The 45,754-nt window shown below is 51.6% G+C and carries 27 protein-coding genes and 1 pseudogene; 25 read left to right on the top strand and 3 right to left on the bottom strand.

Going from position 1 to position 45,754, the window contains the following annotated elements; genetic code table 11:
* The 18 genes and pseudogenes from Q0628_RS07400 to Q0628_RS07485 all read left to right on the top strand — a co-directional run.
* Positions 1–287: pseudogene (locus tag Q0628_RS07400) on the top strand (1,4-beta-xylanase); the annotation flags it as partial.
* 147 nt (positions 288–434) lie between these two features.
* A complete protein-coding gene (locus Q0628_RS07405) occupies positions 435–2,093 on the top strand; it encodes a sialate O-acetylesterase (protein ID WP_298769647.1) in 1,659 nt (552 codons plus the stop codon).
* Between the two features lie 209 nt (positions 2,094–2,302).
* The gene (locus Q0628_RS07410; protein WP_298769649.1) at positions 2,303–4,639 is read left to right on the top strand and encodes a family 43 glycosylhydrolase; all 2,337 of its coding nucleotides are present in this window, start codon (positions 2,303–2,305) and stop codon (positions 4,637–4,639) included.
* Between the two features lie 23 nt (positions 4,640–4,662).
* Positions 4,663–6,171: a carbohydrate binding domain-containing protein gene (locus Q0628_RS07415; RefSeq protein WP_298769656.1), complete on the top strand. Its 1,509-nt coding sequence runs from the start codon at positions 4,663–4,665 to the stop codon at positions 6,169–6,171.
* 125 nt (positions 6,172–6,296) lie between these two features.
* Complete coding sequence (locus tag Q0628_RS07420; RefSeq protein WP_298769658.1) at positions 6,297–8,123, top strand: carbohydrate-binding protein; 1,827 nt, start codon at positions 6,297–6,299, stop codon at positions 8,121–8,123.
* A 199-nt stretch (positions 8,124–8,322) separates the two neighbouring features.
* Positions 8,323–11,010, top strand: coding sequence for a beta-L-arabinofuranosidase domain-containing protein (locus Q0628_RS07425; protein WP_298769660.1), 2,688 nt, complete (start codon positions 8,323–8,325; stop codon positions 11,008–11,010).
* 103 nt (positions 11,011–11,113) lie between these two features.
* Entirely contained in the window at positions 11,114–12,751 is a 1,638-nt protein-coding gene (locus Q0628_RS07430) for a cellulase family glycosylhydrolase (RefSeq protein WP_298769662.1), read from the top strand.
* 103 nt (positions 12,752–12,854) lie between these two features.
* A complete protein-coding gene (locus Q0628_RS07435) occupies positions 12,855–15,482 on the top strand; it encodes a carbohydrate-binding protein (protein ID WP_298769664.1) in 2,628 nt (875 codons plus the stop codon).
* Between the two features lie 219 nt (positions 15,483–15,701).
* On the top strand, positions 15,702–16,070 hold the full coding sequence (locus Q0628_RS07440) for a metalloregulator ArsR/SmtB family transcription factor (RefSeq protein WP_298769666.1): 369 nt from the start codon (positions 15,702–15,704) through the stop codon (positions 16,068–16,070).
* 1 nt (position 16,071) lies between these two features.
* The gene (locus tag Q0628_RS07445; protein WP_298769668.1) at positions 16,072–17,514 is read left to right on the top strand and encodes an SO_0444 family Cu/Zn efflux transporter; all 1,443 of its coding nucleotides are present in this window, start codon (positions 16,072–16,074) and stop codon (positions 17,512–17,514) included.
* A gap of 159 nt (positions 17,515–17,673) precedes the next feature.
* Positions 17,674–19,740: a family 43 glycosylhydrolase gene (locus Q0628_RS07450; protein WP_298769670.1), complete on the top strand. Its 2,067-nt coding sequence runs from the start codon at positions 17,674–17,676 to the stop codon at positions 19,738–19,740.
* A 103-nt stretch (positions 19,741–19,843) separates the two neighbouring features.
* Complete coding sequence (locus Q0628_RS07455; protein WP_298769672.1) at positions 19,844–23,332, top strand: glycoside hydrolase family 2 TIM barrel-domain containing protein; 3,489 nt, start codon at positions 19,844–19,846, stop codon at positions 23,330–23,332.
* A gap of 181 nt (positions 23,333–23,513) precedes the next feature.
* Positions 23,514–25,436: a cellulase family glycosylhydrolase gene (locus tag Q0628_RS07460; protein WP_298769674.1), complete on the top strand. Its 1,923-nt coding sequence runs from the start codon at positions 23,514–23,516 to the stop codon at positions 25,434–25,436.
* 146 nt (positions 25,437–25,582) lie between these two features.
* Positions 25,583–27,016, top strand: a complete 1,434-nt coding sequence (locus Q0628_RS07465; RefSeq protein ID WP_298769676.1) for a response regulator — start codon at positions 25,583–25,585, stop codon at positions 27,014–27,016.
* 313 nt (positions 27,017–27,329) lie between these two features.
* On the top strand, positions 27,330–29,282 hold the full coding sequence (locus Q0628_RS07470; RefSeq protein ID WP_298769678.1) for an ATP-binding protein: 1,953 nt from the start codon (positions 27,330–27,332) through the stop codon (positions 29,280–29,282).
* Position 29,283: 1 nt separating this feature from the next.
* Positions 29,284–30,381: a BMP family ABC transporter substrate-binding protein gene (locus Q0628_RS07475; RefSeq protein ID WP_298769680.1), complete on the top strand. Its 1,098-nt coding sequence runs from the start codon at positions 29,284–29,286 to the stop codon at positions 30,379–30,381.
* The gene (locus tag Q0628_RS07480) at positions 30,371–31,477 is read left to right on the top strand and encodes a BMP family ABC transporter substrate-binding protein (protein WP_298769682.1); all 1,107 of its coding nucleotides are present in this window, start codon (positions 30,371–30,373) and stop codon (positions 31,475–31,477) included. The genes Q0628_RS07475 and Q0628_RS07480 overlap by 11 nt, the downstream gene beginning before the upstream one ends.
* Complete coding sequence (locus Q0628_RS07485) at positions 31,474–34,005, top strand: ATP-binding protein (protein WP_298769684.1); 2,532 nt, start codon at positions 31,474–31,476, stop codon at positions 34,003–34,005. Before Q0628_RS07480 ends, Q0628_RS07485 begins: the two co-directional genes overlap by 4 nt.
* Before the next feature lie 80 nt (positions 34,006–34,085).
* Here Q0628_RS07485 and Q0628_RS07490 read toward each other — a convergent pair whose 3' ends face one another.
* Positions 34,086–35,573, bottom strand: a complete 1,488-nt coding sequence (locus Q0628_RS07490; RefSeq protein ID WP_298769686.1) for a feruloyl esterase — start codon at positions 35,571–35,573, stop codon at positions 34,086–34,088.
* Between the two features lie 236 nt (positions 35,574–35,809).
* On the opposite strand from Q0628_RS07490, the gene Q0628_RS07495 reads away from it, so the two are divergent.
* The 4 genes from Q0628_RS07495 (at position 35,810) to rpsI (ending at position 40,631) form a co-directional block, all read left to right on the top strand.
* Positions 35,810–37,678, top strand: a complete 1,869-nt coding sequence (locus tag Q0628_RS07495; protein WP_298769688.1) for an endo-1,4-beta-xylanase — start codon at positions 35,810–35,812, stop codon at positions 37,676–37,678.
* Between the two features lie 125 nt (positions 37,679–37,803).
* Positions 37,804–39,492 (top strand): cellulase family glycosylhydrolase, encoded by a 1,689-nt coding sequence (locus Q0628_RS07500; protein ID WP_298769700.1) that lies wholly within the window; start codon positions 37,804–37,806, stop codon positions 39,490–39,492.
* Between the two features lie 284 nt (positions 39,493–39,776).
* Positions 39,777–40,205: a 50S ribosomal protein L13 gene (gene rplM / locus Q0628_RS07505; RefSeq protein WP_298769690.1), complete on the top strand. Its 429-nt coding sequence runs from the start codon at positions 39,777–39,779 to the stop codon at positions 40,203–40,205.
* 45 nt (positions 40,206–40,250) lie between these two features.
* Entirely contained in the window at positions 40,251–40,631 is a 381-nt protein-coding gene (gene rpsI, locus Q0628_RS07510) for a 30S ribosomal protein S9 (protein WP_199220953.1), read from the top strand.
* A gap of 104 nt (positions 40,632–40,735) precedes the next feature.
* Here the strand turns inward: rpsI and Q0628_RS07515 are convergent, their stop codons facing one another.
* Complete coding sequence (locus tag Q0628_RS07515) at positions 40,736–42,481, bottom strand: LTA synthase family protein (protein WP_298769692.1); 1,746 nt, start codon at positions 42,479–42,481, stop codon at positions 40,736–40,738.
* 16 nt (positions 42,482–42,497) lie between these two features.
* Entirely contained in the window at positions 42,498–43,253 is a 756-nt protein-coding gene (locus tag Q0628_RS07520; RefSeq protein WP_298769694.1) for a flavodoxin family protein, read from the bottom strand.
* 176 nt (positions 43,254–43,429) lie between these two features.
* Between Q0628_RS07520 and rpsB the strand changes: the two genes are divergently transcribed.
* From rpsB to tnpA, 3 genes are all read left to right on the top strand, one after another.
* Positions 43,430–44,170: a 30S ribosomal protein S2 gene (gene rpsB / locus Q0628_RS07525; RefSeq protein WP_298769696.1), complete on the top strand. Its 741-nt coding sequence runs from the start codon at positions 43,430–43,432 to the stop codon at positions 44,168–44,170.
* A gap of 1 nt (position 44,171) precedes the next feature.
* Complete coding sequence (tsf, locus tag Q0628_RS07530; protein ID WP_298769698.1) at positions 44,172–45,056, top strand: translation elongation factor Ts; 885 nt, start codon at positions 44,172–44,174, stop codon at positions 45,054–45,056.
* A 280-nt stretch (positions 45,057–45,336) separates the two neighbouring features.
* Positions 45,337–45,753, top strand: coding sequence for an IS200/IS605 family transposase (gene tnpA, locus Q0628_RS07535; RefSeq protein ID WP_298769702.1), 417 nt, complete (start codon positions 45,337–45,339; stop codon positions 45,751–45,753).
* Position 45,754 lies beyond the last annotated feature (1 nt).

Raw genomic sequence — 45,754 nt, forward strand, 5'->3', positions numbered from 1 at the left:
GTTCCTGGATGGACGTGGATTACTTCACCTTCGTAAAGGGCAAGGATGCGACCGATCCCGAACCGATCGGTGAAGAATCGATGGTTCTGACGCAGAATCGTCTCCAGTTGCCGACCGAAGCCGAAAGCTACCGTATTTTTGACATGAACGGAAGCCTCCTGGGCAAGGTGTCCGCAACGGGAATGCAGGAACTCCGTTCAAAGGCGTCGAGCCTTGTCAAGCGCGGTGGCGTGTATCTGGCGAAGTCCGCTAGGGGGCACTCGATGCGCCTCCAGGTGGCAAAATAGCCTCCTACTTCAACAATTGTTTACGAAGGCCCCGAAAATGTTTCCGGGGCTTTGCACTTGTTGATTATTTATCCATAAAACATGCTGCTTTTTGCGAAATTTTGGCGATTTTTGAGGATAATTTTAAAGAAAACGGAGTGTTGTGATATGGACCTTAAAAAGCTTTCCGAGATTATGACAATCGTGTTGTGGTGTCTGGGCGGACTACTTCTGCTGCCCATGCTTACCTATGCGGCGCCGAATCCGAATTTCCACATTTATATCGCTTACGGCCAGTCTAATATGGCGGGTAACGGCGATATCGTTCCGGCGGAGGACCAGGACAAGTATTCCGAAAAGTTCCTGATGCTTGCCTCGCATAACGCAAACGCGAGCCAGCGTAGCGGCAAGACGAACCAGTCCATCAAGACTGGCGAATGGTACACCGCGATTCCCCCGATGTTCCACGCTTTCGAGAACCTTTCCCCGGCGGACTACTTTGGCCGTGCCATGGTGGATTCCCTGCCGGGTGTCACTGTGGGCATTATCCCGGTTGCTATCGGTGCGGTGAGCATCCGTGCCTTCGACAAGGACCAGTATGAAAGTTATTTCAAGGGCGACGGCAAGGACATCATGAGCTGGGGCTGGCCCAAGGATTACGACAACAATCCTCCGGGACGCATTCTGGAACTCGCCAAGAAGGCTAAGGAAGTGGGAGTCATCAAGGGCTTCATCTTCCACCAGGGCGAAAGCGACTGCACCGACGACAACTGGCGCAAGACCGTCTACAAGACCTACAAGGATATTATCGACGCGCTCGACCTCGACGAGAACGAGGTTCCGTTCGTGGCCGGCGAACTGCTCCAGTCGCAGGGTGCTTGCTGTTCTTCCAAGAACGGCGGCATTGCCCAGCTCAAGAACAACTTCAAGAAGTTCGGGCTTGCCTCCTCGAAGGGCCTGGAGGGCAACGGCAAGGACCCGTACCACTTCGGGCGCGCGGGCGTGATTGAACTCGGCAGGCGCTACTGCTCCGAGATGCTCAAGCTTATCGACAAGACGATTGACCCGGATGCTCCTCCTGTAAACCTGGTGGATCCGAGCCAGTCTACGGTTCCTGATGAACCGCCCGAGGAATATGGGCCCTATACCGACCCGATCGAAATCCCGGGCAAGGTGCAGGCCGAAAACTACAACAAGGGTGGAGCAAACGTTGCCTACTACGATTTGAACAAGGGTAACGAGGGCGGTAAGCTCCGCAAGGACGACGTGGACATTTACCAGCCGAACATGGGTATTGTCGTGGGCTACAACCAAAAGGGTGAATGGCTCAAGTACACCGTGAACGTGGCTGCCGACGGCGATTACGGAATTTCCGCCAACGTGGCGGGCGAGAACGGAACCGGCAGCCTGATGCTTTACATGGATGACCAGCCTATCGGTACCGAGATGGCCAATACCGGGAAAGGCTTTGATGCGTTTGAAGTTGTAAATGGTGGCAAGGCTTCGCTGAAGGCGGGTGTGCACGAACTGAAACTTGAAATTACCAACGACTGGATTGACATTGACTATGTCGAATTCAAGGCGGTTTCCTCCCAACAGCCTCTTGGATTTAAGGATGTCCGCTTGAACATGACCGAGGCCGAAAGTAGCTTTGATGTCTTTGATATGCAAGGCTCGCATGTGACGAGCTTCAATGCGCGTGGCATGGCCTCTGCCGTGAACCTACTCAAGTCGGGTTCCCTCAAGGTGCGTCGTGGGGTCTATTTGTTGCGAGGAAAGACAGAAAACGGTATCGTAAATCGCAAGGTGGATGTTTATGAAAAGTAATGAAGTCCTAATAGTGAAGCAGATAGCCGTTATTTCGGTCTTGGTCGTGATTCTCGGCTTTCTCTATGGTTGATCTTTATAGACATGGAGTGCGGGGTTCCTTTGACAAATTGTCAAGGGAACCTTTTTTGCGTATATAGGAATAATGCGGTTTCTAGGGTATCTTTAGTATAGTTGCAGGGGGTGGTGCCCTTGTAAAGGAGTATAAAATGGGATGTTTCCGGTATTTGGCCCACGCTTGCGGCGGGGTCTTGATCTATGCAACGCTTGCTTCTGCGGTTACGGTCAATAACCCGATTATGTATGTCGACAGTCCGGATCCTTCGATTGTCCGCGTTGACGACGCTTACTACATGGTGACGACGACCATGCATTTTGCTCCTGGCGTACCCGTATTCAAGAGTACCGATTTGGCCCAGTGGCGCACGGTGGGGTATGCCTACCAGACTCTCACCAATAACGACCAGCAGAACTTGAATGGCGGCAAGGATGCCTACGGTAAGGGTTCCTGGGCTTCGAGCATCCGTTACCACAAGGGATTCTTCTACGTGCTGACTCCGTCTTACACGACGGGTAAGACTCATTTGTATAAAACCGCCGATGTGGAGAGCGGTCAATGGAGCGAAGTGCAACTCCCGTTCTATCACGACCCCTCCCTTTTCTTCGATGATGACGGAACCGTGTGGGTGTTCTACGGCAGTGGCGACCAGATTAGCTATGTGCAGTTGAACGACGACGCAAGCGGCGTGAAGGCTGGCGGTAAGAGTGGCAAGATTGGCGGCGTGAGCATCAACCAGGTGACCGGCACCAGCAACTACTATGTGCAGCAGGAAGGCTCGCACATGGAGAAGGTGAACGGCGAATACTATCTGTTCACGATTTCCTGGCCGGCGGGCAAGAGCCGTAGCGAAATCGTTTACCGCTCCAAGAGCCTGCTTTCCGGTTACAGCGGAAGGTACTTCCTCTCCGATAACGGCGTTGCCCAGGGCGGCATCTTTGACACTCCCGATGGCAAGTGGTATGCGCTTTTGTTCCGCGATTCCGGCCCGGTTGGACGTATGTCGCACCTGGTCCCGATGGAATGGAAGGACGGCTGGCCGGTTCCGACCAGTGGCTCCAAGGCCCCTTCTACAATTGACTTGCCGGAATCCCCGCTGCCGGGCTACGGCATGGTCACCAGCGACGATTTTGAATCCAGCGAACTTGCTCTTGAATGGCAGTTCAACCACAATCCCGATAACAAGAACTGGAGTTTGTCTGCAAATCCGGGATTTTACCGCATTACTACGAGCCGCACCGATAGCCGCGTGGTGAATGCGAAGAACACCCTGACCCAGCGTTCCTTTGGCCCCAAGAGTTCTGGCCGTACGCTTGTCGATGGCACCGGCATGAAGGATGGCGACATGGCCGGCCTCGTTGCCCTGCAAGATGACAAGGGCTTTGTGGCGCTTGCTAAAGATGGCGGCAGCTACAAGGTGGTGATGTATACCGGAAACAAGGACGGCGAAAGCCTGAAGGAAACGAAGGCGATTTCGGGTTCCAAGGTTTACCTGCGAATCGATTTCGACTTGCCGATTGACCGCGGTACCGCCTACTTCTATTACAGCACCGATGGCAACACCTGGTCAAAAATTGGTAGCGACGTGAAGCTCAATTACGACCTCCACATGTTCGTGGGTGTGCGTTGGGGCCTCTTCAACTTTGCAACAAAGCAGGCGGGCGGCTATGCGGACTTTGACTGGTTCAAGGTCGGTGTTGATGCGAACGATGAAATTTATCTCGATGGCGCTGGCTCTGAACCTGTTCCGCAGACTCCGTTCTGCGCCGCCGGTGAAAACTGCCCCGCCGTTGCTCTCCCGGGCAAGATTGAGGCCGAAAACTTCGACGTGCCGGGCAAGGGCAAGGACGGTACCTCTTACTACGATGGCGATTCCGAGAACCACGGCGATAGCGACTACCGCGAAGGTACCGGCGTTGACCTTTACAAGAAGGCGACTGGAATTATTGTGGGCTACAACAGCGAAGGCGACTGGCTCGAATACACGGTGAACGTGAAGGAAGCGGGGGACTACACCATGTTCGCGGCAGTCGCTGCAGCGGGTAACACTTCTAGCTTCAAGCTCTCCCTGGATGGCAAGGACATCACCGAAGAAATTGCGGTGCCTGCGGCAAGTTCCGGCGAAGACAATTACGACGATTACAACAAGGTGCAGGCCAACGTGACGCTCCCTGCTGGCGAACATGTACTCCGCTTTACGGTGGTTGGCTCTTGGCTCGATATCGACTACTTTACATTCGTGAAGGGCAAGGACGCCACGGACCCCGAACCGATTGATCCGACGGGGATTGCCAATGCGGTTCGTTACGATGTGCAGGCTGAACAGGTTTACCGCGTGTACGGCTTGAACGGAAGCTTTGTGGGAACCGTGTTTGCAGCAAGTGCAAGCGAGGCTCAGTCCAAGGTGCGCGCCATGGTTTCGAAAAAGGGCGTGTACCTGATCAGGGCGAAGAATGGGATGGTTCGTCGCTTTATGGTAACGAAATAAGGGCTGCAAAAAAGGAGCGAAGGATGTTTGGTATGAAAAATTTGGGCAAGGTGGTGCTTGCCCTCGCGAGTGTTGCGCTGTTTACGGGTAATGCTTTTGCAGACAACCTAACTGTAGACGGGAAATCCCGCAGCATGCTCGTGTATGCTCCGTCGGGAATCGAAAAGAATCGCCCGCTCATCATTCAGATGCACGGCATGAACCAAGATGCCCCCTACCAGAAGAATGCGGCGAAGTGGGAAAGCATAGCCGATACGGCTCGCTTCGTGGTGGTGTTCCCCAATGGCGAAAACAAGGCCTGGGACATTGGCGGCGATAAGGATGTCAATTTCTTGAAGGCAATCATCAACGAAATGTATCAAAAATACGGAATTGATAAAAACCGTGTATATGTTTCGGGATTTTCGATGGGCGGCATGATGAGCTACCATGCGGCAAACAAGATGGGCGACATGATTGCGGCTATTGCGCCCGTTTCGGGTGGTGGCGGCGTGAATTCGCCCAAGCGTGCGATGCCGATTATGCATACGCACGGCACGAGCGACGATGTGGTGAATTATAACAGCACCGTGAATACCCTGAAGGGCTGGGTCAATGCGCAAAAGTGCTCAAGCAGTTCGCAGAAGATTAAGCCGTATCCGACGACTAAGTCGGGCTCTGCCGCGTCTCTTGAAATTTGGAGCGGTTGCACCGACAATGTAGAAGTGCGCCTGCTGACAATCGAAGGAAAGGGCCACTGGTATTCCATGGACGAGGCCGTGAGCGTGAACACGAGCGTGGAAATCTGGAACTTTGTGAAGAACTATTCGCTGGATGGTTCCTCTCTTCCGCCGCCGACACCTGCGATTGTCGTGCCTACGAACCGCGATGAAGTCTTTAACGGCGGCTTCGATTCGAGCGCCGTGGCTTGGGACTTGCAGCTACATGGCGATGCCGCTGCGACTGGTGATGCGAAAGATGGAAAGTACCAGCTTGACATTTCCGCTATCGGTACGCAGAATTACCAGGTGCAGCTGATTCAGCACGACTTGCATCTTGAAAAAGATCGGTGGTACGAGGTAAGCTTTGAAGCAAGTGCAGGGGCTGCCCGCACGCTCGAAGTGAATGTGGAGCAGCACAACGATCCGTGGGCGAGCTACCTCAAGGAAAATCAGAATTTTGATCTTGGCACGGATATGAAAACCTATTCGTTCAAGTTCCAGATGACGGCCGCGACGGATACGAACAGCCGCCTGAGTTTCAATGCCGGTGCTGCGACGGGAACGCTTACGCTCGACAACGTGAAAATTGCAAAACTCGATGCCGCGCAAATTCCTGAGGAAGGTCCGTCGACTTTGCGTGGGGTACAGTACATGCGTGAGCAACCATCGGCGTACGCCGTGTTCGATATACACGGAAGCAGGCTCGGCTTGGTTGAAATTCATGGTGCAGGCATTGCCGAATCGCTTGAACAGGCTGGGTTCACTAAGGGTGTTTACCTTTTGCGGAGCTTGAAGGGCGAAAAGTCGCTCCTGGTGCCCGTATCCCGTTAAAAAACGCCATTTTTCCCATAGCGCTTCATTGATAAATAATCAATGAATCCTTTCTTTTAGGTGGGTGTTTTTCCTTTTTTTAAGAATATTTTTTTAGGTGTAAATATCATCATGGAGTGATGAAGATGTTTGGCTTAAAAAAATACTCGTTCGGCGGGGCTATCGCCCTTGCTTTTTGTGGTTTGGCCTCTCAGGCCTTTGCGCATCCTGACAGCCTGGTGCTTACGCCCCCTTTGGGATGGAACAGCTGGAACGTTTTCCACGAAAACATCAATGAAAAGCAGATTCAGGAAATTGCCGATGCCATGGTCTCTTCTGGCTTGAGGGATGCTGGCTACATTTACTTGAACCTCGACGACAACTGGATGGACACCAAGCGCGATGCCCAGGGTAATCTCCAGAATAATCCGAAAACATTCCCGAGCGGCATGAAGGCCATTGCCGATTACGTGCATAATAAGGGCCTGAAGTTCGGTCTTTATGGCGACCGCGGCAAGCGTACCTGTCACCATTACAATAGCAACTGGCAAAGCGAAAGCGGCTCCAACGGTCACGAAGAACAGGATGCCAAGAAACTCGCCGAATGGGGCGTGGACTACTGGAAGTACGACAACTGCGATTCCGACCCGACAACTCAGGAAAAAGATTACACCGCCATGTCCAAGGCCCTCCGCAATTCCGGACGCGACATCGTGTTCAGCATTTGCATGTGGGAATACAAGGACTGGATGCCTAAAATCGCTAACCTCTGGCGTACTACATTTGACATCGGTCCCGAATGGATTTCTACCTCCTGGTACCGCGGCGTCTACGAAATTATCGATGCCAACAACAAGTACTGGCAGATTGCAAAACCCGGCCACTGGAATGACCCGGACATGCTCGAAGTAGGCAACAGGGGGCTCTCTTACGAGGAACAGCGCTCCCAGATGACGATGTGGTCCATCATGGCTGCTCCCATCATGATCAGTTCCGACGTGCGCAACATGAGCAACGAGACCAAGGAACTCTACCTGAACAAGGACATGATTGCCATCAACCAGGACTCTCTTGGCGTTCAGGGACATCGCGTCTCCGACGTGAACGGCAAGCAGATTTGGACCAAGCCCTTGAAGAATGGCGACATTGCCGTGGCACTTCTGAATAACAACAATTCTACCCAGACTGTGGAATGCAACTTTGCAGACATTGGCGTAGAAGGCGAAGTGGAAGTTCGCGATGCCTGGAAAAAGAAGGACCTGGGCCCGGTTTCCCATGTTTCTATCGAACTTCCGGCACATGGCTCGGCACTTCTCCGTTTGGTTCTCAAGCCGGTTCCGCGCGCACCGTTCAAGGGCGAAGCTCTCGCTATTCCGGGCAAGATCGAAGTGGAAGATTTCGACATTAACGGTGTGGGCCAGGGCAATACCACCTACAACGAAAGCGATACCGAAAACCACGGCGATTCCGACTACCGCCCGGGTACCGGTGTGGACCTTTACAAGAAGGCGTCTGGTATCATTGTAGGCTACAACCAGGCGGGCGAATGGCTCGAATACACCGTGAAGGTGGCCTCGACGGGAACTTACACCATGAACGCTTCTGTGGCTTCTGCCAACAATACGTCAAGCTTCAAGCTCTCCATGGATGGCAAGGACATTACCGAAGAAATCGCCGTGCCAGCTGCAACCGAGGGCGAAGACAACTATGACGAATACAATACGGTCGAAGCCAAGGTGAACCTGACCGAAGGCGAACACATTCTCCGCTTCACGGTTACCGGCGACTGGATGGACATCGACTGGATTGAATTCTGCGCAGGCGAAAGCTGCGAAGATCCGCAAGGGATTCGCACTGCTCTCCCTGCCGCCATGAACCGCGACTTGGCTCCGCGACTCCTCAAGAAGGGTAACACGCTCTTCGTCGAAAAGAACGGCAAACGCTTCGACCTGACCGGACACAGAATCAAGTAATATACTGCTTCAAAGTTACTCCTATGAATAAAAGGCTTCGCTAGTAATGGCGGGGCTTTTTTGCGATATTTCCGCTTGAAAATCGCGTCGGGCATTATTGAAATTTCTGCAAAAGTATTTGATCCAAGGTACATAAAGTCGCCTGTTGCAAGAGGTATTTTTATAGAGGTAGTGTGGTGCTGGAAAAGGATGGTACGAGATGTTTGGTTTTAACGCAAGGCGTTTCGCCTTTGTCACTTTCGCTGCGGTTTGCTGCTTGTTTTCGCAGGGGTTTTCGCAAGACCTGCTTTACCCCGACATGTTCGCGCTTGGCGATGTGCAACTGCTCGATGGTCCGCTGAAAGAGCGGCAGGACTTGAATGTTGAAACGCTACTCGCCTACGACACGGACAAACTAATTGCACCATTTTACGAAGAAGCGGGGATGAAACCGAAGGCCAGCAAGTTTTCGAACTGGGCGGGTCTCGATGGCCACGTGCTGGGGCATTACCTGAGTGCCTTGGCGATGCAGTATGCGGCAACCGGCGACGAACTCATCAAGGAACGGTTGGAATACGTGCTGAGCGAACTCAAGACAATTCAGGACTACAATTCCAGGGACAATAATTTCAAGGGTTACCTGAGCGGCGTTCCGAACGGGAAGCAGATGTGGCTCAAGTTTAAGAGTGGAAACGCGGGCGCGCAGAACGGCTATTGGGTGCCGTGGTACAACATTCACAAGACCTTTGCGGGCCTCCGCGATGCCTACATTTATGGCGGCTATGAACAGGCGAAGACGATGTTCCTTGCCCTTTGCGACTGGGGCCTTACGATTACGGGCGGACTCAACGACAATGCCATGGAATCGATGCTTGGCACGGAACATGGCGGCATGGACGAAGTCTACGCCGATGCATACGCGCTGACGAAAAACGAGAAGTACCTGAAGGAGGCCAAGCGCTGGTCGCACAAGTGGCTTTTAAACGCGATGGCTGCAGGAAACGACAACCTGACGAACATCCACGCGAATACGCAGGTGCCGAAAGTCGTGGGTTTTGCACGTATCGCGGAACTCACGAACGATGCGACTTATGTAAAGGGCTCCGAGTTCTTCTGGGACCGTGTGGTGAACAAGAGGAGCATTGCAATTGGCGGCAACAGCATCTCGGAACATTTCCCGGCGCTCGACAATCACAAGAAGTATGTAGAGGAACGCGAAGGACCGGAATCGTGCAACACCTACAACATGCTTAAGCTTACAGAACGCCTGTTCAATATGGATCACGACGCCAAGCAGGCGGACTTTTACGAACGCGCCCTCTTTAACCATATTTTATCTACAATACATCCGAAACATGGCGGGTACGTGTACTTCCCTCCTGCGCGTCCCCGCCATTATCGGGTGTATTCCAAGGTGAATGCGGCCATGTGGTGCTGCGTGGGTTCCGGAATGGAAAACCCGACGAAGTACAGCCAGTTTATTTATACGAAGGACGGCGATGAACTATATGTGAACCTGTTTGCCGCATCGCTTCTGAACTGGAAAGACAAGAAGGTAAAAATCAAGCAGGAAACGGCTTTCCCGAAGGGAGAATCGGCGAAGTTTACCGTTACGGGTTCGGGCTCCTTCGATTTTATGGTGCGCCACCCGTACTGGGTAAAAGAAGGCGATTTCAAGGTAATCGTGAACGGCGATACCGTCGTGAAAAAGTCGGAGCCCTCCAGCTATGTTTCTGCGGGAAAATCGTGGAAGTCGGGCGATGTAATCGAGGTTCTGTTCCCGATGTACACGCATACCGAAGATTTGCCAGGCGTGAGCGATTATGTGGCGCTTTTGCACGGGCCAATCGTGCTTTCTGCAAAGACCGGAACTGAAAACCTGAACGGCCTTGTGGCCGATGATGGTCGCTGGAGCCATATTGCGTCGGGAGCGTTGCAGTCGCTGGATCAGGCACCGATGCTTGCGAGCAAGAAGGAAGATATTCCATCGAAGGTGGAGAGCGTGAAGGGTGAACCGATGCACTTTAAGGCGCCGTACCTGTTTGCGAATAAGAAAGATGCGAATCTGTTGCTGGAGCCGTTCTATGAAGTGCACGATGCGCGTTACATGATGTACTGGATGGTGCTTACGGACCCCTCGATTCTCGAACGCCTGAAGAAGGAACAGGAAGAGGCATTGGCGCTCGACGAGAAGACGGTAGATAAAGTGGCGCCCGGCGAGCAACAGCCCGAAGTGGACCACAAGATGAAAACGGAAAATTCTTCGACGGGAACGCATCAGGGTGAATTCTACCGCGATGCGGGCAAGTGCAGTGGAGGTGATGGTGGACTCATCAGCTATGAATTCGAGACGAACAGCGAAGATTCCCTGAGCCTCATGGTGCGCTACTGGGGCAACGAGGGCTGCACCCGAGAATTCGACATCAAGATAGATGATGAAAAGCTTGTGACCGAAAATATTTCGGGCAAGTGGAACAAGGACGAATTTGTGAACGTGACTTACCCGATTCCGGACAACATGGTGAAGGGCAAGAAGATTGTGCAAATCTCGTTTACGGCAAGTTCGGGAATGGTGGGCGGCATTTATAGCGTGCGTCTGCTGCGCAATAAGCCTAAGCCTGAACCGATGACGATTGCCGCGCCCAGAGAGTCGCGAATCGTTCGCCCCGATTTGAAGGCCCGCGTTTACGGCGGCGAGTTGCAGATTGCTTCCGGAACGGCGCTCTCGCAGGGCTTTACCGCAAGGATTTACGCGATGAACGGTCGCCTAGTCAAGTCGCAGATGCTGCCTGCGGGACAATCCGCCTTCAGCATCGGCATCGCTGACATGCAAAGCGGTATGTACATATTGAAAGTTCAGCGCGACGGCTTCAGTTTCGCAAGTACCATCTTCAGAAAGAGTCTCTAACATTGTCTTTCCGTTGACATCTTATCCATAGGAACTCTCTTGGCACAAGCTCCTTTTTATTTTGTTAAACCTATTTTCTTTTTGGTGAAATGAGGATGTTCATATGAAGACAAAGATTCTATTGGCTTCCGTTTTGGCTCTTGTAGCGAGTTCTTTCGCGGTGACGAGTCAGTTCCGCGGAGTCAACTGGGCGGATAAGCGCGACAATTTTGTGTCTGACGTGCTGGTGCTTTCGGGCTTAAGCCTTTCGGACAATTACCAGTCGGCATCGGTGGTGGCTGAACTCGTCATAGGACAGTTCCAGGAGCTGTTCGGTACGAACAGCGTGCGCATGCCGGTGAACGAACCGACGGTTCTCAAAGCGTTTGACATGTATTCCGGTGCCTTGGATGTGGCTCTCAAGCATGGTCGCCTGGTGATGGGCTACTGGGGCCCTGCACAGCCCTCTGGCCCGAAGAACATGGATGACTGGTGGAAAATGTGGGCGAAAATCGTCGAAAAGTATGGCGACCATCCGAACGCCTACTTTGAAATTTTCAACGAACCGCACATGTACAGCAAGGACGAACTGCGCAACTTGTATGCAACATGGCTTGAAAAGTTCCCGGATGTGCCGCGCGACCATATTCTGCTTGACGGCTCGGGCCTTGCGTGGAACGTTCCCGACATTGCCGACGACCCGCGTTTTGAAGGCTGCCTTTTTGCGGTGCACGAATATACCTTCTGGAACATGAGCATTACCACCGAACAGGGCTGGAAAAACAGCTTCAAGGGTAAGGTGGGCAAGTACATTGACCGCACGGTGTGTACGGAATGGGGCGGTGCCATGAGCCCTGGCGACAAGGCGGGCGTGCATTACGATTACATGGACTATAATTCTACTCCGACGAACTATTTTATGGCCTACATTCGCGGCATGAGCGACCAGCTGCGCGAATGGGAAATGGGCAGCTTTTACTGGCCGGGGCTTCGCGATGGCGACTGGTACAGCATGACCAAGCGCACTGGCGAAGGGGCGAACATCAAGCTTGAAATCGTGAACCAGTCGGGCGTAGACCGCATGAAAATGGCTTGGGCAGACACTGTCGAGACGACTCCGCTCGTGCGCGAGGCGTTTAGTGGCGAACCTGCGGCGATTCCGGGCGTAATCGAGGCCGAGAATTACGACAAGGGCGGGAACCGTTTCAGCTTCTACGACAAGGATGCCGCGAACAAGGGCGAAATCTACCGCGAAGATGCGGTGGATGTCGTTACCCTCGATGGCGCAACCTGTGAAGGCGATGCCTGCAAGGGCTATGCAATCGGCTACACCGAGGCGGGCGAGTGGCTCGAATACAGCGTGAAAGTCGCTGCCGATGGCAAGTACGGCGTTCGCGCGAATGTGGCGACCGCTTCCGAGACTTCAAAAATCCAGCTGCTTGTCGACGGCAAGGTGCTTCTCGATACCGTTACGATCGACAAGGTCGACACGACCTGGAATGTATACAAAGAAATCGATATCGGAGCCGCTAACCTTACTGCTGGCGAACACATTCTAAGGCTTGTCATTGCAGGCAGCTATGTGAATGTAGACTGGCTCCAGTTCTGCGAAAAAGAAACTTGTGAAGACAAAACAGGAATCCGTGCAATCGTTCCGACCCCTGTTTCCAAGATGGCCCCGCGCCTCCGCAAACAAGGCGGCAAGCTTTTTGTCGAAAAGAACGGAATGCGTTTTGACTTGACCGGACACTGCATCAAATAAGTGTCTCGGCATTGACAACTTGTCAACGAGAACTCCCGAAAAGGGAGTTCTTTTTTTGCATGCAAAAAATATCTTTGAACTAGGTGTAAATGTGAGGTTTCTTATGGATACAAGGATTCTTTCTTTGGTGTTTGGCTGCACGCTCGCTTTTACAGGTGCCGCCACGGCAGCCACTCAGGCAACTTTCTATGTGTCGCCAGGTGGAAGTGATGCCGCCAAGGGCACGAAGGACGCTCCTTTCAAGACGATTACGCAGGCACAGAAAGCCGTGCGCGCCATAAACGGAACCATGACGGGCGATATCGAGGTGATTCTTCGCGAAGGTACCTACGCGCTCCCCGCAACAATCAACTTTGACGAACGCGATGGTGGTAAGGACGGTCACTATGTGCGTTATAAAGCGGCCGAAGGTGAACGCCCGCTGATTACCGGCGGTATGCCTATTACGGGCTGGACTCTGCATGACGAGGCAAATAATATCTGGAAAGCCGAAGGTGTCGACGGTCGTTTTCGCCAGCTGTACGTGAACAACCGTAAGGCGGTTCGCGCCTGTTTTCCTAACGTGATTGCAGCAAACGAAAAGGGGCCGGGCGGCTTCGATCACGATTTCGTGCGCCTCACGAAGGTGGATTCTACGGGCCGTGCCTTCGATGTTTCTGCAGACTACATCAAGGATATCAAGAACATCGAGGATGTCGAAATCCACCTGATGATTGCCTGGTCCGAAAACATCTTGCGCCTGGAAAAGGCCCAGGTGAACGGCGGTACGGCAAAGCTCATTCCCAAGGATCCTGAACGCACTAAGTTGTTCCACCGCGCATACCCCATGCTCGGTACCGCTTTCATGAGCAATCCGCCTAAGCAGCAGGTCTTTTATCTGGAAAACTCCTACGACTTGATCGATGCTCCGGGTGAATGGTACCTGGACGAAAAGGAACACGTGCTTTACTATAAGCCTCGTTCCGGTGAAAGTATGTCGACTGCTCATGTGGTTGCGCCTCGACTCAATACCTTGTTCAGCATCTTGGGTAAGGATACCAAGAACAAGGTGGGTTACATGTCTTTCGAAGGCCTGACATTTGCTCATTCCAACTATACTCGCCCGAGCGAAGAAGGTTTTTTGGATTTGCAGGCGGCAAACTTCAACGTAGATGTTCTTCCGGATCCGGGTCGCGGAAACTGGGAAAAGTTGAACAGTAACAAGTATTTGCTGTGGCGCCCCGATGCGGCTTTCCGCGTCGAGAATGCGCATCATTTTTTGGTGCAGGGGAACGTGTTCTCGCAGATTGCTGCCACGGGTCTCGACTTTGTTTCCGGTACCAATGACGACATGATTCAGGGAAATGCCTTCTTCGAAATCGGTGCTGCGGGCATTATGCTGGGCAAGTTCTATCAGGATTCCACGACAGAAATCCACATCGCCTACAACCCGAGTGACAAGGATGAAATCAGCACCCGCGATACGGTCAAGAACAACCTGATCACTAACGTGACGAACGAGCATCAGGGGGCCGTAGGTATTGGCGCCGGTTACCCCCGCTATGTGGTAATCGAACATAACGAAGTCTCTTACACTTACTATTCGGGCATTTCTATTGGCTTTGGCTGGACAAAGGCTCAGACCGCCATGACCAACAACCATGTGAACTGGAACGAGATTCACCACATTGCCCGCTTGCTTTGCGACTCCGGCCCGATCTACACGCTCTCTAACCAGGGGACCGGTAGCGAAATCCAGCACAACTATATCCACGATAACGGAACGTCCAAGTGGGCGGACTACTGGAACGTGCCTATTTACCTGGACGAAGGTTCCAGCGGCTTTACCGTGAAGGAAAACGTGTTCAAGAATTCTCCTTCCGGCGTGGGCCAGAACCAGGCCGGTCAGAATATGTTACAGCAGGACGGCAACTATTACAGCGAGAATGTGGTGAACAACGCCGGTATTGAAAAAGATTTTCGTTACATCCGCGACATTAAGGAAATTCCTTTGGCGGACTTCAGCAACACTGTGGCGCAGGCTCCGTACAAGGCTGCGTTCAGCATTCCTGGATTTATTCAGGCGGAGGATTATGACGAGGGTGGTCAGAGTGTATCTTACAGCGACAAGGACTTTGTGAACGAGGGTAAAGCCTATCGCGAAGATGGCGTGGATGTGGTGGGCCTTGGATGTGCCGATTCTGCGGCCATTCAGGACTGCAAGGGCTATGCCGTTGGTTATACGCAGGCAGGCGAATGGCTCGAATATAGTATAAAGGTGACTGAGGGGGGTGAATACTACTTCCGTGCCAATGTCGCGAGCGGTCTTGATGTGGGTAGCTTTATGCTTCTTCTCGATGGTAAGGCTATTACCGATACTGTCGCGGTGCCGCAAGGTGAGGACTGGAATACCTATGGTGCGGTTGACGGTAGGACCTATGCAATTGAGGCCGGTGAACATGTACTGCGTCTCCTGTTTACGGGCAGTTACGTGAATCTTGATTGGATTAATTTTGCTCAGGATGAAAGCGGATTGGAACAGATTCGCGGAACTACGGGCATGCACTTAGGACTCGGAGAAACTGGCTATGATGTGTTCGGCATGGATGGCTCCTATATCTGCCGCATAGGGGGAATGGCTGCTCGTGGTAATCTCAAGGCAGCTCTCGCGGCAAAGGGCGTTATGTCCGGCATGTATGTCGTGCGTGGTCTCGACAGCCACAGGTCTATCAAGGTCAACATTGTGAGGTAAAAGGACTATATTGGCCCTTCGAGGAGTCAAAAAGAAATCGTTTGGAGTTCTTGCCGGATTCCTTGTCTGTGCGACTACGAGGGTCTTTGCCGCCGAAAACCCGCTCACATTGTGGTATGATAGCGATGCTCATAATTTCCTGGTTGACGGGGAATTTTTTTTATGAAATGGGGCGGGCGTCTCTTGACAAAACTCCGAAAAAAATGTATATATGAAAATATGAATACTTGTTCATATGTTAAAAGCAATAAAGGCCATCGTCACGATGCGGTTATGGGAATTCCAAAGATGGACGTGTCAATCGATACCCTTTTCGAACTTTCTGAATTCTTCAAGTTTTTTGGCGATACCACGCGCATCCGTATCATCCACCTGATGCTTTCGGGCGAACTCTCGGTGAACGAGATCGCAGAAAAATTGAACCTTGAACAGTCGGTGGTGAGCCACCAGCTGCGCATTCTCCGCACGGCGAATCTCGTGAAGCCGCGCCGAGATGGCCGCAAGATGTTCTATTCGCTCGATGACGAACATATCGGGCTCATTTTCGATACGGGCCTCACGCACATTTTGCACAAGAAGGGAAAATAAGATGCCTGCTGTTCTGGAAATTCTAGAGAAATTCGTTTTACAATTTGTTACGCTGTTTTCCGAAATGGCGCCGTTTTTGCTGCTTGGTTTTTTGCTTGCGGGTGTTTTGCATGTGTGGGTGCCGAATCATCTGTACGTGCCCAAGATTTCCAAGTCGAATTTTATGTCGGTGCTGTGGGCGGCTCTGTTCGGTGTGCCACTCCCGATTTGCAGCTGCGGCGTGATTCCCACGTCGATTGCACTCCGGAGGGAGGGGGCGAGCAGGGGCGCGAGCGTGAGCTTCCTCATTTCGACGCCTGCGACGGGAGTGGATTCTATCCTCGCGACGTATTCGCTGCTCGGACTCCCGTTTGCGATTTTGCGCCCGATTGCGGCGTTTGCGACGGCTCTTTTCGGTGGCGTGCTCACGAACATCGTTTCTCGCGGGGAAGATACTGCGGCGCATGCCAAGGCTCACCCCGAAACGATTGACTTTGATGACTGCGATACCGATCACCATTGCGGTTGTGGCCACTGCGAAAAGGAACATGACGACCAAGAAGGTCACGGACATTGCGGTTGTGGTGGACACGATGTGCACCAGATGACTTTTTTGCAGAAGGTCGCGGAGACTTTCCGCTACGGGCTCGTGAACATGGTGGGCGACGTGAGCAAGTGGCTGCTCATTGGCCTCTTGTTGGGTGCCTTGATTTCGGCGTTTGTCCCGAACGAACTCTTCCTTGCCCTGCGTGAATATCCGCTGCTCTGTATGCTTGCCGTGCTCATGCTCGCGATGCCGATGTACACGTGTGCGACGGGTTCCATTCCGCTTGCGCTTGCGCTTGTGGCGAAGGGGATTACTCCGGGGGCGGCCCTCGTGCTGCTCATGGCTGGCCCCGCGACGAGTATCGCCTCGATGCTTGTGGTAGGGAAGGCGTTTGGCAAGCGGACTCTCGTGGCATACCTTGTCTCGATTGCGGTCGGCGCGATTGGCTTCGGGCTGATTGTCGATACGTTCTTCATGGACACCTTCCTTGCGGCGATGCTCCCGCAGGGTGGCGCGGAATGCCACGGTCACGGGGCGCTAGGCGTGTTTGACTATGTATGTGCGGGCTTGCTCGCTGCATTCATGATTTACGCGAAGTTCGGGCACAAGGGCTGCGGTTGCGGGCACGAACATGGTGGACATTGCGGGTGCGGCCACGAAGAGTGCAGCTGTCATGACCATGAAGAGGAATGCGATGAAGGCGTTCACATGATTTACCGAGTGAACGGCATGAGCTGCAGCCATTGCAAGGCGTGCGTCGAAAAGGCGGTACGTATGCTAGACGGTGTGGAATCTGCCGAGGCCGATGTTTCAAAGAAGGAACTTCGCGTGGAGTGGCATGATGCGCACGATATCGATGAAGGTTCGCTCAAGAAGGCCGTTGAAGAAGCGGGCTTTGAGTTCGGCGGTAGAGTTTAAAGATCTCCGCCTGCGTGGAGATTTTAAACAAAAAAGCCTGTTTTACTATTGACAACTTATCCATGCGAACATGTCTTTCGCATGGAATTTTTCATGATTTGTGGGTAATTTTAGAATGGTGAGTTTATAAATGCCTCTAGGGGCGAAAAGGGATGTCCTATGAGTTTTGGTAAAAAGACCGGAATGGTGTGCGCTTTGCTCGGTTTCGGGCTTTGCACGCAGGCAATGGCCGAAAATCCGCTTATCCAGACATATTATTCTCCGGACCCGGCGCCTGTCGTGTTCGGCGATACGCTTTGCACCTATTCCGGCAACGATGAGGGCGGTAGCTTCTTCACGATGCACGGCTGGCGCGTTTCTTGCACCACGGATATGGTGAACTGGACCGACATGAACACCCTCATTTTGGAAGCGGGTGACTTTAACGGTTCTGCCAAGAAGAACGGCGACTGGGCGTCTCAATGCATTCGTCGTAATGACAAGTACTATTATTACGTGACCGTGGAATCCACCCGCGGTGGCCGCGCCGTCAACGTGGCCGTGTCCGACAAGAAGGAAGGCCCCTTCAAGGATGCCCTGAACGGCAAGCACCTGGCGGGCCCCAACTGGGACTACATCGACCCCACCGTATTTATTGATGACGATGGCCAGGCATGGCTCTACTGGGGTAACCCGAAGCTCTATTACTGCCCCCTCAAGGAGAACATGATCGAATGCGCAAGCGACATCAAGGTCTCCGACATGAGCACCTTTAACGGCAAGTATACCGAAGGCCCGTGGATTCACAAGCGCGGCAAGAAGTATTACATGATTTACGCCGCCGGTGGCATTCCCGAATCCATTGACTATTCCTGGAGCGATTCCCCGACGGGCCCCTGGACTTACAAGGGCGTCATTATGCCGAGTAGCGAACCGGGTGCCGCGTTCACCGTCCACTCCGGCATTGTCGACTTTAAGGGCCGCAGCTTCTTCTTCTACCACAACCAGAAGAACGTGAAGGGCGGCGGCTACAGCCGTTCTACCGCCATCGAGGAATTCACCTGGAATGCCGACGGTACCATTCCCACGATCCGCGCCACCAACAATGGCGTCGTGAAGCCCATCAAGAACCTTGACCCGTTCGTGCGCGTGGAAGCCGAAACCAAGGCCTGGGTGGGCGGCATGACTGTCAATACGTCGGGCGGCTACACCATCATCGAGCATGTCGGTTCCGAATACGGCAATGTGTTCCTCACCAAGATGAATAGCGGATTCTATACCAAGGTGCGCTCTGTTGACATGGGCGACGGTGCCGACCGCATTATCGTTTGCACCAGGGGTAACGGCGGTAAGCTTGAACTCCATGCCGGTTCCGAAAACGGTGCTCTCCTTGCATCCATGAATATCCCTTCAAGTTCTGCTTGGGAAGAACATACCTTCGACATGGCCGATGCTGCTGGCGTCGATGACCTGTTCTTCGTAGTAAAGCAGGGCGGTTTCGATTTCGACTACTGGTACATGGAAAGCGAAAAGACTGCCGTTCCGCAGACGCCTTACAAGGGCACTGCCGCTGTGGTTCCGGGCAAGATCGAGGCCGAAAACTACGACGAAGGCGGCCACAACAAGGCCTTTTACGACAATGACCGCGAAAACCAGGGCAAGGTCTACCGCGAAGACGAAGTCGACGTGGTTGACATTAGCGATTCCAAGTGCGGGGACGCGGCCTGCACGGGTTATGCCATCGGTTACACGCAAGAAAACGAATGGGTCGAATACACCATCGATGTCGCCGCTGACGCCAAGTACAACATCGTTGCGAACGTGGCTACCGCATTTGAGACCTCTGCAATGCAGTTGTTCATTGACGACAAGGAAATTACCGAATCTGTGGTGCTCCCGAAGGTCGACAGCGTATGGACTACGTACAAGGTAATTGATGTCGGTTCTGCGGAACTTAAGAAAGGCGAACACGTGCTCAAGCTCTTGATTACCGGCGGTTACTTGAACGTGGACTGGATTCAGTTCACCGATCCGAATAGTCCGGATGTGATGATTGCGCGCTCTGTACACATGATGCCGCAGGCAAGGGTGTCTTACAGAGTCTTTGGTGCGACAGGTAAATTCCTCGGCCGAATTGACCATGTCGGTGTTAGTCTCGCTGAAACTATGAAGAATGCTGGCTTTGCGAAAGGCGTATACATTGTGCGCAGTTTCAACGGCATGGCGAAGAAAGTTTGGATAAAGTAGTTTTCTAGCCCTTGATAAAAAGTCCATAGGAAATTTTTAGTTCTTATTGCATTACCCCCCAAAAAGGGGTAATTTTTTATTGGTGTTGCACAAAGAGGATGTTATGAACAATGGTCCTATTTGCAGTCCTGTATGGGTTGCGTCTTTTTTGGCTGTAGCGTTGTTACCGTTGCAGGCGAACTCCCAGCCTAATGATGAATGGAATGGCAAGCCGCGTGTTTTTGCGGTAAATGCGCTGACTCCGCACGTGACATCCATGCCGTATACGACGGTCAAGGAAGCCGTAGTGGGCGACCGCCACGCTTCCGAATGGTACCAGAGCCTTTCGGGCAAGTGGAAATTCTACCATGTCGATAAGCCTGCCCAGCGCAATAACGACTTCTACAAGGACAACTACGATGTCTCCGGCTGGGACGAAATTCCGGTGCCATCTTCTTGGCAGTTACTCGGTTACGACCATCCGATTTATACCAACGTGATTTATCCGTGGTCGCAGAACAACCGCGTTTCTGCACCTTACGCTCCTACAGACTTTAACCCGGTCGGCCATTACCGCCGCAACTTCACCGTCCCCGAAAAGTGGGCCGGCAAGCGTATCCGCCTGCATTTTGAAGGTGTGGAATCCGCTTACTATGTATGGGTGAACGGCAACTATGTCGGCTACGCCGAAGATTCCTTTACCGGTCACGAATTCGACATCAACAAGTACCTGCGCAAGGGTGAAAACAATGTTTCGGTGCAGGTTTTCCGCTGGTGCGATGGTTCCTGGCTCGAAGACCAGGACTTTATCCGCCTTTCGGGTATCATGCGCGATGTGTACATTTACGCCGTGCCCGAAGTGCACATTCAGGATTTCCAGATCGATGCGACCCTTACCAACAATTATAGCGACGGCTTGCTGAAAACGACGGCGTGGATTTATAACTCTACGGGGTCTGCTTCGGGAGACTATACCATAGAACTTTCCCTGTACAACGACAAGGGAACCGAAGTCATTTCCCCGTCGGCACAGAAGGTTTCTGGTATCGGCTCGAAGGGCGAAAAGAGCGTGCACTTTGAATTGCCGATTACAAAACCGGACCGCTGGTCTGCCGAAACTCCGAACCTGTATACCGCAGTGCTTACCATTAAAGATGGTAGCGGCAAGATAATCCAGGTCGAGAGTAATAAAATCGGCTTTAGAAAAATTGAAATCAAGAAGGACAACGGGGCTCCGCGCCTGTTTGTAAACGGCATGCCGGTAAAATTCCACGGCGTGAACCGCCACGAACTCGACCCGGATAACGGCCGCGCCGTGACTTACGAACGCATGGAACAGGACATCATCTTGATGAAGCGTTTCAACATCAACGCGCTCCGCATGTCGCATTACCCGAACAATCCGATGATGTACGATCTTTGCGACAAGTACGGTATTTACGTGATTGACGAGGCGAACGTGGAAAGCCACGGTGCCAACAGCGAACTTCCAAAGAATAGCGACGATTGGCGCGCTCCGGTGGTGGACCGCCTGAATACCATGGTGCAACGCGACAAGAACCACCCCTGCATTATCTTGTGGTCCCTGGGCAACGAAGCCGGTAATGGTAATGTGTTTGCTTCGGAACGTGAACGCGCCCACCAGATTGACTCTACGCGTTACGTGCATTACGAAGGCGACAACAACAATGCCGATGTGACAAGCCAGATGTACTGGGGCTACGACTACATCGCCGGTTACAAGGATGCGAACAAGCCCGTGATGCTCTGCGAATACGAGCACGCCATGGGTAACTCCGTGGGCGACTTGCAGGAATACATGGACGCCTTCTACGGCAACCCGCGCGCCTTCGGCGGCTTCATTTGGGACTTTATCGACCAGGGCTTGCACCACAAGGGTACCCCGTATTGGGAATTTGGCGGCATGTGGGGCGACTGGCAGAACGACGACAATTTCTGCGCGAACGGCCTCGTGTTCCCGGATAGAAAGATTCAGCCCGAAATGTGGGAAATCAAGTATCAGTACAGCCAGCTGCGCGTAAAAAATATTGATGCGGCAAAGGGCAAGATTGAAATTGAAAACCGCTACCTCTTCAAGAACCTGGGCGATTTCCTCGATGCTTACTGGCAAATCAGGGAAGACGGTAAGGTCATCAAGGAAGGTAAGCTCAATGGCTCTCAGATGAACATTGGCCCGAACCAGAAAAAAGAAGTGACCATCGAAATGCCGAATATCGAAACAAAGATTGGCGCTGAATATTTCTTGGATGTTGATTTCCGGCTCAAAAAAGATGAACTTTGGGCTAAGGCGGGCCATAGCGTCGGTCACGAACAGTTCGGTATCAACCTGGGCCAGCTCTGGTCCACCGAAGTGGATATCAGTACCGTGGGAACCCACAGGGTAATTAAGGGCAGCGGCGAACTCACGCTCGAAGGCAAGGATTTCAAGATCCGCTTCGACGAAAATGCGGGAACGCTTGCAAGCTACGTGCTCGATGGCGATACCATCATCAAGAACGGCGGTATCCCGAACTTCTGGCGCGCTCCGACCGATAATGACAAGGGTTTCAATATGGAAAAGGGCCACGGCGAATGGCGCAAGGCGAGCCAGAAACGCAATGTGTCCTCCGAAGTCAAGGAAGTTTCCGCTAACGAAACCCAGGTGACCTTCAATTTCAGCTTCCCCGATGTGGGTAGCTCCAAGATGAAGCTGACCTACTTCGTTTACGGCAGCGGCGATATCGTGGTGGAATATACCTTCAATCCGGACGGCTCCAAGAGCTATATCCCGAATGTAGGTACGCTCTTTACGGTGCCGCAGGGCTACGAAAAGGTCCGCTGGTTTGGACGCGGCCCCGACGAAAACTACATGGGCCGTAACCGCGGAAGCTTCATGGGCGTCTACTCGACTCTTGTGGATTCGATGACGGTCATGTACATGGAAATCGGTGAAACCGGGCAGCGCACCGACGTAAAATGGGCGACCCTCACCAACAACGACGGCAAGGGACTCATGATCGTGGGTAACCCGCGCCTGGAATTCAATGCCCAGCATTACACCCCCGAGCAGCTTACCAATGTAAAGCTCCCGTGGGAACTCAAGCGTGACAAGGATATCACGCTCCGCGTGGACTTGCACCAGATGGGCCTCGGCGGCATCAACTCTTGGGGTGCTGAACCGCTCAATGCCTACCGCCTGAATGCAAACCGCGAATATTCCCATAAGTTCCGCATCGCCCCGATTCGCAAGCAGCTGAACGACCCGACCGAATATTCCTTGCTCGGCTTCAGGAACTTTGGCACGAACGACCTTGCCCCTGCGGCGTACCCAGGCGATGAAATATATGAGAACCAGCCCGAAAAGGACATCTCGGAAACGGCGAACAAGGATCCTAATGGTACTGACGCGGTAAAGCCACTCGTTTTCAGGACACCCGATTCGTATGCATCGCGCAGCTACAGCGTGTTCGATATGCAGGGCCGCCTTGTGGCGAAGTTTACGACCGTGGGCGTCGAGGACTTGCAGGCGAAAACAACCGCCGCGGTGAACCGCTCCGGCACTTACCTGGTGCGTTCCAAGTCCGGCAAGACTTTCCGCATCAACGCGCGCTGAGGTCGCTACCAAGAAATTCCACACCCCATACAGAAAATGTCCTGGGAAAATCTGGGGCATTTTCTGTGTCCGGCCTTTTGAAGTTTTTGCAAAAGTGTTTTATGAGGAACATGAAAAAAGGAACTTTGGGGGAGTATCTTTAAATTGGTAAAAGTGTGCGTTTGCGCAAGGGATGGTAGTTATGAATTTCAAGTCGTTTTTCCCGCTATTTTTATTGCCGGTTAGCGTTATTGCGGCGGTAAACCTGAATGTAAGCCTGGGTGACAGCATCAAGCCTGTCACACATGTGGCAACAGGATCACTTTACGGCCTGACCGAGACGCTTCCGAGTAATATCGAAAAAGATGTTGCGCCTCTCAAGCCGAACGTGTTCCTTTCTCCGGCCCGCAGCGGTAGCGGTCGCCAGCAGGGAATTGGTGGGGCGTTCCTCGTGGCCCCCCGTGTCGAAAGCATCGGTGCCAAAATCCAAATTCGCCTTGCGGATGTGCTGCCGGGATGGCCGTACAAGTTCCAGAATATGGACCACTGGAAGCAGGAAGTGACTTCTGTCATCAAGGACAAGCTTGCCTCGAACAACAAGAACTTTGACGGCTACGAAATCTGGAATGAACCGAACGACACCTGGAAATCGAGTATCGACTTCAATTCCGGTCTCTGGAAACAGACCTACGACTTGATCCGCCAACTCGACCCAGGTGCGAAAATCATCGGACCTTCATACTCGTTCTATCACGGTTCCAAGATGGAAGAATTCGTGAAGTACTGCTCGCAAAACAATTGCATGCCCGACGTGGTTAGCTGGCACCAGTGGGGTAGCGGTGGCTTTGTGGGCTCTGTCGAAACCTACCGCAATCTCGAAAAGAAATACAATGTCAAGCCGCGTCCGCTGAGCATCAACGAATATTCTTCGACGGAACACAGCGAAGAAGGTTGCCCGGGGCTGTCTGTTCCGTTTATCGCAAAATTCGAACGTCACGGTGTCGAAAGTGCCATGATTTCTTGGTGGTTCGTACCGCTTCCGGGTCGCTTGGGAAGCCTTCTCACCAAGGATAACGAACGCGGTGGCGGCTGGTGGCTTTATAAGTGGTACGGCGACATGAGCGGCTACATGGCAAAGGTTGTGCCCCCCAACGACAAGAGCGACGGCGTGGACGGCTTTGCCGCTCTCGATAAAAAGAAGGGCTTTGCAAGCATCGTGCTCGGCGGAAACACTTTGGGCGATGTGAGCGTGAACATTTCGGGCATTCCGGAAGCGTTCGGCAAAAAAGTGAATGTCGATGTGGAATATGTCGTGTGGGAAGACAAGGACAAGGCGGTTCCTTCGACTACGCTCGAATCCAGCAAGGAATACGATGTCGTTGATGGTAAAATCATGGTCCCGGTGAACATCAAGAACACCAAGTACGGCTACCGCGTCTATGTGACGCCGATTATTCCGCAGGCACCCTACAAGGATGTGGCCGCCGCTATTCCGGGCAAGATCGAAGTCGAAAATTACGATGTGGGCGGTTCCGGCAAGGCGTTCCTCGACAAGGACGACGAAAACAAGGGCGGAGAGTACCGCGAAGATGCCGTCGATATCGTGAAGGCGGACGAAGGCTACGCTATCGGCTACACACAGGAAGGTGAATGGCTCGAATATACGGTGAATGTCGATAAGGCGACCGATTACGACCTTAGCATTCGCTATGCGACTTCATCGGAGAATACGGGCGTCAAGCTCTATATCGACGATCAGCTCGCCTTGGACGGAGTATCGTTCCCGCAGGGGGCCGACTGGGAAACCTATACCGTCCATGATGCGGGTAGCGTGACGCTTCCTGCAGGCGAACATGTCCTGAAGCTGGAAGTCGTCGGGAACTATGTCAACATAGACTGGCTGAACTTCGAGGATCCTTCCACGATGGGGCTGACTCTACGCCCTCTGCATGCTGTTCCAATGAAATCCGAGTATCAGGTATTCGATATGCAGGGCCGCCTCGTTGCAAAACTCAACGCATCCGGCATTGCGGAACTGCAGGCAAAGGTATCTGCTTCCGTAAAGTGCGCTGGATCCTATCTTGTCAAGGGCAGGAGTGGCATTTACCGTATCGGCGTGCGTTAAGGAATTCCCACATCCCATAAAAAGGCGTCCCAGGAGCTTCTGGGGCGTTTTTTGCTGTGCAAATGAACTGAAAAGGCGAAAAATTGGTTGTTTTGTGGTTTGTTCTGAAAAATGGAATATATATTTATTTGCTACGGGAATGTAACATGAATGTTTTGCAACCAAAAAGAATCCTGATTGTGGATGATGACCAGATGTCTCGGAAACTAGCTGAATTCGTGCTAGAAAAAGACGGCTATAAGGTCGTATCTTTGGATTCCGGGGAAGCGTGTATCGATTACCTGAAAAAGGAGGGTAAAGTCGATCTCGTGCTTCTGGATATTGAAATGCCCCTGCTGAATGGTATAGAGACGCTTGAGCGGATCCGGGGGGATAGATCCATTGCCGAAACAAGAGTGTTTTTTTTGACGGCGAATGAATTTGGCAAGTATAAGGAGACTGCCAAGCGACTTGGGGTTCTGGATTTCATATCAAAACCGATGTATGGCCCCGAAATTCTTGAACGTATCAAGAAGGTTTTTGCGAAAAACGACCTAAATGCCAAAGAGACGATCCTGGTCATCGATGATGAACGCATGAACCTCAAACTGGCCGAGCATATGTTGCAGTCGGATTATGATGTGGTGATGGCACTGTCGTACAGGGAAGCGCTTGATTACCTGTCAAGAGAAATGCCCTCGCTAGTCCTTCTGGATGTCCATATGCCCGAAATGAATGGCTTTGAGCTCCTAGCCGAAATCCGCAAGATAAAGGATGGCGGCGATCTGCCTGTCATTTTCCTGACGGCGGATAGCGATCGCGAGATAGAAGTCAGGGTGTTTAGGGAAGGTGCCCTGGATTATATCCAGAAACCTTTCATCCAGGAAGTCCTGCTGGAACGAATCAAGCGGATTCTTTCGCTGCGTAAGCTGCAGACCTCGCTAGAGCGAGAAGTGGAGCGAAAAACGGCGGCGCTCGAAGAAAGTAGGCGCAAACATGAAGTGCTGTCTCTGCAGGTTGTAAAGACTCTCGCGTCGGCAATCGATGCGAAGGATCGCTACACCAATGGCCATTCTAGCCGAGTCGCCACCTATAGCAGGGAAATAGCCCTCCGCGCAGGCAAGGATATTGAATATCAGGATGAAATCTATTTTGTTGCACTTTTGCATGATATCGGTAAAATTGGTATTCCGGACAATATCTTGAACAAAAGCTCGCAACTTTCGGCAGCGGAATACGAAATTATCAAGCAGCATCCGAGCATTGGGGTGGAAATTCTGAAGAACATCACCGAGATGCCCAATATTGGAATGGGGGCGCATTATCATCATGAACGTTTCGATGGAAAGGGATACCCGGAAGGACTTTCCGGCTACGAGATTCCGGAAATCGCGCGTATTATTGCCGTAGCCGACGCGTACGATGCCATGACGAGCCGCCGCAGTTATCGTTCTGCGTTGCCACAGGAGGTGGTTCGCGATGAGCTAGTAAAGGGACGGGGATTGCAGTTCGATCCAGATTTTGCCGATGTGATGCTCAAGATGATTGACGAGGATCCCCGTTACGAAATGCGGGACGATGGACCGGCGCAGCAAGTTTAGACGATGGGAGCCGTCTATGGATTCTGTAGATATCTTCGAGGAAAATGACCGCCGCGTCTTGAAAACCCTGACTAGGGTTATGCGTTGGCTATGGGTCGCGTTTCCGTTAATTTATTTGGGAAATGTAATTCATTTATTTAAAATTGATTATTTTGACTTGAGTGTGTCGTCAGTTATAGCCTTTGTGGTGCTTTGGTTTCCGACGCTACTTGAACGTCTAAATGCCCCTCTCACACTGCGAAGGTACTTCTGTGTGCTAGGCATGGCGTTTGTTATATCAATGATGGCTACCAACGAGAATATAGGCATTTATATGACCTATGCTTTGGCCATGGTGACAAGTCTGCTCTTTTTTAATTCGACTTTTACGCTTAAGATTTCGATTGTCAGTTTCTTTTTGATTGTTATGTCGCTGATTTTTAGGGCGCCGGGAGCGAATCATGGTGAATTTGAAACGGATACGCTATGGTGGGTCTCGAGAAGTGCCGGCTATTTGATCGAAATGTTTGTCATGACTTCCCTGTGTACGGTCATCGCGAAACGCACGCATCGCCTGCTAGAAAACGAAGCGCTTGCTCGTCAGAAGGCTCAGAGCGCTGAAGAAAAGGCGAAACTCTCTGACGAACTTCGCAAGGCATGGGCCGAAGCCGACGAGGCGAGAAAGAATGCGGAATCGGCAAATATGGCCAAGAGTTTTTTCCTGGCAAACATGAGCCACGAAATTCGAACTCCCATTAACGGTATTTTGGGCATGAATTCCATTCTTCTAAAAGAATGCAAGGACGAATCCCTGCTCGAATATGCCCGTAATATTCAGAATGCAGGACATACGCTTCTTTCGCTTGTGAACGATGTCCTCGACATTACAAAGATTGAATCGGGCAAAATGGAACTTGTTACCGGCGAATATGACCTATTTTCTGTACTGAACGACTGCTACAGCGTTGTGAGTCCGCGAGCTCAAAGCAAGAACCTGGAATTTAACATTAGCGTGAGTCCGGAAATTCCTTCGAAACTCGAAGGGGATGAGGTCCGGATTCGCCAAATCATAAACAATCTGCTTTCTAACGCTGTAAAGTATACGCCTAAGGGAACCGTGGACCTGTCGGTGCGCTTTAATGAGCTGACGCCCAAAGATGGTAATCCATGTATAGAGCTTATTGTGGTGGTAGCCGATACGGGAGTTGGCATCCGTTCTGTTGATCATGACAAGCTCTTCCAGAGTTTTGAACGGATAGATTTGGAAAACAACCGGAATGTCGAGGGAACGGGCCTTGGGCTGAATCTGACCAAGGAACTCGTCGAGATGATGGGTGGAAGTATTTCGGTGCGGAGCGTATACGGTACGGGTTCCGTATTTGAAGTTCGAATCCCGCAGGTCGTCAAGGGAAAAATTCCCATGGGCGACTTCATGGAGCGCCGCAAGGACTACATTTCCGATGTTTCGCATGTCAAACCGTTTAAGGCGAAAAATGCGCGGTTGCTTGTCGTTGACGATGTCCTAATGAATTTGAAGGTCGTCGCAGGATTACTGAAAGAAACGCAAATAAGGATTGATACTGCGACTAATGGTGAAGATGCCTTGAAACTTGTTGAGGAAAATCATTACGATCTGATTCTTCTGGACCATATGATGCCCGCAATGGATGGCGTTGAGACACTTCTGTGCATGAATGACATCAAGGGGTTCGATATAAGGAAGACTCCTGTGGTGATGCTCACTGCGAATGCAGTTGCCGGTGCGAAGGATGTCTATATACGGGCCGGTTTTACGGACTATATCACGAAACCGATCCGTGAGGACGTGTTACTTTCAACGGTGAAAAAATACTTGCCGCAGGAGCTTGTGACGGATAGTGAAGCGGACGAAGGGAAGCCCGTATCGGAGAAGGAACTCGCCGCGCAGGATTCTGCACTCAATCTGTCCGATATTCTGGATACAGCAACGGGCCTTGGCTATTGCATGAACGAGGAATCCTTCTATCACGAAATGCTTGCTGAATATGTTAGGAGCGATCATGGTGCCGAGCTTAATCATTTCTTTGATGAGGGCGATTTCGAAAACTACCGCATTGCCATTCATTCGCTGAAGAGTACTTCGCTCACCATTGGTGCCGTGACGCTTTCTAAAGATGCAAAAGCTCTTGAGGCAGCCTGCAAGGAGGGAAATTTTGATTTTGTTCGAGCCCAGCATGAAAGGTGTATGTCAGAATATAAAGAGATTGTAGACTATTTAAAGAAGTATCTCGCTTCGGGAGTTTGCTAACGTGAAATTCATCTATGCTATACCTGCTGTAATCATTGCGGTCATTGTGGCTGGTTTGCTTGCCGTCAATGTTAAAAAGGGTGATACTGATATTACCCGTGAAAAGACAAAGGTTGCGATGCTTCTCCATGGTCCAAAGGATGATCGCAGCTGGGGCCAGTCACATTACGAGGGTCTGCAGAAAACCGCCGAAGAACTCAACCTGGAAATCCTGATGCGTGAAAATGTTCCGGTTGACACCTCTGCGCAGCTCATCATGGAATCGTTGATTGATTCTGGCGTGAAAATCATTTTGGCCAATTCCTTCCAGTTCGGCCCTTATATCAGGGCTGTTGCGAGTACGCATCCTGAGGTGAAGTTCTTTCATGCGTCTGGCGTAGAAACGGCTCCGAACATCGTGGCCTTCTTTGGACGCATCTACCAGATGCGGTATCTTTCGGGAATTGTCGCCGGAATGCAGTCTAAGACAGGCAAAATAGGCTATGTGGCTTCATTTGACATTCCCGAAGTAGTGCGCGGAATAAATGCCTTTACACTAGGTGTCAAAAAGGCGAATCCGGAGGCGAATGTTTTTGTTCGCTGGACTAAATCCTGGGTCGATGACGAAAGTTGTGCCCGCGCAACCCGGTCCCTCCTGAAAAATAAGGAAATCGATGTCCTTGCCGTGCATGTGGACAGCCGAGAACCTTTACGGATTGCGGATTCGCTTGGAATCTGGATTGTCGGCTATAATCTCGATAATTCCGAATTGTATCCGGAGCATTATTTGACGGCTCCGGTATGGCGCTGGGAAAAGTTCTATACTCCGCATATTCTTGATGTCCTTAAGAATCGTTTTGTGGGTGCGAACTATTGGGATGGTGCCGTATCGGGTATCGTTGATTTGGCTCCGTTTACACCTCATGTGAAACCGGAAGCGACAAAGATGGTGGCCGAAGAACGGGAACGGATGATGAACGGATCTTTTGATGTTTTTTACGGACCTATCGAGGACAATGCTGGAACAATCCGCATTAACGAGGGCGAAAGTATGTCCGACGAGGATATGCTCAATCAGTTTAACTGGTTTGTTAAGGGGGTAAAAGTCGATGAAGAGTAAAATTACGATAGCGGCACTGGCAGCAGTCATTATATTCTTTGTATTACTATTTGCGTCATTTGAGCATGTCGGAAATGACGATGTAATCAAGAAATCGGAGGCGCAAAAACTGCGGGTTGGTTTTATTCTTCTGAGTGATACGGCGGACAATGGCTGGAATGAGACTCATTATAGGGGCATTAAGGCTGCTTGCGACAGCCTTGATATCCAAATGGTCCTAACGGATGAAATTCCGGAAGAAAGGGCCCCTTTGGAGAAGGCGGTGAACGATATGCTTGCGGATAGCTTGAAGGTAATCGTTCTTACGAGCTATAGCTATCCTATCATTATAAAGGATATCATTGAAGCGCATCCTGAAGTGATGTTCTATGGAATCAACTGGGAAATGAGCGCTCCTAATTACAAGGCCTACTTTGCCCGTATTTACCAGGCGAGGTATCTTGCGGGAGTTCTTGCCGGAGCGATGACAAAGAAGAATCGGGTGGGCTATGTGGCTGCCATGAAAAATATACAGGTTTACAGGGGCCTGAATGCCTTTATTCTGGGCGTGAGACATGCGAATCCGAAAGCGCAGGTGTTTGTGCGCTGGACGAATTCCTGGAACGAAGGTCGTGCTGAAATAGAAAATGCCAATAAACTGATAGATAGTTCCGATGTCGATGTCATCGGCTTCCATCAGGACCGTTCCTACATTATTGAAACCGCCGAAAAACGTGGGGTGTACTGTATCGGAAATCATGTGGAGAAAAACCGTTTCTCGCCTAAAATGTTGAGTTCGATCGCTCTTAACTGGGGTATCGTCTATAAGGATTTCCTTCAGGATTACATTCAGAAGAAGGATAACGAAAATATGGATTACTGGATTGGACTCGAAAAGGATGCCGTAGGACTTTCCTTCTACTCGAGCGAGGTGCCCGATTCGGTGAAAGCCCTGGTAAAAGACGCCATTGACCGAATCAAGGGCGGGTACAACATCTTTTCTGGAAAAATTTATGACAGCGAAGGAAAAGTCCGGTCCGAGGATGGAGAATCGGTTAGCGACGAGGTTCTTCGCAGCGAGATGGAATGGCTTATAAAGGGTGCGGTTGAACCATGATTAAGAAATTCGGTGCGCGGCCGCTCATAGGACTGCTGTTCTTTGTGTTAATCCTCCTCTTGGTGGGGGTGTTGCTGCGTGTCAAGTTTTCGAGCCTGTTTCAGAATTATGTAGAAAAGCAGGTGGCATACCAGGCCGAAAGCTATGCTTCTGCAACGGGTGAGAGAATCGTTCTTGAACTTAAGGCTCTATCGGCTTTGTCCGCGGGGATTTCTGCTGACATGCCTCATCTCGAAAAGATGCTCGCTTCGCTGCGCGATGTCAATGGCGATTACAATTATGGAATCATCGCCCTGAATGGCGATGTAATCTATACCGATGGCTCCCGGGATATCCATACATCGGAATTTAGGGGGATTTCCGAATCGTTCCATGGCGCGAAGCGGATTAGCTATTTCAAGGGAAAGGGGCTGATGTTTTCGGTTCCCGTATATAGCGGAAAGAATGTCAAGTATGTCCTTTATCGACTTTACAAGGACGACAAGGTCGTCAAGAATTTCGGTGTCGTGTGTTACGGCGGCAAGGGATATGCCACGATTAGAGATTCTAAGGATAGCATTGTCGTCAATTCCCCGAACGATTCTTTGGGAAGTGACTTGCTGTGGGGCGAAAAGGGCTATGGTGCGGTCCGTGAAAAGCTGAAGAGTGGCTTGAATGTTTCGATTGCGTCTGCAACCAGCTGGAAGGTCGGGAACACGGAATATTATTATTTCGTCGCCGAATTGAAATTCCCTGGAGCGACCATAGTCGGTGTAGTGAGCGCCGATGTAATTGCTTCCGAAAAGAAAAGCCTCTCCTTCTTGATTATTTGGGTGTTCGGTTTGCTAATTTTCATGTTCACGATAGCCATGATTTATGTGGTGGTGTCCGAAAAAAAGGCCCGCGAGAACAAGGAACTTCTCCGGGAAAAAGAACGTGCCGAAAGTGCAAATAAGGCAAAAAGCGTGTTTCTTGCGAACATGAGCCATGAAATCCGTACGCCGATTAACGGAATCCTCGGCATGGATACAATGCTTCTGAAGGAATGCAAGGATAAGACATTGCGCGACTATGCGCTGAATATTCAAAGTGCAGGGCAGTCGCTACTCTCGATTATAAGCGATATTCTGGATATCTCCAAGATCGAGTCCGGCAAGATGGAAATCGTGCCTGTCACCTATAGCATTTTCACGGTGCTCAATGACTGCTACAATATGGTCGCCATTCGCGCTCAAGATAAACACCTGGAACTTGTCATGGACATTTCGCCGGAAATTCCTTCGGCTCTGTTTGGAGATGAAGTGCGAATCAGACAGGTGATAAATAACTTGCTGTCCAATGCGGTCAAGTATACCAACGAGGGGTCTGTCACCTTGACGGTCAAGGCAGAAAAGGTGAGCCCGGATCCTATGCAGGGAGCAAATGTCAGACAGGTTCAGCTGTGTGTGCAGGTGAAGGATACTGGAATTGGTATCCGTGAGCGGGATCGCGAAAAACTGTTCAAGAATTTTGTCCGCCTCGATGAAAAGCGAAACAGGAACGTCGAGGGAACCGGTCTGGGTTTGAATCTGACGAAACAGCTCGTTGACATGATGGGTGGCTCTATCTCTGTTGAAAGTGCTTATGGACGGGGATCTACCTTCACTGTGCAGCTTTTGCAGCAGGTAAGCGACGAGTCTCCTCTTGGAGATTTTGACAGTTTGCATCGTCGGCAGGTTGATACGGAGAATGTTTCGCATGAACGTTTCGAGGCGCCTGGAGCAAGGGTGCTTCTTGCCGACGACATGCAGATGAATCTCAAGGTCTTTATCGGGCTCCTGAAGGAGACTAAAATTAAGGTCGATACGGCGGTGAATGGTGCCGAGGCGCTGCGGCTTGTCCAGAGCAAACATTACGACATTGTTTTCCTTGATCACATGATGCCGGTGATGGATGGAATTGAGGCTTTCCGTCAAATGAAGAAATTGGAAGACAATCCGAATGCGGATACTCCCGTAGTGATGCTTACGGCAAATGCCGTGGCGGATGCGAAGGTTCGCTACATGAACGAGGGCTTTTCGGACTATATGGCGAAACCGATTCGCGAAGAAATACTCCTTGCGACGCTTAGGAAATTCCTGCCTAAGGATTTGATTCGGGATGTCGATGTGCAAGTGTCCGAAACGAATCGAAATGACGATGCATCTGTGGCCGGCTCGGAAAAAGTGCCGGCTAAGGCTGCTCTTTCCGACTATCTGGATACGGCATCGGGACTTTCCTATTGCATGAATGATGAGGGCTTCTATGGAGAAATGCTCGACGAGTATGTCAGGAGTGACAAGGTTGCCGAACTGGTTGATTATTTTGAGAAGGGCGACTTCGAAAATTACCGTATCGGGGTGCACGCGCTGAAAAGTACATCACTCACGATTGGGGCCGTCAAAATTTCAGAGTCGGCCAAGGCGCTCGAAATGGCATGCAAGGATGGCGACTTGGACTATGTGAAGGAAAACCACCAGCGGTTCATAGAGGACTACACGGAGCTGTTGTCCGTTCTGAAAAGTCGGTAGTTCGCTCAGATTGGGTATCGATAAAAAGACCTCCGCTTGGGTAGCGGAGGTCTTGGTGTGTAGGTGTTGGTTGGAGAAGCTTATTCGAGGCGGAACTGCTTTACGAATTCCCAGCCCATCTTGGCGTCGCCTTCGCTATGTCCGCCGCCCTGGATGGTGCAGAGGCCGACCTTTGCGCCGCCATCACATTCTTCGTACATCTGGCAATTGTTGCCCGGGGTGTTCTGCTTGGGATTTCCTTTGCAGCCGTTCATCTTGGCCCATTCCTTGAAGTTGTTTTCGGCGCCCATAAAGGTTATCGGCTTGCCGGTCACGACTTGGGAAAGGCCTCCTTCGTACATCACGATGTTGTCCTGAGTGCCACGGAAATTGAGAATCGGGTAGGGACGTGCTGGCTTGCACAAACCATTATCTACGATTTCTCTGGCGAGGTCGAATGCCGAAGGTGCCGCTGCGGCGATAATGTCTGCCAGGTAGCAACCGGCGTAGTTTGACATGCCGCCACCCATCGAGAATCCTGCCGCATAGATGCGCGTCGGATCGACGCAGGCCTTTTCGGTGAGTTCCTTCACGAAGTCGCGGGTAAATTTTACGTCATCAGCGTCGGTGCAGCATGGACCCACGTTCCAGGCCTGGACGCTCCTGCCCATCATCTGGGCTCCACCTTGTCCGTCCGGGAATATGACAATGGCTCCGTCTGCGAGTGCTTCCTTGGCTATGGCAGATTGTGATTCCCATCCGTCAGCGCTACCGCCAATGGGGTGGTAGTTGATGAGGAGCGGTACGGGCTTGTTGCCGGTGTAGCCGTTCGGAAATTTCACGATGACCTTACGACCGTCGATGGTGAGCGAAGTGTTGCTCTTCAAGGTCTTTCCGGAGCAGTCCGTCGGAACTTCGATCTTGCTCGAAGAAGATGCTATGCTAGAAGAACTCTGGTCCGGCTGGTGGAAGCTATTGGAACTGCCAGTGACGATTTCGGAACCTTCTTCCATGACGATGCTGACGCCCGTTTCGTCTTCTTGCTGCATCTGATAGGATACGCTCTTGTAACCATCCTTGACAAAGAAAAAGCTCGGGAGGAGATCTCCTTCCTTGAGAAGCGCGCCCTTGCTTGTTACCAGATAAGATGTGTTGTTTCCGTCAATGTTGATACGGACAAATTTGGTGCCGCGGGCGGAATACTTGTTCATGTCCAGGGTGATTGACCCGTGGACCTGCTGTAGCGTACGCTGGTAGATGACCTTGCCCAGGGCGTCAATCATGGACAATTTCAGCACATTGGCGTTCATGTTGTCTATGTTGAGAATCCCGTTTTCGACTGTCAGACTTGGTTTTGCGATTTTGACCCCGAGGAGGGCTGCCGTATTCTCGTCAAAGCTGAATGCTCCGCCGAAATCGGTGGTCGCGCTGACCGAAGGGAAGTTGAATGATGAAATTTTGACACCCGCCAGGGGGTCGCCTTTGTCAGATTTGACGTTTCCACTGATAGACCAGGCGTATGCCTGGGTACCAAGAAAACTGGCAGTCGCCGCAAAAACGGCGAGCCTCGATAGTATGCTTTTCCGCATGAGGTCTCCTTTTTTTACCCAAAATCCTGACAAACGCCCATATGAATATAACACAAACGCTCATAGAAAGACTGCGCGTAAAAATAAATTTGCGAAAGAACGCTCGTTTAACGGATGCTTTGGGGGAGGGTGGAGGGGAAGTGGTCATGGACAATTCGTCCATGCAATCTTTTTTTCCTCGTGATAGAAAGTGCTTTTGGGAAATTAATTTAAAAGTACCAAAAAGGATGTGGAATATGAAAAAAAATATCTCTTTAGCAACAAAGACGATCGCCGTTGCGCTTGCTGCGTCGGCCTTCTCTTTTGCAGGCCCGGGTCTTGCCGATGGTGCAGCAAAGTTCGTTGGTAACATTACCCAGTCTAACACTGCTCCTGGTGCTAATGACCAATTTACCAAGCTGTGGAACCAGGCTACCGCCGAAAATGGTTGTAAGTGGGGCTCTGTCGAAGGTACCCGCGGCCGCTACAACTGGGGTGGCTGCGATGCTGCCTACAACTGGGCAAAAAACAATGGCGGGCATTTCAAGTTCCATGCCCTGGTTTGGGGCTCCCAGTACCCGAACTGGCTTCCTGGCCTGAGTGTTGATGAAACCAAGAAGGCGATTACGGCTTGGTTCGACGCGGTCAAGGAACGTTATCCGGATCTCGAGATGATCGACGTGGTGAACGAGGCTATCCGTAATAACAGTGGCGGTTATCATTCCGGTTACAACAATACCAAGATTATCCAGGCTCTCGGTGGCGACAACAATGGTGACTACGCCTTTATTACGACTGCCTTCAAGATGGCTCGTGAACGTTGGCCGGATGCAATCCTGATTTATAACGACTACAATACCATCCAGTGGGATGTGAATGGCGGTATTAACCTGGTCAATACGATCAAGAAGAATGGGGCCCCTATCGATGGTTACGGCTTGCAGGCTCACGACTTGATGACCAATGGTGGTGGCAATGGCGGCACCGGTGGTGGTGGCGATTGCATGAATTACAATGATTTCAAGAGCACGATGGAAAAAATCCATCGCGAAACGAACAATATTCCCATCTTTATTTCCGAATACGACGTTCCGAGTACCGATGACGGTATTCAGAAACAGTGCGTGAGTGAACAGTTTTCCTACTGGATGGAAGATCCGCATGTGGCGGGAATCACTTTCTGGGGTTATATCTACGGTCAGACGTGGCTTGAGTGCCATAACAAGACTGTGAAGGGGTGCTCCGGCCTCATCAAGGACGGCAAGGACCGTTCTGCTATGACTTGGCTGAAGGACTATCTCTCCAAGAACAAGGGTGTCAACGAGACGGGCCTTCCGACAGGTGACCTGACTCCGGTCCCGCCTGAACCGCAACTCCCGTTCAAGGGTGAAGCCTTCGCTGTCCCGGGCAAGATTCAGGCCGAAGACTTCGACATTCCGGGCAAGGGCAAGAACGAAGACGGTACGAGCAACGCTTCGTATGCCGATGATTCTGAAAACCATGGCGACAGCGACTACCGCAAGGATACGGGCGTAGACTTGTACAAGAAGAGCGGCGACCGCATTGTCGTGGGCTACAACCAGACCGGCGACTGGCTCGAGTACACCATTAATGTGGCTGAAGCGGGCGACTACACCTTCTTTGCCGCCGTGGCCTCTGCAAACAATACTTCTAGTTTCCAGATGTCCCTGGACGGTAAGGAACTCACTGACAAGATTTCCGTTCCTGCAGCGACGTCCGGTGAAGAAAATTATGACGACTACAACAAGGTCTCTGCTAACGTAACTCTCCCGTCTGGCAAGCACATTCTCCGCATGGACGTGACCGGTGACTGGTTCGACGTGGACTACTTCACCTTCGTGAAGGGTAAGGATGCAACTGACCCTGAACCGATTGTAAAGGAAGGCGAAACTCATTTTGTTCAGCCGGCTATGCAACTCGACAACACTCTCCAGCATTACTTCGTGATCGATCCGATGGGTGTCCGCATGGGTGTCATTAGCGGCTACGGCTTTGAAGCTGCCGGGGAAATGCTGCGCGAATCTCCCAGGGTGACCTCTTCGGGTGTCTACTACCTGAAGAATCGCAGGACTGGCCAGATGCAGGCTATCCGCATTGTGAAATAAGACGGGTCGGTTCTACTCTCTCTCTTTCAATACTCAATACACCAAACAACAAGTCCCGGAGCGAATGCTCCGGGATTTGTTGTTGTGAGTTTGGATATTCATGGATGTATTGTCCATGAAAACTGATCCGTTCCGTTGACAACAGCGGAAAGAGCAAATTCAACTTCAACGGTTTCGACAGCTGCGAAAACGGCTACAAGTGGGCCAAGGAAAAACCGGGTGAACGACACTTCAAATTCCACGCCCTCATCTGGGGCTCCCAGAAGCCCGACTTCCTCTGCACGGCCAAGAACCCTGGCATTACCGTCGAAAAGACCAAGCAGTATATCACCGAGTGGTTCGATGCTGTTGCCGCCAAGTTCCCGGACCTCGAATACATCGACGTGGTGAACGAAGCGATTTGGGCCGGCAACAACTACCATTCCGGCTACAACAAGCCCGCAAACGGCGCCGAAGGCATCAGCACGGATGACCCGAGCTGTGGCGGTACCTACATTATCGACGCCCTTGGCGGTGACCGCGTGGTGAATGGCAAGCACCAGTACGACTTCGTCAAGACCGCTTTTGTGATGGCCCGCGAACGCTGGCCGCATGCGAAGCTCACCTACAATGACTATAATACGCTCTCCTGGCAGATGAACGAAGGCATCGAAATGATCCAGACGCTTCTCAAGAATGGCGCCCCGATCGACTTCTACGGCCAGCAGGCGCACGACTGCAAGGGCATGAGCAAGTCCGATTTCGAAAGCAAGCTCACCAAGATTCATAACGAAACGGGGCTTCCGCTGCTCATCTCGGAATACGATATCGGCGAAGCCGATGACAACAAGCAAAAGAACGACTATGCCAACCAGATTCCCTTTATGTGGGAAACGGAATGGATCGGCGGTATCACCATCTGGGGCTACATTAATGGTGCAACCTGGGCTGCCAATACCGGCATCATGGAAAAGGATGGCCGTAAGCGCGCCGCCATGGTGTGGCTCGAGGACTACTTTGCCAAGAACCTCGACAAGGGTAAGAACACGACGGGCTCCATCACGCCTGTAGAACCCGAACCGCAGATTCCGTTCAAGGGCCAGCCGTTTGCTGTGCCGGGCAAGATCGAGGCCGAAGACTTCGACATTCCGGGCAAGGGCCGTAATTCCGATGGAACGACAAACAACTCTTATAGCGAAGCGGATAGCGAAAACCACGGCGATAGCGACTACCGCGACGGCACTGGTGTGGACCTCTACAAGAAGGCGACCGGCATTATCGTGGGTTACAACAACGAAGGCGACTGGCTCGAATACACCATCAATGTGTCCGAAGCGGGCGAATATACCCTTTTTGCCGCCGTGGCTGCCGCGGGCAATACTTCCAGCCTCCAGTTCTCTCTGGACGAAAAGGAACTCACCGAAGTCATCAGCGTTCCTGCGGCGAAGTCCGGCGAAGAAAATTACGACGACTACAATAAGGTCTCTGCCAATGTGATGCTCCCGGCGGGTAAGCACATCCTCCGCATGACGGTGACGGGCGCTTGGTTCGATATCGACTACATCACTCTCGTGAAGGGCGCAAATGCGACCGACCCCGAACCGATTGTCGAACCGGGAACGGACGCGATTGCCGATATCCATTTCGACAAGAACGCCCTTCAGGACTACTATGTGTTCGACCAGCAGGGAGTGCGTTTGGGACTGCTTAGCGCCTACGGCTTCAAGGCGGCTGCCGAAAGCCTCAAGTCCTCCAGCGCCGTGAAGAGCTCGGGCATTTACTACCTGCGCAGCCGTACCACGGGCCAGATGCAGTCTGTACGCATCGTAAGGTAATTGCCAGGACTTTTACACATACTCAATACACCAAACAACAGGCTCCGGGGCGCATGCTCCGGGGTTTTGTGTTGCCTATTTTAAGGAAAATCTTTCAAAATCGTTCAATACGATATTATAATTACTACAACTGATATGATTGATAGAGTGTAAAATGGCGGAATATAGCGGAATTTGAAAAAAAATGGATTTTTATCCCTTGCAAGGAGGCTTGCTTTCTTCTAAATTTAGTCAAGCAATTCACGGAGCAACTCTGCTCCGGAATAAACTGAAAAAGGATTTACATGAAGACCATTACGGTAAACCCGAAGAACGTCGAACGCAAGTGGAAGCTTGTGGACGCCGCCGAAAAGCCGATGGGTCGCGTGGCAAGTGAAGTTGCCCGCCTCCTCATGGGTAAGCACAAGGCCATCTTCTCCCCGAACGTGGACACTGGTGACTACGTTGTCGTTATCAACGCCGAAAAGGTTGCTGTTACGGGCAACAAGTTCCTCCAGAAGGAATACTTCCACCACACCGGTCACATCGCCGGTGAACGCTGGATCAACTTTGCCGACCTCTTGGCAAAGCACCCGACTGCACCGCTCGAAGCTGCCATCTGGGGCATGCTCCCGCACAGCGCTCTCGGCCACAAGATGATCAAGAAACTCAAAATCTATGCTGGCGCCGAACATCCGCACGCCGCACAGAATCCCGAAGTCGTAGACTTGTAATTTAGAACGGAGGATACCTCTATCGCTACCGCAAAAAATAAGAAGATCTACCGCGGCACCGGCCGTCGCAAGAACGCCATCGCCGCTGTGATCCTGAAGCCGGGTTCCGGCAAGCGCACTATCAATGGTCGTGATTTCAAGGATTACTTCCATTCTGAAGTGCAGAACATGATCGCCAACCTTCCGTTCGCCATCCTCGGCAACGCGGAAGAATGGGACGTCGAAGTTACCGCTCGTGGCGGTGGCATCGCTGGCCAGATGGGCGCTGTCCGTCTTGGCATTGCCCGCGCCCTGGTTGCTAACGACGCCGAAGTCAAGCCAGCCCTCAAGAAGGAAGGCCTCATGACTCGCGACTCTCGTGCCGTTGAACGTAAGAAGTTCGGCCGCAAGAAGGCTCGTAAGCACTTCCAGTTCAGCAAGCGCTAATCTGCGAAATTGCTATTACGGAAAACCCTGGCTCTTGCCAGGGTTTTTCTGTTATTACAGATGGCTCCATTGCAAAACAGGAATTATTCAGAAACGGTCGGGAGCTACTCCGTGATAAATTTCTTGAAGAACTTAGGGTCGCGGGAGAGCACCTTGAGTTCGGCCTCGAGTGAATCCGCACCATAAATTTCGAGAAGAGTCTTCTCGTCCGAGAACAGCGATGCGCCCAGTCCGTAGCGGTGGCCTTCGATTTCAAAACCCATGGCTTCCAGAATAGAAGGGGCAATGTCGATGGAGCCAAACTGATGTTGCCTTGTCTTGGGTTCCTTGACGGGATTTATGAAAATGCTCAACCATTTGCGGTTTTCTTTATGCGCGTGGGCGAGGAATTTTCCAGGGAATGCATTCATAAAAAGGTGATCTCCGACGATGACAATGAGCGTGTTCTCGGCAAAGTCCTGCTTTTTACACCAGTCGATAAATTCGTTCACTTCACGCGAGGAACAGCGGAGTGTTGCCTTGTAGTAATCTTCATCTGAGGTCGATGCGGGTTTTTCGAGGCAATGCGGGTCGTAGAATCCGTAGGGGTAGTGCGTATTGATGGTCGGAATAGATACCGAGAAAGGCTTGCCGTTTTTCGATATGGAATCGATGATGTGCATGGATGCGGTAAACAGGCTATTGTCTGTGAGGCCGACTTCAAAGTCATGCATTTTCTTGAATTTTTTGTCCATCTTCTGCTTGCTTTTCAGGATTCTCGAGTCGTAGATGTTGTCCATGCCATGCTGTTTCAGGAACCAGTTGAACATGGCGAATCTGGAATCTGTACCCATGATGAGGTAGTTCTCGTAGCCGTAGCGGTGCAGAATTTCCCATAGACTCCTTGCCCCGGGAATAAACTTGTTGTTGAGGCGTAGGCGTGACAGCAACGGGAGTCCGGTTGCTTTGGCGAATGTTGCTGTAATGGTCATGTACGAACCCATCATGTCGCTTCCGCCTCCGAATTTTTCGGAATGGGAGAACCCGACATTATTTTCGAACAGCTGTGTAATTTCGGGAATGTAGTTTTCGTAGGCTTCGCCACCGTGGGCCGTGTCTGCGAATGTATTTTCCATGGATTCCATTAGAATCCATATCAGGTTGTAAGGCTTTTCCGGGGTGGATATTTTTAGGGAATCGGGTTCTACATAGTATTTTTCCAGAAGGTCGCTTTCCGCACTCGTTGTGTCAGAGTCAAGAGCGTCGATGTATCTGGAGACGGGAATCCTGCTGATGAAGATCGCAAAGAAAGCGATGACACCGACAGTGGTGAGTAGTGCGCATGTAATCTTAGGCTTCTTGAAGATGTAGCAGATTTCTCCGAAGAAATAGGAAAGTGTTACGGTCAAGGCGATAAGGGGGAGCAGTACGCGAATCAGGTAGCTCTTGACGAATACGATGGAAAATCCGTCAAGAGGAAAGCTGAGTGTGGTAATGACGGACTCTACATCATTTACGGGAAAAGTACACAGGATCCAGATGTCTGAAATACGGATGAACAGGATTACAAACAAGGAAATCGGAAATGCGAATGACCACTTGCATTTGGGCAGTGAACCGTATTTCTTGAAGGAGAAGTATTTCCATGCGAACATGGCTCCCCAAAGTATTGCGGCGAACAGTACGTGCTTTGTCGTTGGAGGCGGTGTTCGAGTAAAATACGACATCAACCAGGTGAGCGCGTAAATCTCGATGCATGCACGGATGCTGTTGACTATGGTCTGCTTTCTAGTTTCCGATTTGCGGAATAGTTTGTTGCGAAGGAGCACGAAGATGATTGTAATGCAGATATAGGCGATAATATGTTTCATCGCTTAAGTCCTGTTTTTAGAAATTATCGTCGCGGTCGAACATGTGCGTGACGAATTCGGTCACGAGCGTCACATAGGCCTCTTCGCTAAAGATCGGCTTCTGCATCAGGTCAATTGCTTCTTGTGAAAGCTTGCCGGTGGTGGCGAGTTCTGCGCCGCCTTTCTTGTACTTTTCGCGCAGCATGTTCAGGCGGCGCGGACCGCCACGGTGGTCGAGTGCTCGCATCTGCGGGCAAGCGATGAGCGTGTAGCCTTCGTGCCCGAGGATTATGTCGAACTGCTTGCGGATCGGTTCGTAGACCACGTCCAGGTCCATCCAGGCGCAGCTCGAAAGCAGAATGATCTTCTGGCCTTCTTTCTGGAACTGCAACCCGTGCAGGTGCGAGTTCATGGCGGTGGCGCCTTCCTTGAGCTTCTGGCCCATGTAGGGGTGGACCATGCCCACGATGCGGTCCATGAGGACTTTCATTTGTCCCGGAATGCTGAAAAGGAATAGCGGAAAGCTCCAGATGACAATGTCTGCATTCGTGAGCTTTTCGCGCACCCAGGGCACGTCGTCGTCCTTCATGAAGCAGCTGCCGTCTTCACGACCCCAGCAGCTTAAGCAACCGCGGCAGGGCTTGATATTCAACTTGTCTATAAAAAGGTATTCGGATTCGTACTGGCCGCTTTCTTCCAGGCCTTCTACGAACGCCTTGGTCGGAATCAGGGTTCCGCTGCGCTCCTTCTTGGGGCTTGCGACCATTATGAGGATTTTCTTCTTTTCGGGCATGGACACAAATTTAGAATTTTTCTACATTTACGCGCGCTTGGGCAATTTCGCCCAGGTAAAACCAATCACCGGCTTGCGAGAGTCGCTTCGGTGGCGAGGTCCACACCCCTAGGTTCGGGCATCGCTTCGCGGCTTAATTGCAGTCCGGGTAGTAACAACCGAAAAGGAAATACATTATGGCAAATCTGCCTTCTGTCGAAGATCTGCTTGCTGCAGGCTCCCACTTTGGTCACCAGACTCAGCGCTGGAACCCGAAAATGAAACCCTACATCTTGGCTGAAAAGAACGGCATCTACGTTCTCAACCTCTCCAAGACCCGCGAACTCCTTGAAGAAGCTGCCAAGGCCGCTGCCAAGATTTCTGAATCTGGCAAGACCGTGCTCTTCGTTGGCACCAAGCCGACCGCCCGTCAGTGCGTGCTCGACGCTGCCGCTTCTTGCAACCAGTTCTCCGTGACCAACCGCTGGCTCGGTGGTATGCTCACGAACTTCCAGACCGTCCGTAAGTCCATCAAGAAGATTGACAAGATCGACGCCATGGAAGCCGATGGCACTTTCCAGGCCCTCTCCAAGAAGGAAGTCCTCGACAAGAACCGCGAACGCGAAAAGCTCCTTTCCGTGTTCGGTGGCATCCGTGAAATGGTGAACCTCCCGGGCCTCCTCGTCGTGACCGACCTCGCTCACGAAAAGATCGCCGTGGCTGAAGCTCGCCGCCTCCACATTCCTATCATCGGCATTTGCGACACGAACGTCGACCCGACTCTCGTGGACTATCCGATTCCGGCCAACGATGACGCCGTGAAGTCCCTCACGCTCATCATCGACTACATTGCCGCCAACGTTGCCAAGCGCACCGCCGACAAGAAGGCCGACAAGGAAGAAGCTAAGAAGTTCGACAACGGCGAGGAAGAAAAGTAATATGCAGATTACCGCTTCCCTCGTTAACGAACTCCGCCAGAAGACTGGCGTGGGCATGATGCAGTGCAAGAAGGCCCTCACCGAAACTGACGGCGACATGGACAAGGCCGTTGAACTCCTCCGCAAGCAGGGTGCTGCTGTTGCCGCCAAGCGCGCCGACAAGGCCGCCAAGGAAGGCCGCATCTACTTGATCGAAACCGCCGACAAGGCTGCCGCTTTCGAACTCTCTTGCGAAACGGAACCGGTTTCCAACAACGACGACTTCGTCGCTCTCGCTAACATGGCCGTGAAGGCTGTCGAAACTCAGGCTATCGCCTCTGTCGACGACCTCAAGAACGCCGTGGTCGATGGCAAGAAGATCAACGATGTGCTCCAGGACGTGCTCGTCAAGATCCAGGAAAACATCGACTTCCGCAAGTTCGCCGAAATCAAGAAGGTCGCTAACTCCGTGTTTGGCGTTTACAGCCACATGAAGGGCAAGATCGGCGTGATTACCGAACTTTCTTTCGAAGGTACCGCTTCTGACGAAGCTGCTCTCAAGCAGGCTGCTAAGGACATCGCTATGCAGGCCGCCGCATTTGCTCCGGTCGCCCTGAACGATGCTGCCGTCCCGGCCGAAACCATCGAAAAGGAAAAGGAAATCGCCAAGGCTCAGATCGAAGCTTCCGGCAAGGCTCCGAAGCCCGAATTCCTGCAGCGCCAGATCGACGGTCGCGTCGCCAAGGTGCTCAAGGAAATCGTTCTCGAAGACCAGGAATTCTTCATGTCCGAAAAGAACCCGAAGAAGCTCAGCGTCAAGGACTACCTCCAGGAAGTCGTTGCTAAGGCTCTCGGTCTTTCCAGCCTGAAGGTCGTGAACTTCATCCGCTTCGAACGCGGTAACTAAGAGGTTTTGAGCGATGAGCTATGAGGTCGGGCCTTCGGCACTCTGAGCAAATTGCTAGCAAAGACATCCTGAGCGCGACAGCGCGAAGGATCCAGGATCAAAATTAAATTGGTCGCTCCCTTGCGGGGCGGCCATTTTTTTTGTATACAGAAAACCACCCGCTAGGCGGGTGGTTCCAAAGAGCCTACGGCTTTACATCCTTGTGGAAAGCAGAAATCCTTTGATTAAATTTGCCACGCGGTCTGACCACCTGCATAACAAATAACCAAAGGATTTTGCAATACAAAATAGAAATAATCATACGTTGGCACACACCACCTGGAACTGTAAGTATCACATCGTGTTCGCACCTAAATTCAGGAGAAAAGTTTTTTACGGAGAAAAACGGCTTGAAATAGGAGCGATACTCCGCAAGCTTTGCGGGTGGAAGGGTATCAATATTTTGGAGGCGGAGGTTTGCGTGGACCATGTGCACATGTTGCTGGAAATAGTCGGTTATCTGAAGGGGAAAAGCAGCCTGATGATCTACGAAAAGTTCCCTGCATTACAGTATAAATATCGTTGTCGTGAATTCTGGTGCAAGGGGTACTATGTTGATTCGGTCGGAAAGAATACTGCGAAGATTGCGTCGTATATCCAAAATCAATTGAAAGAGGATGAATACGGCGAACAACTGACCATGCTCGGAAAGATGTAGC

Origin of the sequence: uncultured Fibrobacter sp., assembly GCF_937877005.1 — a bacterium.
Taxonomy (GTDB): Bacteria; Fibrobacterota; Fibrobacteria; order Fibrobacterales; family Fibrobacteraceae; genus Fibrobacter.

What these genes read in the sequence shown, in the direction of transcription:
- Q0628_RS07495 (WP_298769688.1), top strand. Translation starts at nt 35,810, where the DNA reads ATGAAAAAAAATATCTCTTTAGCAACAAAGACGATCGCCGTTGCGCTT.
- Q0628_RS07415 (WP_298769656.1), top strand. Translation starts at nt 4,663, where the DNA reads ATGTTTGGTATGAAAAATTTGGGCAAGGTGGTGCTTGCCCTCGCGAGT.
- Q0628_RS07465 (WP_298769676.1), top strand. Translation starts at nt 25,583, where the DNA reads ATGAATGTTTTGCAACCAAAAAGAATCCTGATTGTGGATGATGACCAG.
- tsf (WP_298769698.1), top strand. Translation starts at nt 44,172, where the DNA reads ATGCAGATTACCGCTTCCCTCGTTAACGAACTCCGCCAGAAGACTGGC.
- Q0628_RS07425 (WP_298769660.1), top strand. Translation starts at nt 8,323, where the DNA reads ATGTTTGGTTTTAACGCAAGGCGTTTCGCCTTTGTCACTTTCGCTGCG.
- Q0628_RS07410 (WP_298769649.1), top strand. Translation starts at nt 2,303, where the DNA reads ATGGGATGTTTCCGGTATTTGGCCCACGCTTGCGGCGGGGTCTTGATC.
- Q0628_RS07520 (WP_298769694.1), bottom strand. Translation starts at nt 43,253, where the DNA reads ATGCCCGAAAAGAAGAAAATCCTCATAATGGTCGCAAGCCCCAAGAAG.
- Q0628_RS07485 (WP_298769684.1), top strand. Translation starts at nt 31,474, where the DNA reads ATGATTAAGAAATTCGGTGCGCGGCCGCTCATAGGACTGCTGTTCTTT.
- Q0628_RS07470 (WP_298769678.1), top strand. Translation starts at nt 27,330, where the DNA reads ATGACCTATGCTTTGGCCATGGTGACAAGTCTGCTCTTTTTTAATTCG.
- Q0628_RS07450 (WP_298769670.1), top strand. Translation starts at nt 17,674, where the DNA reads ATGAGTTTTGGTAAAAAGACCGGAATGGTGTGCGCTTTGCTCGGTTTC.
- Q0628_RS07435 (WP_298769664.1), top strand. Translation starts at nt 12,855, where the DNA reads ATGGATACAAGGATTCTTTCTTTGGTGTTTGGCTGCACGCTCGCTTTT.
- rplM (WP_298769690.1), top strand. Translation starts at nt 39,777, where the DNA reads ATGAAGACCATTACGGTAAACCCGAAGAACGTCGAACGCAAGTGGAAG.
- Q0628_RS07460 (WP_298769674.1), top strand. Translation starts at nt 23,514, where the DNA reads ATGAATTTCAAGTCGTTTTTCCCGCTATTTTTATTGCCGGTTAGCGTT.
- Q0628_RS07430 (WP_298769662.1), top strand. Translation starts at nt 11,114, where the DNA reads ATGAAGACAAAGATTCTATTGGCTTCCGTTTTGGCTCTTGTAGCGAGT.
- Q0628_RS07480 (WP_298769682.1), top strand. Translation starts at nt 30,371, where the DNA reads ATGAAGAGTAAAATTACGATAGCGGCACTGGCAGCAGTCATTATATTC.
- rpsB (WP_298769696.1), top strand. Translation starts at nt 43,430, where the DNA reads ATGGCAAATCTGCCTTCTGTCGAAGATCTGCTTGCTGCAGGCTCCCAC.
- Q0628_RS07440 (WP_298769666.1), top strand. Translation starts at nt 15,702, where the DNA reads ATGAATACTTGTTCATATGTTAAAAGCAATAAAGGCCATCGTCACGAT.
- Q0628_RS07455 (WP_298769672.1), top strand. Translation starts at nt 19,844, where the DNA reads ATGAACAATGGTCCTATTTGCAGTCCTGTATGGGTTGCGTCTTTTTTG.
- Q0628_RS07405 (WP_298769647.1), top strand. Translation starts at nt 435, where the DNA reads ATGGACCTTAAAAAGCTTTCCGAGATTATGACAATCGTGTTGTGGTGT.
- Q0628_RS07515 (WP_298769692.1), bottom strand. Translation starts at nt 42,481, where the DNA reads ATGAAACATATTATCGCCTATATCTGCATTACAATCATCTTCGTGCTC.
- Q0628_RS07445 (WP_298769668.1), top strand. Translation starts at nt 16,072, where the DNA reads ATGCCTGCTGTTCTGGAAATTCTAGAGAAATTCGTTTTACAATTTGTT.
- Q0628_RS07420 (WP_298769658.1), top strand. Translation starts at nt 6,297, where the DNA reads ATGTTTGGCTTAAAAAAATACTCGTTCGGCGGGGCTATCGCCCTTGCT.
- Q0628_RS07490 (WP_298769686.1), bottom strand. Translation starts at nt 35,573, where the DNA reads ATGCGGAAAAGCATACTATCGAGGCTCGCCGTTTTTGCGGCGACTGCC.